31 protein-coding genes (2 of these 31 running past the window's edge) are annotated in these 57,671 nt (G+C 49.9%); 23 read left to right on the top strand and 8 right to left on the bottom strand.

Features of this window, described 5'->3' with window-relative positions; all coding sequences use genetic code 11:
* Positions 1 to 1,962, bottom strand: partial view of an HTH-type transcriptional regulator MalT gene (malT, locus tag ACJJIB_RS19815; protein WP_444887307.1) — the 5' portion only. It extends 753 nt beyond the left edge of the window; only the first 1,962 of its 2,715 coding nucleotides appear in the window; its start codon is at positions 1,960 to 1,962; the stop codon falls past the left edge of the window.
* Between the two features lie 486 nt (positions 1,963 to 2,448).
* Between malT and ACJJIB_RS19810 the strand changes: the two genes are divergently transcribed.
* The 9 genes from ACJJIB_RS19810 to ACJJIB_RS19770 all read left to right on the top strand — a co-directional run bounded on the left by ACJJIB_RS19810 (position 2,449) and on the right by ACJJIB_RS19770 (position 9,288).
* Positions 2,449 to 3,342 (top strand): hypothetical protein, encoded by an 894-nt coding sequence (locus ACJJIB_RS19810; RefSeq protein WP_444887306.1) that lies wholly within the window; start codon positions 2,449 to 2,451, stop codon positions 3,340 to 3,342.
* 62 nt (positions 3,343 to 3,404) lie between these two features.
* Entirely contained in the window at positions 3,405 to 4,055 is a 651-nt protein-coding gene (locus ACJJIB_RS19805) for an MBL fold metallo-hydrolase (protein WP_444887305.1), read from the top strand.
* 44 nt (positions 4,056 to 4,099) lie between these two features.
* Positions 4,100 to 4,711 carry a DUF2799 domain-containing protein gene (locus ACJJIB_RS19800; protein WP_444887304.1) on the top strand — a complete coding sequence of 204 codons (612 nt, stop codon included), beginning with the start codon at positions 4,100 to 4,102 and terminating at the stop codon, positions 4,709 to 4,711.
* 77 nt (positions 4,712 to 4,788) lie between these two features.
* Positions 4,789 to 5,220: a hotdog fold thioesterase gene (locus tag ACJJIB_RS19795; RefSeq protein WP_152455066.1), complete on the top strand. Its 432-nt coding sequence runs from the start codon at positions 4,789 to 4,791 to the stop codon at positions 5,218 to 5,220.
* Between the two features lie 30 nt (positions 5,221 to 5,250).
* The gene (locus ACJJIB_RS19790; protein ID WP_444887303.1) at positions 5,251 to 5,958 is read left to right on the top strand and encodes a M48 family metallopeptidase; all 708 of its coding nucleotides are present in this window, start codon (positions 5,251 to 5,253) and stop codon (positions 5,956 to 5,958) included.
* A gap of 55 nt (positions 5,959 to 6,013) precedes the next feature.
* The gene (rlmD, locus tag ACJJIB_RS19785; protein ID WP_444887302.1) at positions 6,014 to 7,378 is read left to right on the top strand and encodes a 23S rRNA (uracil(1939)-C(5))-methyltransferase RlmD; all 1,365 of its coding nucleotides are present in this window, start codon (positions 6,014 to 6,016) and stop codon (positions 7,376 to 7,378) included.
* Positions 7,379 to 7,450: 72 nt separating this feature from the next.
* Positions 7,451 to 7,906, top strand: coding sequence for a DUF2750 domain-containing protein (locus tag ACJJIB_RS19780; RefSeq protein WP_435583626.1), 456 nt, complete (start codon positions 7,451 to 7,453; stop codon positions 7,904 to 7,906).
* Positions 7,907 to 7,960: 54 nt separating this feature from the next.
* Positions 7,961 to 8,344 carry a VOC family protein gene (locus ACJJIB_RS19775; RefSeq protein WP_444887301.1) on the top strand — a complete coding sequence of 128 codons (384 nt, stop codon included), beginning with the start codon at positions 7,961 to 7,963 and terminating at the stop codon, positions 8,342 to 8,344.
* A 14-nt stretch (positions 8,345 to 8,358) separates the two neighbouring features.
* Entirely contained in the window at positions 8,359 to 9,288 is a 930-nt protein-coding gene (locus ACJJIB_RS19770) for an SDR family oxidoreductase (protein WP_444887300.1), read from the top strand.
* Between the two features lie 104 nt (positions 9,289 to 9,392).
* On the opposite strand, the gene mnmH is transcribed toward ACJJIB_RS19770, so the two are convergent.
* Positions 9,393 to 10,481, bottom strand: a complete 1,089-nt coding sequence (gene mnmH / locus ACJJIB_RS19765; RefSeq protein WP_444887299.1) for a tRNA 2-selenouridine(34) synthase MnmH — start codon at positions 10,479 to 10,481, stop codon at positions 9,393 to 9,395.
* Positions 10,482 to 11,220: 739 nt separating this feature from the next.
* Here mnmH and ACJJIB_RS19760 point away from each other — a divergent pair.
* A complete protein-coding gene (locus ACJJIB_RS19760) occupies positions 11,221 to 13,071 on the top strand; it encodes an SLC13 family permease (protein WP_444887298.1) in 1,851 nt (616 codons plus the stop codon).
* Between the two features lie 2 nt (positions 13,072 to 13,073).
* Here ACJJIB_RS19760 and ACJJIB_RS19755 read toward each other — a convergent pair whose 3' ends face one another.
* Complete coding sequence (locus ACJJIB_RS19755) at positions 13,074 to 13,520, bottom strand: CBS domain-containing protein (protein WP_444887297.1); 447 nt, start codon at positions 13,518 to 13,520, stop codon at positions 13,074 to 13,076.
* A gap of 545 nt (positions 13,521 to 14,065) precedes the next feature.
* Here ACJJIB_RS19755 and ACJJIB_RS19750 point away from each other — a divergent pair.
* Both ACJJIB_RS19750 and ACJJIB_RS19745 read left to right on the top strand, forming a co-directional pair.
* Positions 14,066 to 14,545, top strand: coding sequence for a DNA binding protein (locus tag ACJJIB_RS19750; RefSeq protein WP_252083443.1), 480 nt, complete (start codon positions 14,066 to 14,068; stop codon positions 14,543 to 14,545).
* Between the two features lie 179 nt (positions 14,546 to 14,724).
* Positions 14,725 to 15,306: a SixA phosphatase family protein gene (locus ACJJIB_RS19745; protein ID WP_444887296.1), complete on the top strand. Its 582-nt coding sequence runs from the start codon at positions 14,725 to 14,727 to the stop codon at positions 15,304 to 15,306.
* A 19-nt stretch (positions 15,307 to 15,325) separates the two neighbouring features.
* On the opposite strand, the gene cobB is transcribed toward ACJJIB_RS19745, so the two are convergent.
* The 3 genes from cobB to ACJJIB_RS19730 form a co-directional block, all read right to left on the bottom strand.
* On the bottom strand, positions 15,326 to 16,030 hold the full coding sequence (gene cobB / locus ACJJIB_RS19740) for a Sir2 family NAD+-dependent deacetylase (protein ID WP_444887295.1): 705 nt from the start codon (positions 16,028 to 16,030) through the stop codon (positions 15,326 to 15,328).
* A 204-nt stretch (positions 16,031 to 16,234) separates the two neighbouring features.
* Positions 16,235 to 17,542: an NAD(P)/FAD-dependent oxidoreductase gene (locus ACJJIB_RS19735; protein ID WP_444882879.1), complete on the bottom strand. Its 1,308-nt coding sequence runs from the start codon at positions 17,540 to 17,542 to the stop codon at positions 16,235 to 16,237.
* Between the two features lie 170 nt (positions 17,543 to 17,712).
* Entirely contained in the window at positions 17,713 to 19,998 is a 2,286-nt protein-coding gene (locus ACJJIB_RS19730; RefSeq protein ID WP_444882878.1) for a slr1591 family oxidoreductase, read from the bottom strand.
* Between the two features lie 258 nt (positions 19,999 to 20,256).
* On the opposite strand from ACJJIB_RS19730, the gene ACJJIB_RS19725 reads away from it, so the two are divergent.
* The 7 genes from ACJJIB_RS19725 to ACJJIB_RS19695 all read left to right on the top strand — a co-directional run bounded on the left by ACJJIB_RS19725 (position 20,257) and on the right by ACJJIB_RS19695 (position 42,277).
* On the top strand, positions 20,257 to 25,434 hold the full coding sequence (locus ACJJIB_RS19725) for a DUF748 domain-containing protein (RefSeq protein WP_444887294.1): 5,178 nt from the start codon (positions 20,257 to 20,259) through the stop codon (positions 25,432 to 25,434).
* Between the two features lie 394 nt (positions 25,435 to 25,828).
* Positions 25,829 to 26,200, top strand: coding sequence for a hypothetical protein (locus ACJJIB_RS19720; protein ID WP_444887293.1), 372 nt, complete (start codon positions 25,829 to 25,831; stop codon positions 26,198 to 26,200).
* 64 nt (positions 26,201 to 26,264) lie between these two features.
* Positions 26,265 to 26,687, top strand: a complete 423-nt coding sequence (locus ACJJIB_RS19715; RefSeq protein ID WP_252083436.1) for a GFA family protein — start codon at positions 26,265 to 26,267, stop codon at positions 26,685 to 26,687.
* Positions 26,688 to 26,896: 209 nt separating this feature from the next.
* Positions 26,897 to 27,202 carry a hypothetical protein gene (locus tag ACJJIB_RS19710; RefSeq protein WP_444882875.1) on the top strand — a complete coding sequence of 102 codons (306 nt, stop codon included), beginning with the start codon at positions 26,897 to 26,899 and terminating at the stop codon, positions 27,200 to 27,202.
* A gap of 787 nt (positions 27,203 to 27,989) precedes the next feature.
* Positions 27,990 to 32,633 carry a fibronectin type III domain-containing protein gene (locus ACJJIB_RS19705; protein WP_444887292.1) on the top strand — a complete coding sequence of 1,548 codons (4,644 nt, stop codon included), beginning with the start codon at positions 27,990 to 27,992 and terminating at the stop codon, positions 32,631 to 32,633.
* 151 nt (positions 32,634 to 32,784) lie between these two features.
* Positions 32,785 to 37,452 (top strand): fibronectin type III domain-containing protein, encoded by a 4,668-nt coding sequence (locus ACJJIB_RS19700; RefSeq protein WP_444887291.1) that lies wholly within the window; start codon positions 32,785 to 32,787, stop codon positions 37,450 to 37,452.
* 508 nt (positions 37,453 to 37,960) lie between these two features.
* Positions 37,961 to 42,277: a fibronectin type III domain-containing protein gene (locus tag ACJJIB_RS19695; RefSeq protein WP_444887290.1), complete on the top strand. Its 4,317-nt coding sequence runs from the start codon at positions 37,961 to 37,963 to the stop codon at positions 42,275 to 42,277.
* A gap of 366 nt (positions 42,278 to 42,643) precedes the next feature.
* On the opposite strand, the gene ACJJIB_RS19690 is transcribed toward ACJJIB_RS19695, so the two are convergent.
* A complete protein-coding gene (locus tag ACJJIB_RS19690) occupies positions 42,644 to 42,805 on the bottom strand; it encodes a hypothetical protein (RefSeq protein ID WP_252083431.1) in 162 nt (53 codons plus the stop codon).
* Between the two features lie 502 nt (positions 42,806 to 43,307).
* Here ACJJIB_RS19690 and ACJJIB_RS19685 point away from each other — a divergent pair.
* The 3 genes from ACJJIB_RS19685 to ACJJIB_RS19675 all read left to right on the top strand — a co-directional run bounded on the left by ACJJIB_RS19685 (position 43,308) and on the right by ACJJIB_RS19675 (position 53,856).
* Positions 43,308 to 47,321: a fibronectin type III domain-containing protein gene (locus tag ACJJIB_RS19685; RefSeq protein WP_444887289.1), complete on the top strand. Its 4,014-nt coding sequence runs from the start codon at positions 43,308 to 43,310 to the stop codon at positions 47,319 to 47,321.
* A gap of 187 nt (positions 47,322 to 47,508) precedes the next feature.
* A complete protein-coding gene (locus ACJJIB_RS19680; protein WP_444887288.1) occupies positions 47,509 to 53,556 on the top strand; it encodes a toxin TcdB middle/N-terminal domain-containing protein in 6,048 nt (2,015 codons plus the stop codon).
* A gap of 3 nt (positions 53,557 to 53,559) precedes the next feature.
* On the top strand, positions 53,560 to 53,856 hold the full coding sequence (locus ACJJIB_RS19675) for a MafI2 family immunity protein (protein WP_444887287.1): 297 nt from the start codon (positions 53,560 to 53,562) through the stop codon (positions 53,854 to 53,856).
* Positions 53,857 to 54,545: 689 nt separating this feature from the next.
* Here the strand turns inward: ACJJIB_RS19675 and ACJJIB_RS19670 are convergent.
* A complete protein-coding gene (locus ACJJIB_RS19670) occupies positions 54,546 to 54,629 on the bottom strand; it encodes an ABC transporter permease (protein ID WP_444888950.1) in 84 nt (27 codons plus the stop codon).
* 540 nt (positions 54,630 to 55,169) lie between these two features.
* On the opposite strand from ACJJIB_RS19670, the gene ACJJIB_RS19665 reads away from it, so the two are divergent.
* A protein-coding gene (locus ACJJIB_RS19665; RefSeq protein ID WP_444887286.1) for a fibronectin type III domain-containing protein crosses the window boundary here: on the top strand, positions 55,170 to 57,671 show its 5' portion. It continues 2,154 nt past the right edge of the window; only the first 2,502 of its 4,656 coding nucleotides appear in the window; its start codon is at positions 55,170 to 55,172; its stop codon lies beyond the right edge, outside the window.

The following is a 57,671-nucleotide window of genomic DNA, read 5'->3' as shown; positions in this document are numbered from 1 at the left end:
GGCATCGGCATTGGCAACCCAATCGCGGTGGTAGCGCCCATCTGAGAGTAAGCGGTCGATGCGGGCCAGCCACTCCAGCGATTCCTCTTTTTCTCCGCGCGCCTGGGCGAGCTTCAGCAGCAGCGTGTATTCCGGTAGTAGCCAGTGTTCACCTACCTTGCGGTTGATCTGCATGCCCCGCCGGGCCGAGTGCTCGGCGCTCTCCAAATCCCCCTTTTCCCACTGCAGCTGTCCGAGCAGGCGGCAGACAAACTCGGCGATGGGCAGGGTGGAGAGGTGGTGTTTTTGCACCAGGTTGGACACCTTTTTCTGCAGTGAGGCAGATTTTTGTAGAAGCCCCTGGGCGAAGGCGATCTCACTCTGTTGGCAGATAGCCCAGGCGGCACTGGGAATATCTCCTTCAGCAATAGCCAGGGCCTCCACCTCCAACATATGGGTCGCGGCGGGCTCTAATGCGCCCAGGCAAAAACTGGTCTCACCGGTGACAAGCAGTGCCGAAATCCGCTCGCCTAGTTGGTTGGGCTGTAAAAGTCCCAGGGCCTCTTCGGCATACTCTTTGGCCTGCAGGGTCTGGCCGCGAGCGATGGCCACCTGGGCGCGCATGGTGGCGAAGGCCCCTTCAAACTGGCGCCATTGCTGTGGGTCCTGCCGTTGCAGCCAGCTCTCGGCGGTGGCGAGCATTTTTTCGCACTGGTCGTATTCAAAATTCTCCCGCGCCATTTTTGCCGAGAGCAGGGTGAAGCGCGCACTCTGCTGCAACGCCTCACTGCCGAGCCATTCCAGGCAATCACGCAACAAGCGCGACTGCCCGCCGCGCAGCAGTATTTCTCCCTGGCTATCGAGCAGCTGACACAGGCGCTCGCGGTCACTGCCAGCGAGGGCATGGCGCAGGGCTTCCACCGGCTGTTCCATTTCCTGCCAGGAATCACAAGCGAGAGCGTGCAGGTGCAACAGCTGCTCCCGATTGGTGAGCTGGCGCTGCAGGAAGCGGGCGAATACCGGGTGGAAGCGGAACCACTGGCGGCTGGAGTCCTGTGCCTGCAGGAAGAGTCCGCGTCGCGCCGCCTCTTCCAGCAGTTGTTGGCCATCGTTGCGGCCACTCAGGCGTTCCGCCAGCTGGGCATTGACACGGGTGAGGATCGAAGTGCGAGCGAGTAACTCGCGCAGCTCTGGCTCCAGCCTTTCCAGCACTTCTTCGGCCAGATAGTCGAGGATATGGCTGTGGCCCTGCTCCAGTTCCGTCAGGTAGCGGTCTACTTCTTGGCGATCGCGCACTGACAGGGCGAACAGTTGTACCGCCGGTGGCCAACCCTCGCTCAGGTGGTGCAGTTGAGCGGCGCGGTCGCCATCGAGATTAAATGGCAAGCGCTGCTTCAGCAGACGTGCGATCTCTTCGGTATTCAGGGCCAGTTGATCGCTGCCCAGCTCTAATAGGCGGCCTTGTACGCGCAGGGTGGCCAGTCCCAGGGGCGGCTGGCTGCGGCTGGTGAGAAGGACCCCGACGCCTGGTGGTGCGTGGCGCAACAGGAAGCGAGTGACGCTGTGCACCGCCTGGTTGTCGATATGGTGGTAGTCGTCGAGCACTATGCGCAGTTCGCTGGGCAAGCTGCGCAGTTCACCCAGCAGATGACTGATGACAGTTGTTGGATCCGGACTTTGTGGCGCCGCCAATAAGCGACAGGTTTGCGGTACGCCTTTGCCGGTAGCGCGATGCACGCTTTCTACCAGATAACGACAAAACTGGCTCGGTTCATTGTCGCTGGCATCAAGGGTATACCAGGCCATTGGATTTTCCTGCGCCGAGGCCCAGGAAGTGACCAGCGTGGTTTTACCGTAGCCCGCCGGTGCCGTCACAAGCAGCAGCTGGTCGCTGTGGCTGTCGTCGAGCAGTGTCAGTAAGCGCGGGCGCACCAGGGTATGCTCGGAGCAGTCCGGCAGGCTGTATTTGGAAGTTAAAAGCATCGCTGCGGGCAGGATTGTTTTAAATGTCTGATTTTTATACAGAGGTATTATGCACTAGCGGAGCGCTTTTGTGACAGATTTGCGCTGAGGATAGGACGACTTGCTGGATTCTCTTTGGCTAATACTGGAAGAGGCTTTGCTTATGACGGTATATTGATTGGCGGATCCAATCAGTCTTACCGATCCAGCCCAAAGAGACAAAACAATCAGAAAGAGACCCTGCGGCCAGTTTTTGGCTTGCGATGTCCGGTGTCAGGAACACATCCCTGTGTTCACCGAGACCGGCGTAGAGCTACCCGACAGCGTTATCTGCTTTCCCGGCTGACATTCGTTGCCGTAATACACGAACGTTTGTACGCAGTGGGGGATTCTTGGATCACTGGATTATGAAAAAACAGAGTTATTTCCGAAAAAAATTTGGTGAATAACTGATGCCGTCAGGGAAGTAGGTGCGGCTTCGACAACAATAATAAAAAAGAGGGAGTTATGGCCGATATTGTGGTTTTGGCAGCGCCGGCTGTGGATGCCGCACACAGGAACTGTGTAAAGCACTTGTTTTCCATGCTCAGGGAAACCCTGGATGACGACTGGGCGCGCCTTCATTGCGATACTTTTCCTACTGTGGAAGCACTGCCAGGTAATACCCAGCGAGTATTTGAAGATATGCGCAAGTGCGAGGTGGATAGTCTGCGCGCGCGCAAATTCCTGCTCAACACCCTGGCTGAGAACTCGGCGCAATTGGGGGATATCCATAGCCGTAGTGGTCTCTACGAGAGGACCCAGACAGCCATTTATCAAACTCTACAAAAGGCTGCAGCCGCCGCTGGCGATTGCGCTCCGGTGTTGCTTATCAGTCATTCGGCCAGCTGTATTAGCTTGTCCAACTATTTGTGGGATGCCCAGCGGCCTAGCGTAAACCACGGTGTCTGGCGCGATGGCGGGCCAGCCGAGGTGCGCAAGGGCTCCGCGCGGGAGCGCTTTTTGCGCCTGAAAACGCTCAGCCATTGGTATACCCTCGGGGCCGGCACGCCGCTGTGGTTTGGGGCCAAGCAGCGGGATCAGATCCAGGCGGTGGCTACGGCCTCCCGCGGGTATCAATTCCGCTGGAAAAATTTCTACCATCCGGATGACCTGCTCGGCTGGCCTCTTAAGCCTCTCAGCCCCAGTTACAACCAAGCGGTATTTCGGGATTACGCGACAAGGCCACTGTCCGATCCAGACAATGCCCTGGCCGGTCCGCAGCTACTGCCACCGGAGGATTACTGGCGCAATGAATTGGTGTGGGAGCAGCTCGGCAAGGACCTGAGCACTCTTCTGCAAAACACCAAGCCGAAGGCAGGTGCATCCGCACAGCGATCTCGGCGGGCAGTCGCGGTATAATCGCGGCACTAGCTACTACTCCCGAATCTAGCCACTACTCCCGAATAAGGATGGGTTTTACCATGTCGCTGCAATTTCACTCGGTCCCGGTCACTCCTTTTCAGCAGAATTGCACCCTGCTCTGGTGCGAAGACAGCAAGCGTGCCGCAGTGGTGGATCCAGGTGGCGACCTGGACAAAATTCTGGCAGCGGCGCAAGAGCGCGGGCTCAACATTGAGAAAATCCTCCTTACTCACGGTCATCTGGATCATGTGGGTGGCACTGCGGCGCTGTCTAAACAATTGCAGTTGCCGGTTGAGGGCCCCCACGAGGGCGATGGTTTCTGGATCGAGCAGCTGCCGGTACAGGCGCAGATGTTCGGTTTTCCCTCAGTGGAGGTGTTCACCCCCGATCGCTGGTTGCAGCAGGGTGATACCGTGACTGTCGGCGACCAGGAGCTGGAGGTGCATCACTGCCCTGGCCATACCCCGGGACATGTGATCTTTTTCCATCGTCCGAGCGAGTTGGCACTGGTGGGCGATGTGCTGTTTGCTGGTTCTATTGGCCGCACCGATTTCCCCCAGGGGGATCACGATACTTTGATTCGTTCGATCACCGAGCGCCTGTGGCCACTGGGTGACGATGTACGCTTTGTCCCGGGTCACGGTCCTATGTCCACTTTTGGTCAGGAGCGTCAGACCAATCCGTTCGTCGCCGATAAACGTTTCGGCTGATAGGTGGTATCTGCAAAACAATAATCCATCGGGAGACCCTTCCCATGCCTGTAAAGCTAAGTGTTTTCCTGTTGATTCTGGCCACTGCTATTAGTGGTTGCGCTGTTATTTCCGAGGCGGATTGCCGCAGTGGGCTCTGGTATGAGCGCGGCCTACATGACGGCGCCCGCGGGCGCTCCCAGGCGCTGATGTACGATATCGCCAAGGAATGCCAAAGTTACGAAATCTATGTGGACAGCGAGGCTTGGTTGCGGGGCCACGAAGAGGGCGTGGAACAATTTTGTACCGCTGAAAATGGCTACGCTCAGGGACGTCAGGGGCGAAAATATGAGGGCGTATGCACTGGGCCCACCGCAGATATTTTTTTGCAGAATTACCAGCGTGGCCTGGCCGACTATCGCGTAGCGCAGGAGTATCGCGATTTATTGTGGCGTCGGGATAATTTAGAACGTGAGCTTTACTCCCTACATCAGGCCCTTAGGCACAGTGATAGCGACAAGCAGAGGCGTGCGCTTTACTTCCAGCACAGCCGACTCGAATGGGAGTTGCGCATGTTGGATTTAGAACTGCACCGCTATGGCCTTTTCGGCCCAGACTATTTCACGCCGGGTTTTTATCCGCGCGGCTTTTTTTCATCCGGTTTTTTTTACTGGTGAATTTAGTGGGCTGATATGGCAAGTCAATTCAGTCATTTCCCCCGACCCCAGTTTGGATTTTCAAGAGAGTTATTCCCATGGCAATTTGGCACGTTACTCCCACCCTGGAAGAGATTAACCGGGGCACCGCCCAGTGTATGCCCGGGTATCTGGGCCTGGAGATTACCGCAATCGGTGAGGATTACCTGGAGGGCAAGTTGCCGGTGGATCATCGCACTCGCCAGCCGTTCGGTATTCTACATGGCGGTGCCAATGTGGTGTTGGCAGAAACCCTGGGATCTATCGGTGCCAATCTGCTGGTGGATACCAGTAAGTTTTACTGCGTTGGCCAGGAGATTAATGCCAATCATCTGCGTCCTGTGCCGGAGGGTGAAGTTACTGGCCGGGCCAAGCCGGTACATATCGGGCGCACTAGCCAGGTGTGGGAAATTCTAATTTACGCCCCCAATGGCAAACTGAGTTGTATCTCCCGAATTACCATGGCAGTTGTGGCTCATGCCGCTGGGTAAACTTTACCGGGTTTTATTGAGGCGGTTTTTATGAGTGAAGTGCGGGAATATTTTTTTGAAGATATTCCCTACCGCTTGGTGCGTTCGGCAAGGCGCAAGCGCCTGGGTCTGGTATTGGCTCAATCCGGCGTGGAAGTACGTATTCCTCAGCGCTGCGCTGCCCGCCACGGCCATCAGTTTTTGCAGGAAAATATCCAGTGGGTACGCGCCCAATTGCTCGCTGCCAACCAGCGTGCAGCACAGGTGCCACAATATCGGTTTGAGTTTGGTGAGCACTTTCCTTGGCTGGGTAAAATGCGCCCCTTGGAGCGCGCGTCTAATCGAGGTGGTGCGGCAATCATCGAAGAGGCCATTCATCTCTATACCTTATCGCCAACCCCCACAGCGCAGCAATTACAGGGGGGCCTACAGCGCCTCTACCAGCGCGAGGCGTTGGCCCTGTTAACAGAAAAGTCCCAGCGCTTGGCCGAACAACTGGACTTGCAGTTTTCCACACTGCGAATTCGCCGCACCAAGAGTAAGTGGGGGCACTGCAGTATTCGTGGAGACCTGCAATACAACTGGTTGGTATGCCTGGCACCGGAACCGGTGGTGGATTATCTGGTGGCCCATGAGGTCAGCCATTTGCGTCACCATAATCACGGCCGCGATTTTTGGCTGCTGGTACAGAGTGTTTGCCCTCGCTATAAGGAGCTACGCCGCTGGTTGCGCGATAATGGCCACCGCCTCACGGTATAGACTTTACCGACAGGTCCCATTGATTTCAGATGTTTTGAATATTCAGTAATTTCCTATGAGCAGAAAACCGCGTTTTATCACTCCGCGCAAGACGGTAAAAAAATCTTTGCCCACCCAGGCAGAAGCCTGCGTGGAAAAATTCAGCCACGATATGCGCGGTCTTGCCCGTGTGGGTAAAAAAACAGTATTTATCGATAACGCCCTGCCTGGTGAAGAAGTGCGTTTTCGTTATAGCGCTCATCGGGCTCGCTTCGATGAAGGTGTTACCAGCGAGATAATTCAGGCTTCGCCACTGCGCTGTGAACCGCGCTGCCCCCATGTGTCCCTGTGTGGGGGCTGCTCACTGCAACACTTGCAGGCCGATGCGCAAATTGTCGAAAAACAAAAAATCCTGTTGGATCAGCTGGCCCGTTTTGGTGGTATTAAACCTGAGGAAATTTTACCTCCTCTGCTGGCAGAACCTTACGGTTACCGGCGCAAGGCGCGTATCGGTATTCGCCTGGTGAAATCGGCAAAAGGTAAAAAACTCGTTTTTGGTTTTCGCAAAAAGCGCAGCAACGATTTGACCGATATCGATGAGTGCCATGTTTTGCACCCCTCCATCGCTCAACATATTCCCGCGTTGAAGCAACTGGTGGCGGAGAGCGAGGGGCGCGCGCACTTTTCCCAGTTGGAAGTGGCGGTCGGTGATGATGTGGCGGCCTTAGTGTTACGACACCTGCAGCCTTTATCGGAAAGGGACCGACAGCGCTGGCAAGACTTCGCTGAATCATCAGGTATACACATGTATATACAACCTGGTGATGCGGCTTCGATACAGTCTCTGTGGCCACAGATTGGCGAGAATTACCTCAGTTATCGTCTGCCGGAATTTGACCTGAGCCTGCACTTCCAGCCGATGGATTTCTTCCAGGTGAATTTCGAGGTCAACCGACAGATGGTGAGTCGTGCTGTGCAGTTATTGGACCCGCAACCCGGCGAGAGGGTGTTGGATCTTTTCTGCGGATTGGGAAATTTCACCCTGCCATTGGCACGCCGCGCCGGGGAGGTCATCGGTATTGAAGGCCTGGGTGCTCTCACTCAAAGGGGCAAGGATAATGCCGAACTTAATGGGCTGAACAATGTGCGCTTTCACACTGCCGACCTGAATGAGGAAATGGTGAAAAAGGCCTGGGCCAGCGACGGCTTCGATAAAATTTTGCTGGACCCACCGCGCGATGGCGCCCTGCAGGCGGTGCGTGGTATCGCCCGTTTCAAGGCGCAGAAAATTGTTTACGTGTCTTGTAACCCGGCGACTCTGGCGCGGGATGCCGGGGAATTGGTTCAGCTGGGTTACCGTCTTAAGCAGGCCTGTGTTATGGATATGTTTCCGCAAACAGCCCATGTGGAATCCATGGCGGTATTTGAGCTGGATTCCTAAAGCCATTTATTCAATTTTTTTCCGTCTCTGTGTGTCATTTAAAAAGTCCTGAGGAGCGGAGGTAAAGCGGTTTTGCCTGATGCCAGAGCAGTGGCCTGTGCGTTGGTGCGGGGGGCAAACTGGCGTAAACTGCTGGCAAACTTATCAAGCGAAGATGTTATGCAAAGCGAACCCTTAACTGATGATTTTGAAGAAAACTGCGCACGTTTTTTGCCAGAGGCTGCCGAACAGGGCTGCGTCTGGGCGCTGCAGGGGGAAGAGGGCTTTGCGTTGTGCGAATCCGAAAAGCGCCCACAAACTGAAGTGATGCCCTTTTGGTCCCAGCGGGAATTTGCCCAGGCACACTGTGAGGGCGATTGGGCGGAATACCAAGCGGTAGCTATCGACCTGGAAGAATTTATGGATGACTGGCTCACCGGTATGCACGAGGATGTACTGCTGGTGGGGCTGAACTGGAACAATGAGCTGGAAGGTGTGGAGCTGGAACCCATCGACCTGCTGGAGCAATTGGAGCAGGAGCTGCAATAAGCTGCGCCATAGTGCCCCACCCAGCGGATAAAAATTAAACAACGGGGTGTCTTAATGGAGCAGTTTCTCGGCCTGCGTACAGTAATTTACGGTGTAACAGATATTGCAGAGGCCCGTGCCTGGTATGCGCAGCTGCTGCAGAAAGAGCCCTATTTCGATAGCGATTGCTATGTGGGTTTTCATCTCGGCCATTGTGAACTGGGCCTGAATCCGGATGCGCGCAGCGCGATCAGCCGCGCGGATGGGGTGATCGCCTACTGGGCGGTTGCGGATATGGCCGCACAGGTCGAGCGTCTTGGAGCCATGGGTGCGCGACAACACAGCGATGTGGTGGATGTTGGCGAGGGCGTACTGATGGCGAGTTTTCTCGATCCTTACGGCAATATTATTGGCCTGATTGAGCAATCCCAGGCCGTGTCGGAGGATTCGAACCAGTAAACGGAGCAGTCCCCGTGAACAAACCACCAGTTTCCAGTTTTCGAAAATCTCCTGATAGCTTTGCCGCAGAGAGCCTTGCCCAAATTGGCCGTGGCTATGTGGCGCCAGACAGAGTCGCTCTGATTACGGGATGTTCCAGTGGTATTGGTCGCGAACTGGCCCTGGCCTTACATCGCCGCGGTACTATTGTTATCGCTACCGCGCGACGCCCGGAAAGCCTGCAGGAACTGGCGGACCTGGGCATCGCTACCGAAGCTTTGGATGTTAATAGCCAGGCAGATATTAACCGGGTGCTACACGCTCTCAAGGCCGCCTACGGTCGCCTGGATATATTGATCAACAACGCCGGTTACGGGCAGATGGGCCCACTGATGGAGCTGGATACCCGTTCCTTGGAAAACCAATTTCGCACCAATGTATTTGCACCGCTGGCATTGGCGCGCGCCAGTGTGCCGTTGATGCGCTCGGGCAAGGGCGCTGTAATTTGTAATATCGGTTCCGTATCCGGTGTTTTGGCTACCCCTTTCTCTGGGGCCTACTGCGCTTCCAAAGCGGCCCTGCACACACTCTCGGAAGTCTTGCGCCTGGAACTGAAACCTTTTGGCATTCGCGTAATGACAGTGCAACCTGGGGCTATTGCCTCAGAGTTCGGCCGCCACGCGGAAGTATCACTGCGCGGTCTCCTGCCTCCGGATTCAATGTATAAGCGCCAGGAGGAAGTGGTGCGCGCCCGCGCACAGGAATCTCAACAAAATGCCACCCTGGCCAGTTCCCTGGCAAGTAAGTTAGTACGTGAACTACTACGTAAACGGCCGCGCACACTGGTGCGTATCGGCAATCGCAGCCGCCTGTTGCCCTGGCTTGCGCGCTGGTTACCGCATAAATTGCGGGACTGGATTTTATTGCGCCGTTTCAAGTTAAACCGTTTGGCGCACAAGGTATAAGTGAGGCTTAGGACTGCCTCCCCGGTGTTTTTCATTTGAGTGATTAATTACTTTTCTGCTCGATGCATTACTAAAATTATCTACATAAAATTTTTAGCTATTAACTAACAGTCGCGCCTGTGATTCAGCCAGTCCTTCACTTCTGAAAAACTACCGCGAAATAGGATAGGGCTGTCACGCTTTTCCATCAGGTGGTTGTAACCACCATCGTAATATTCTCGCAATAAACACATCACCAGTGGAATATAGGCCTCACTGTTCCCACTCTGTTGTAATTCTCGATTTGCATCCATAAGTTGTGCATCCAATATTTGATGGCGTAATCCACCGAGGCGCTTGCGGATTTTACTCAGGTTGTTGCGCAGTTCTTCTCCCAATGTCGCTGCGGAGGAATTGTCAGCAGTTTTAAAGCGCGGCAGGGCCTCGCACACATAATCTTGCACAATACGCCGGGCTCGTTGCTCCAGCGGTTCCTCCACCAGGACTCTGGGAGCGCTTTTCATGGCATTTTGTAATACTGGGGGCAGGGCACAGCGGCCAATAAGCCGGCTTTCATCCTCGATAAAAACTGGTCCGGTAGCTTGCGACAGCTTGAGTAAATCGATACCCACTTGGTTTTCAAAATCAATTTGAGAAGGCTGATCACAACCCGTACGGCCAAAGCTGGAGCCGCGGTGCCTGGCAATTCCCTCCAGGTCGAGTGCTCGTTCTGCACCCTGAATTAACTCTGTCTTACCACTGCCGGTGTGACCGGCAATAACGATCAGCGGCAGCTCTTGGCTCAGGCCTTCCAGCTTGCTGAGCAGATAGGTGCGCATAGCCTTGTAGCCACCATCAACTAGTGGATAATCAATTCCCACATCTCGCAATAATTTCTGTGTAGTGCGCGAGCGCAGGCCGCCACGAAAACAGTAAAGGTAACCCTGGGGGTGGCGATGAATAAATGTACTCCAAGCGTTGAGTCTATGCTCTACGACTTTATCCGTGGCTAGTTGCCATCCCAAATCAATAGCGGCCTGTTGCCCCTGCTGTTTGTACTCTGTACCAATTAACTCCCGTTGTTGGTCGTCTAATAACGGGTAGTTTTCTGCATGGGGAAATGCTCCGCGCTGAAACTCCACCGGTGCTCGTACATCCATCAGCGGAATATCGTGTAGGAATAGATCACGGTAATTCGTAGTATTTTTGCGCAAGGAGGGTCTCCAATATTGCTGTGGAGAGCTTCACTCATTAATGAGGGCTGACCACTCTGAGGCTCTTATAGAGTTAATCAAAGAAACTTTGGTCGATTGTAAGGCTTTTGCTTGTTTGTACGCCAATCCACTTTAGCGGTTAACAGAATAAAATGGCTCCAGGGTATGTCACCACCAATAATTGAGGAGCTAGTAGAGCATTAGTCGCGAGTACTTGTGGCTAATTAGCTGAAGGTGTATGTAACGCTTTGGGTTAATTTAGGGCAGGGCCCTTTATGCTAAATTAACAAATAAGAAGAAAAGATATGGTTGGTAATAGGGTGAGAATTTCAATAGGGAGCAGTTATTAATAATTTGGTATCCGTTATGGTTTGGATATCATAATTTTTGGTGAAATTTGACGCCACTAAAATACCTGGGCAGAAAATATCTCCGGATATTCCAATATTTTTATCTAATTTTACACTTTGCCCTATTAGCATAAGTCCAATTAAAATTTCCCTTAATCGTAATAAGAAATATAGATTTCCTATTGGTCCATAAAACTATTGGAAGATTGCTCTCGACTTCCATTGAAACCGATCCATTGAACTTGGTTGGCGCAAATTATGCCTCTAAACGATCAGTGAAGAGTGGTCTTCCGGCGCCTTTATTCCCGTCAATACCTTATCCTTGTATACCCTGAATGAGTTGCCCCGTGGAATTCTTCACGAGTGCTTCATTCAGGAAATACGTATTTATGACCCTAGATCAGTTGCTTATTCTAATCATTATCGCGATTACTATAGCGCTGTTTATCTGGGGGCCTTGGCGCCACGATATGGTGGCGCTCTCTTCCCTGCTCGCTTGTGTGTTTTTTGGATTAATTCCCCCTGAAAAAGCATTTGCTGGATTTGGTCATCCGGCAGTGGTCACTGTGGCCTGCGTGCTGATCCTCAGTCGTGGCCTGCAGAATACCGGAGCTATGGGAGCCCTGGCCCAGCGGGTAGTGCCTCGAAGCGGCAATATCACAGTATCAATGTTACTCCTGACTGGGCTCGGTGCTCTTCTATCAGGGTTTATGAACAATGTGGGGGCTTTGGCGCTGTTGATGCCGGTAGCGGCGGATATGGCGGAAAAACAGGGCCTGGCTCCGGGTAAGGTGCTAATGCCCTTGTCTTTCGCCACGATACTCGGTGGCATGACCACCCTGATTGGCACGCCGCCAAACCTGGTGGTCTCCGGTTTCCGCGACAGCGCCGGGGCCGGCAGTTACGGCATGTTCGATTTCACCCCGGTGGGCTTGGCAGTGACCCTGGTTGGCCTGTTCTTTATCGGCCTGCTTGGCTGGCGCCTGGTGCCAGGTCGCGGCCAAGCGGGTGCGTCCAGTTTCGATACCGGGACTTACCTTACTGAGGCACTGGTTGGGGAAAAGAGTGCGGCAGTGGGTAAGAGCCTGGGTGAAATTGGCAAGGTACTGGGGGCTGAGGATGCACAGGTAGTCGGGTTGGTGCAAAGCGATGCTCGGGTAGCGGCAGTAGCGCCCTGGCAGCGGGTGCAAAGCGGGGACATTCTGGTAATCGAGGCAGAGCCCGCATCCTTAGCAGCGAGTCTTACCAGGCTTGGACTCACCATGGTTGGTGGGGCTGAGACAGAAAAAGACAAGAAAGTGGTTGTACAGCTGGGAGGGGCAAAGCCGCTGCAGGACGAGGATTCTCGGGATAAGAGTAAGGAAAAGAGCGGCCCCACCGGTGAGGAAATGCAGTTGCGCGAATTGGTTGTAATGCCCAATTCTACTTTGGTGGGGCGCTCGACTCAGTTTTTACACCTTTCGACCAACTACCAGATTAATCTGCTGGCCCTCTCCCGGCGCGGACGCCGATCGGTGAAGCGCCTGCGTTCTACGCCGTTGCAGGCGGGCGATGCCCTGCTGATGATGGGTCCTGATAATCATCTCAATAGGTTTGCCCGGGAACAGGGCTGCGTGCCTCTGGCTCAGCGGGATATCGGCATGCCGAACAAGGAGAAGGCAGTCATTGCCCTGCTTGCTATGGCATTGGGAGTTGCGGGTGCAGCCTTTGGCCTGGTCCCCGCAGCGGTCTCATTTGCTACCTGCGTGCTGGCTTTTATGGCACTCAAGGTTGTGCCGCTGCGAAACATTTACGAGGCCTTGGATGGTTCTGTGATTGTTTTGTTGGGCACATTGATTGCCGTGGCAGAGGTGATGGAAAGTACAGGGGCGGCGGACTTGGTGGCACAGGTGCTGCTGGATAGTTTGGCTCAGGGTAGTTCGGTATTGGCTCTGGTGTTGATATTGATCGTTACCATGACACTGTCGGACTTTATGAACAATGTGGCCACTGCGGCGGTGATGTGTTCAATTGCTATTAGTACCGCTGAACAACTGGCGGTGAATCCGGACAGCTTTCTAATGGCTGTGGCCATCGGCTCATCCTGCGCTTTTCTAACCCCGGTGGGCCACCAGAACAATACCTTGATTCTGGGGCCGGGGGGGTTCGATTTTGGTGATTATTGGCGCATGGGGCTGCCCCTGGAGATACTAGTGGTGCTTGTGAGTATCCCCATGTTGCTGTGGGTATGGCCGCTCTAAGCTCAGGCGATGGAGTCGTCCACAGGCTGCGCTAATTCCGCAAGATAGTTGCTACAAAATCGCAGTATATCGGTCACTGTGACGATACCCACCAGTTCTCCTTCACGCATGACCAGTACCGAGCCGATACCCGTATCGGCCATAGCCATTAGGATTTTATCCAACGGATCGTGGATATCGGCAATAAAGGGCCGGCGCGCGCACAGGTCGTGGACATAGAGTTGTTGCTCTTCCAGTCGGTGTCCGGGGGCGTTGGCCCTTTCGATATCTCCCTTGGAGATGACCGTTTCCAGATCGCCGGCACGGGTTACTGGCAGATGGCGCACCTTGTGCTCTTCCATTAGCGAAAGGGCATCCTCAACGGTGGCATCAATATCGATGTGATAGGGAAACGGCGTCATCAGAGCCGCTAAAGTGGGCATGTGATGAATATTATGGGTACTGGACATAGCGAGCGTCAGGTATCCAATGGTTTTTGGCAATGAGTGCTATAACAAAAGTCAGCGCAATAATTTGCAATTGGCGACTGCGGTTACAATATAGCCAAAATAGGGATGTTTGAATATCCTTTTGTTCAGGCGAATATCCACGCCTTTGTTACATTTTGTTAGCAATAACCGTGAAGATTCCTATTATATTCAAATGATAGAGCGTAAACGGTTGATATTTGTTGGCGAAAGATTATTATTCGCGACCTCAGCCGAGAAATATAATCAGTGTTTCGGGTTCAATACCGGAAAAGGCTGAAGTCGGCTAGCTTTTAATAATGCATTTGCCGAATATATCTAGCGCTGGAGTCGACCGGTGCAAGGGTATCTCGTTTTTCATTCGGCTAATTCGTAATATGCCGAATATAACATCACTTAACCGCCAGTAATCGGCTAGTGGTGCTGTTAACAATTTTGATATTTCGAATAACCGGACTCGACTCTGTGTCGGCCTCCGCCACAGTGTTTTCTCTGTATTTTTAATAACCGTCGTTGAGGTTTATTGAATGTTCCAGGAATACGAACAACTCGAACAGCAAATTGCCGAGCATCAGGCAAGAATCGAAGAACTGCAGGAGCAAATGGCTCAGGCAGAACGCAAAAAAGATGGCGTTATCGCGTTTGATAAGGCACTGGTTAATCTGGCTGCCGAATATCAGATGGAAGAAGAGGAATTCTTCGTTGCACGTGGCCGCCAGGTCGTTGAGTGGCTGGTAGACCAGCTGAATGATGAAGACGCTCCTGACTACGTACAGACTCTTAAGTCTCGCGTTGCCCGTCACCTGAAAAAAGAGGGCGATAGCCCCCGTCGCGGCCGCCGTGCTGCAGCTACTGCGAGCAAGTCTGCAGAGCCCAAGCTGGAAACCGGTCACTACCGCAATCCGTATACCGGTGCCACTGTAGAGAAGAAAAAGCGCAACCCTAAAGCGCTGAGCCAGTGGATCGATGAATACGGTCTGGAAACCGTTAAAGAGTGGAAGATCTAATTCTGCTCAGGTTTCCTATCCAGCATCGGTAATACCGGTGCTGGATAATCTCCACCAGGGTATTCTTTACATTTCTTAAAAATTTAAACGCATTCTCCTGCATTTCATCGAATATGGGTTTACTGCCCCTATATCCTTTGCATAACCTCCAATTATTATTGGATTGAGAGCATCCTTTTGTGTTTACCCGAATTACCAGTCTGCTAATCATTGGCTTTTTAAGCTCGCCTTGGGTCAATACTTGGGCGGAAAGCGCGACATCAAATACCAATAGCCAGACCAATAGCCAGGTTATTTATTTGGTGCGCCATGGGGAAAAGGAGCTGGGGCCTAATGCTGGCAAAGATCCACAACTAGCAAAAGCTGGCAAGGCCCGTGCCGAGCAGTTGGCGCGGATACTCAAAGGTGTGGAAATTGATGCGGTATACAGCACCGATTTTACTCGCACCAGGGAAACTGCCCGCCCATTGGCTGAACAGCGAGGTTTGCCGGTACAAAGCTATGATTACCGTAAATTAAAAGAGTTTGCCGTGGATTTGGACCAGGCCGGCGATCGAATCTTGGTCGTTGGGCATAGCAATACTACGCTGGAAATGGTGGCCCTTCTCGGAGGGGAACAAGGTGCTCCAATTAGAGAATCCGATGAATACGATCGCCTCTATATTGTTATTCGTGATCGAGGCCAGGTAACCACTCTGTTACAACGCTACGGTAAGGACAGCAGACAACATCACGTAGCTGAACTTTCGCAAACGCAGTAGCCGCTTAGTTGTGTATACGCTAGTCGAGCAGCTCGCGCACAAAATCTCTAACAATCGCCGAGGCCGGTCCGTAGCGGTGCTCGGTGAAAGCATCACCCACACTGCTGGGTTCTAAATTTAATTCCACACTGTGTGCTCCCGCCAGGTTGGCACATTCTACAAATCCGGCAGCCGGATAGACATTGCCGGAGGTGCCAATACTGATAAACAGGTCGCACTGGCTCAGGGCTTCGTAAATCGCCTCCATCTGCAGCGGCATTTCCCCAAACCACACCACATGGGGGCGCAAGGTACCTGGTAGTCCACAACAGTTGCAGTGATCGCTAACCAACAGATCCTCCCGCAGGGAAAACAGCTGGCCGCTGCTGCTGCAGCGCGCTTTGAGCAGTTCGCCATGCATATGGATCAGATGATGGCTGCCGGCGCGCTCATGGAGGTCATCGATATTTTGGGTAACCAACAAAAACTCCCCGGTGAACTCTTTTTCCAGTTCGGCTAAAGCCTGATGAGCTGCGTTGGGTACTACATCTCCAGATATTAGATGTTGACGACGTTCGTTATAAAAACGCTGTACCAGTTGGGGATTGCGCTCAAAAGCTTCGGGGGTAGCGACATCTTCGATACGTTGGTTTTCCCATAGGCCGTCGGCCCCGCGAAAAGTACGGATACCAGATTCTGCGGAGATACCGGCGCCGGTCAGCACCACGATACGTTGATATTGCATAGGAATTAATTTCGTCAAGCTGCTGTGATTAGGGCATAAAAATATATTGGACAGTTTACGGAGATCAATATTTTATCGAAAGCCTGAAAGCTTTAGTTATGTAGAGCAAGAAAAATATTACGGTTGATAGGCATAAATCAGATGGCCAAGTTAAAGCGGCCAAGATTGACCGCTTAATTTATTGAGATAACTTTTTTGGTTTCCTCAGTGTAATTTAAGACGAGGGCTCACCGCGCGGTTGGCCTGTCCAATGAGATAAAGCAACATCGCCTTTGGCCAGCCGTGGATTGCCGCCAGGTGCATGCGATAGAGTGAGCGGTAGGCAAAACCTGCAATACGCCCTTCTACGGTGAGACTGCCTTTTACCAGGGTGCCCATCAAATTTCCTACCGCAGTGTATTTACTCAGTGAAACCAGGGAGCCTCGATCCCGATAGTAAAAATGTTCCAGGGGTTTGTTCTCAATCAAAGCGATCAAATTGGAGGCGGTGAGTTTGGCCATCTGTTGTGCTGCTTGAGCGCGCGGCGGTACCCGCTGATCGTCACCATCGACGCAACTGGCACAATCTCCCATGGCAAAAATACTTGGATCAGTTTGAGTTTGCAGTGTGGTTTTCACCTCTATTTGATTGAGGCGATTAGTGGCGAGCCCATCGAGACGGTTGAGAAAATCGGGAGCTTTGACCCCAGCGGCCCAGACGCGAATCGCTGCGGGAATTTCCATGCCGTCACCGGTGGTGAGACCCGTGGGATTGGCACTCGCGATACTGCAACCGGTGAGTACGCGCACTCCCATTTTACTCAGTTCGCGCTCGGCGTTATTGCCCAAGCGCGCCGGCAGGGCCGGCAACAGGTGCGGTCCGGCTTCGACTACGGTGATACCAATAGCGTCCGAGCTGATTCGCCCATAGTTGCCCATCTGCTTGCTTGCATCCACCAGCTCTGCCGACAACTCCACTCCGGTAGCGCCGCCACCAACTATAGCAATCTGCAAGCTGTTCTTAGTGTGGGTTTCCAGGCGCAAAAAATGATTGAGAAGCTGCTGGTGGAATTTCTGTGCCTGCTCACTGCTGTCGAGAAAGACGCAATGATCACGTACGCCGTGAGTGTGGAAATCGTTGCTCTTGCTGCCGATACAGAGAACTAAATAATCGTATTCCAGTTCGCGAGAAGCCACCAACTCATGGCCCTCGTCATCCAACACCGCCCCCAAAGTGACAACCCGACGCTTTCTGTCGAGAGACTGTAGCGCGCCGAGCTGGAATTCATAGCCGTTAGCGCGGGCGTGTACTTGATAGTTAAGGGCGTCCATATTGGCGTCTAATGCGCCAGCGGCAACTTGATGGAGGAGGGGCTTCCAGATATGGGTACGATTCTTATCGACCAGAGTAATTTGTGCTGTGGGAGAGTTGTGTCTTTTTCCCATGAACGGAGTAAAACTGAAATAGTGCCCGAGCCGCGTGGCTAGATGTAGCCCACTAGCGCCGCCGCCGATGATCACAATTTTTTTCATGGTGGGTGGTCTTCCTGTCGATTACTAATAAGCCGACTCCCCAATCTGTGAAGACCTATCGCCGCAATACATGGTTAGCGGCGCTTGTTTTGCTGCCAGTATCCTCCGCATTGGCAGTGATATCAACAGGCCCGAACAAGTGATGATAAATAGAAATAAAAGCGGAATGATTACACTTGGCTGTGTTCCGCCTCGCTATTGTGAGTGATTAACTGCCGCCAGTGGCCATCCCGACGCAGGCGTATCTTTGGCTTGGGGTTGCCCCTAGTGTTGATCACTCCAATGATGGCGGCCTGGCTGCAGCCACTCTGTAGTAGGGCGCGAACGCAGGCTTCAGCCTTACTGGCAGGAACAGCGGCGAGCAGGCCACCACAGGTCTGTGGATCAGTGAGTAGCGCCCAGTGTGGTAGGGATTGCCACTCCCGGGGGTTTTCCACAAAGGAATAGGCACTGGCGTTCTGCGGTTGTAGGCTGGATAACCAGCCGCGCTCAATGCACTGACGGGCGCCGGGAATCAGTGGCAGCGGCTCGGCGATTAGAGTGGCACTGAGCCCGTCGGGTTTCAGCATTTCCAATAAGTGGCCGAGTAAACCAAAGCCCGTGACATCAGTGAGAGCGTGGGCGCCGTGTTGGGCGAAAACCCCGGAAGCGGCGGCATTGCTGTGCAGCATGGTCTCCAATGCCTTTTGCAGCCAGCGACCTTTGGCTTCCCCCATCCCCTCGGCGGCGAGAATGGTGCCGATGCCCAAGGGTTTACTCAATATCAGACAGTCTCCTGTGTGAGCCCCACATTTTTCCAGCAGTTGCTCGCGCTCAGCCAGGCCGTTCACAGTGAGGCCCAACTGCATCTCCGCTCCTTCGGCAGTGTGGCCACCGGAGAGTACGCAATGGTGGCGGTTGAGTTCGTAAATCGTACCGGCGAGCAGCTGTTGTAAGTCCCGTTGGGTGATTTCTTCTGCCGCGGTGGGCAAGGTGGCCAATACCTGTGCGCTCACCGGGCGGGCATGCATAGCGAACAGGTCAGAGAGTGCGTGCAAAGCGGCAAGTCGCCCGAACAGCCAGGGGTCTGCAACCGGGGCGCGCAGTTGGTCGGAACTCTGCACCAATAATTGCGAGGCGGGCAGGTCCATCACGGCGGCATCATCTCCGAGTCCGCGCAGTAGGTACTCAGATTGCTGTATGGGAAGCTTGGCCAGAGCGCCGCGTAGTACTTCAGGGCCTACCTTGGCACCGCAGCCATTGCAGCGCATGCTCGCCAGAGAGATGCCTTGGCGCTGGTTGAGTATCTCGCGAGGTTGGGCGCTCGGCATCTCTTCCATGCTGATGGACAGATCGCTAAAGCGCTGCATAAAGTTGCGATCAATATGGTCTTTCCAGCGCCACAGGGGGGCTCCCACTGCGGCAAGTCCATTGCGCACCGCAACCGCGCGCTTGCCGCCACAGGCCAACAGGCTCAGAAAGCGCTTTTGCGGTCGGTAATTTTTCAATGGCTGTCCGGTGAGAGTGGCGCGCAGATTGTGAAACAGCACCGGCCCTTGCCGCACTGCGTAGACACCTGCCTTGGGCAGCGGCCCGGCGGAAAAACTGGCCACGTCACCGGCGGCAAAGATTTCCTGATGTCCCTGGGCACGCAGTTTACGGTCTACTACTACGAAGCCTTTATCGTCCAGAGCTAGCTGGGAATCCGCCAGCCAGGGGGGAGCACAAGCGTTGGTTGAGAGCAGCACCTGATCCAGGTTGAGTAGCTCGCCATTGTTGCTGCGTACGCCCTGCTCTGTAATTTCTGATACCGGCCAGTTGTGATGTATTTCTACGCCGAGGCTATCGAGCTCACGGGCCACTAATTTTCGCGCGAGGAAAGGATAGCCTTGGGGGATTTCATCAGCTCCGTGTATCAGGTGTATTTGTACGCGCCCGGAATAGATCTGCTCCTCCAGGCTATAAGCCATTGCCATGGCCAGTTCGCAACCACCGGCACCGCCGCCGACAATACCCAGGCGCAGAGATGTGCGATTTTTCTGTACATGTCTCTGCAGTTTTTGCCAGAAGTTGTAAAAATGTCCGATAGGCTTGATGGGGATTGCCAATTCTGAGCCGGGCAGCTCACGCACCGGGGTGGCACCGACATCCAGGGACAAGAGGTCGTATTCTAATGGTGGACGCCCGAGCAGTGATACCGTGTGCGCCTTTACGTCGATATGGTGGGCACAGGCCTGAATAAAACGAGCGCCTGCAGCGCGACACAGGCGCGCCAGATCGATATGGGTGTCATCCAGTGAATAGTGGCCCGCTACCATCCCCGGCAACATGCCGGAATAGGCGGTTTGGATTTGTGGAGAAACCAATGTCAGGCGCGCACCCGGCAGCGGGTTCATTGCCCACATTTGCAACACAATGGCATGGGTGTGGCCACCGCCGACCAGAACGATATCCTGGTAGTTAGGATGCTCCTGCATTTTTGCTCACTACTGATTTCTGCAACAGTTGCTGGGGTAAAGCCATTGCCCGCCAGCCAAATTCTCCCGCCGTGCAAATTCACTTCTGGATAAATTTTAGACAGCGTGAGTTGGGGCGAGACTGATCACACGACGTCAGCCTTCATTATCGCGAATCGCGACGCCAGGGTAAAAAAAACTGTGGGGCTGGTCTTTACTTTATGGGCTTGGCTGTCGTTGCAGCTTGCGTTCAACTCATTTCGCGGCGCGATTTTTCCAATGCCAACAGAGCCTGCCCGTCATAATGCCCGCTTTCATCACCTGCTGTGGTGGTTGATTGGCGGATTATTATTGCTGGAAGGCTTTTCATTCGTGCTTTCCGGTTTGGTACGCGATAAGGCCAGTACATGGATGGCCGAACGCGGACTGGATTTTCAGGCGCAACACTTTCGAGTGTCTCTGCTGGACTTAAGCTTGTTGCTTGTGGATGCGCGTGCAATCAACCGCGAAGGGAGAGGGTTTTCCGCCCAGGAAATTCTGCTGGATTACAGTTGGTGGCAGTTGCTGCGTGGTCGCGCCAATCTGCCTCGAGTCTCTATTAGTGGCGCCTATATGGATCTGCAATCTGTGCCGGGAGAATGGCGCAGAGAATGGGAGGTGGGCGGCTGGGATTTGGCACAGGTTGAGCGCAAGGATAGGGATTTTAAGCTGGCAATCGAGCGAGCACGAATTCGTAATAGCGAACTCTGCTATTTACACAAGCCCATCTGGTCTACAGCCTCCTGCGTTTACATTGGCGATATAAGAGCGCGGGATTTCACCCTGGGGCTGTGGCGTAAAGGAAACGTTCCCCTAAAAGTTGATATTGCCGCTGCTGGGATTGAATTACACGAATTATTAGCCAGAGAGAGAAAGTCTGCGCGATATAGCACTACTTTGGCGCATCTGCACTTGAAGTCTGGGGATTTTCGTTGGCCTAGTTTGCGCACCGAAGCGGATGCCTTCCACGCAGAATTTTTTTCCAGTTGCCCGCCACAACAGTGGGCCGATGCGATTCACGGATTACAGCGCTTGATCGGCCACTGTGCCGCAGCGCGTCGTCTGAAAGCCGCTGGGGATTTAAAATTTGATTTTGGTCGTGTCGCTATGGCGCAGTGGCGCCGTGCCAATGGCGAAGGTGTTTTATTGCGGCGCAGCGATCAGCGTTGGCAGGACTGGCGCGCAGAAACCATTACTATCCGCGATTTTGATTATGTTCGCCCGATTAAACGGTTGCGCTGGCGTCGTGCGGGCGCTACCGCCTTCGATTGGTGTCCACAGCACTTGCGCGATGCCAAACACCACTTTTGTGTGCGAGCCACCACCCTGAATCTCCCCGGTCCTACCAAGTTTGACTGGAATCAACCGCTCAAAATAGTTACCGGTCCCAGTCGCGCCCAACAGGTGCGCTATGTGGATGTCGCCCAGCCTCACAGGCAGCCTCTGACAGCATCGCAAGCTCGGCTGGGTCCACTGGAGTTTGATAAGGCCAGCCGAATTCTCTCAGTGGGCAGTTTATCGGTGGATAGTGCCAGCGGCTGTGTGCCCGGTGAATTGTGGGGTAAACCCGACCACTGCGTGCGCTTAGCTGGTTTACGTGGAGAGGAAAAAGTGGCGCTGCGTTTTGGTTCGCAGTCAAAGTCGATTCCATGGGGAGCTGCTAGTGGGCCAATGTATCTGGGACAGATGCAGCTAGAGGGATTGGCAGAAGAGAGGCTGCGACTGCGTCAATTAAAGTGGGAGGGTATCGACACTTTAGCATCGGATACACCTTACTCAATTCAGGATTTTTCCCTGGAATCCTTGTCTGGCTGCTTATCGCGTGGCTTGCTGCCTGAGGGCTTGGGGCCCTTGTGCGCCCAGCTCAGCAGTCTTAAGGGACGAGGTAATTTTGCCTGGAAGCCAGGTGAGGATGGGTATGCCATTTTTGGCAAATTGGGGGTGCAACGACTCATGTTGGGAGATAGTCCCAGCGGTAATAAAGGGCTTTTACTACAGAAAATGGCCAGCGGTAGCGGATATTTTCGCCGCGAAGCCGTTGAAGATCCCTGGGCTGCCAGCGCCATGGCATCAAGTATCGGCCCGATAGAGGCGGATTATGGTACGGAGAAGGGCAATCTAGAGGAACAGGGGCCTCAAGCCAGTAACCAAATGGCCAGTGTGAATGCGCCAAACTTCAAACTGGAAAATGCCAGTTTGCAGCGCTTAGATGGTTGCTTACCAGATTCTTGGGCACGGTTAATTTACCGAGATTCCCTGCCGCTTGAGGAAATGCCCACTTGCTTTGACTTTCGTGACTTGCGCCAGCAACAGCCTCTTCGCATTGCTTGGCGCGGAGGCTTTGATATTGCCACTGCAGAATTTTCTATCGAGCGTGCTCTGGCACACACGACACAAAATCGCTCCCTGCTAAATATTGAAGACCTGAATTTACCACTGGTTAGAATCCGATATTTACCGTCTGCGGCGCTCAGCACTTATATCGCCTTGCCTGAAAGTGCACTGGAAATACTGGATATTTGCCTACCGGATATCGCGGTACTTTCTGATATTCACATTCGCTGTATAGACCTGCAGAAGTTGCATTTAGGCGAAGCCTTCCACTTGGAGTTTGGTCGACAGCAAGCATCGGCCAATTTGAATGACTCCAGCATTGCTCAGATTCAACTGCTGGAGATGGACGGAATAGCTGCACTGGATATTCAACAGCTATCTCTGCCAGAATTAGAATTTCTCTGGTCCCGCAATGGTGCTGCCACTTCAGAAATAAAGTTTGACAAGCTGTCTGCAGAGTCCCTATTGGCTTGTCTCCCACAGCGACAGGGCATAATGGGAAAACTCCCCCATTGTATATACAGTCGGGACTTGCACTCTATCAATAGCAGTGGGGTGTCACTGGGAGTGACAGAATTTACCCGTGCTGCCTCTGCCGAGCCCATTTGGCAGTTTGCAAAACTTGACATTCCTCGGATTTATTTTTCCCCCGGCTCCATCGATCTCTACGATTTAACGATCGACAATATCTTAGTTTGTGGTTTACAGCGCCTGTTCCCTAGTGAAATCGATGGGGCAAACCTGGCTGACTGTATTGAAACACCACAGATAAAATTTACGGGTAACCCAATTAGTATCGGCTTTGAAAGTAGCATTGATCGGATTAGTTCTGGCGCTGTTTACACTGGTCCAATCGCTTTTTGGCAAAAAGGCAGAGATTTCCTGCAGGCAGGCCTGCAACAGTTGAGTTTGCGGGGAGTCAACTGGAATGGTGGGAAGGACTTTTCTGTTGCCGACTTAAAGATTCTCAATACCCGGGTGTGCCTGCCAGACTCCGGCAAGATTGTAACGATAGAAAGGCTTGAGCGATCCAGAGCTGGAGATACGCGGAGCTGTTATGGCGTCGATGAGCTGTATATGCCAGGTTTGCAGCGCGTATCCCTAAGTCGGCCTTTTACTCTTGAGGGCTCCTTACATTTAGCTGGTCTCTCTATTCCACGCAAAAATACTGAGCCAATTAAAATACCCAACTTTCAGCTGGATAATATCTCTTTTGAGGGGGAGGCACTGGTACGGGTGCAGGGTGCCAGTGGCTGTTTACCCGCCGGACTTTTGAAAGACAAAAATATTGCCCCTTGTTATCAGTTGAGCCAATTACGCTTGGGAGGTATGGAAAGTCTACAAGGGGCGACCGGGAGGGTTTTTCTGCTCAGGGACATCAGTGTGGCGGAAATACAAATGCTTGAGAAGGGCTTTACGCAAGCATTGTCTTTCCCGTTGTTGAAGACGCAGAGATTGCAAGTGGAGCAATTGCGTTTGGAGGGACGATCTCTAGGAGTACAACAACTACGGCTTCTGAGTATCGCCAGCTGTATTCCCGCCGGTTATTTTGATCAAGGGATTCATTGCTTCAAACTCGGAGCCGTTGAGTTGGATGGTAACTTCAATGGCGTACACGGGCTAACTCTTCCACTGTTTAAGGTTGAGAATATTGATCTTTTTTCACCGCGAGGTGAATTATTAGTAGAGGGGGAAAGTATTGAGATTGCCCACTTTTCTATGAATTCAGAAGAATGGTACTTCGCCTGGGGGGAGGCCGTACATTTCCATTTCTTCAATCGGGATCCTGGTGTTCCCGAGTTTGAACGCCACAGTACCGTTGGGGACTTTAGGTTGTTGCATATTAAAGGCTTGAGTTTCCATAAGCGTATGGAGTTATTGACGATTGATTTTATCGACTTCCTGCGCCCACGTTTTATCTTGTTGAGGGATGAGCAGGGTCAGTTTCCGGTAACCTGGGAGATTGCCGAACTGCGAGGGATACCGATTAATCAATATCTGCATAGGAAGAAAAAACACCGGCCTCCACTCTTATACCATATTGGTGATATCCACCTACGCCATGGTACTTTTACCTGGGTGGATCGAAAACATGAGTTTCGCGCACGGCTGCCAGTACGAGATATCAATCTTAATCTCAGTGATATCAGCAATGTGGGGGAGCATCCTCCAGCTGTGATTGTCGCAAATGGCCGCCCCGGTGGATTTGGCGATATTCAATTAGGCGGGACAATAGACTACTTGGGGCAAAAAAAATGGAATGCGGATCTGACTGGTTACCTGGCTAATGTAAATCTGATACCGGCTACGCCTTATATGGCCAAGCTACTTGGTTTCAAGATACTGCAGGGGCAGATGGATGCGGTGGTGAATATCCATGTCTATGAAAATCAATTAAATGCCTTTGCCGATGTGGTGTTGGAGAAAATAAAGGTTCGGCGTGTACGAAAAGATGATCAATTATCAGTTAAGAAGAGGTTTATCCCTCTGAACCTTGCCCTTTGGCTGTTAAAAGACGGTAAGGGGAATGTGAAATTTGGTATGCCTGTAACCGGTAATATCCGCGATCCAAAGTTTTCTATGGAGTATGTCTTCAGCGAGTTACTACATAAAGCCATTATGGATGCTTTGTTTAGTTACTTCACCCCCTATGGTATTTATCTTTTGGCTAAATTGGCCTGGGGGCGATTTATGGCGAAGTCCTTTGATTCCATTGATTTTGCTCCCGGCAGTGCGGAGTTAAGTGGTTTGGCGCTGGCACAACTTCAGCAAATGGTCGCAGTGTTACATAAACATCCAGATGCCCGTCCTGGTATTTGTGGTATTGCCAATGCCAGGGATTGGAATGCAATGTACCCAAATTCAACAATTGGTCTACGCGGTAGTCGCAGATTTTTATCAAATTTCTACCGTAGGCCGTCGATTTTCTTGCGTGAAGAATTTGAGAAGCTAGCCTTAGAGCGCAGTCGAAAAGTTGAGCGCTATTTGATTGATGCAGGTATCCCAGCTGCTGAGCTTATTCCTTGCGCACCGGATTATATGGGGCGTGACTTTGGTGATCCAAGAGTTGAATTTTCTAATTAATATCAGTGATATATTTCTAAGGGAAGTTGATATTTGGTGGGGTGCCTTATTCTCTATGCTGGAGATATATCATCCTCTTGGATGAGTGTTTTGTGGAAGTGTAAGTGGCTATATTTATCAGTGTGGAGATATGTTGTTATTAATAAATGAAATACTTCCTATATTCTAGCTTGCTTTATTTATCAATAAAATCTGCAAGATATTTCTATGTTTTTTCAGTGGAGTTTGGGTTATAAATGCCCAAAAGGTAAATCATATTATCATATCTTGAAGTGCTTCTCATTTTTGTGACATAGTTGGGATGAGTATACCTCTCTTTGGGTAGTGCTATTTACTACTGATATTGCGACTATCTGTCAAATTATTTACTGCTATAAGTATTCAGGGATTGAATATGAGAATAATTATATTTTTCCTACTGCTGTTCTCAAGTTCTTCATTTGCTATTGAGCAGCAGCAGCAGCAGCCTCTAAAAACCATGTCTACATGCCTGGTTATGAATAAATGGAGCTCCTGGGGGATGTGGGAATTCCAAGTTTATGCTATGGCCAGAGAAAAAATCTTAATTGGTAATAAGGAAAACCACTTTCTTATTACGGCAGACGAACCAGGTTTTCGTCATATCGTTGCGGGGGAAGTAGTGGCAAATTACCCAGAGGCAATCACCCTGAAAGCGCTTGGTAGCCAGTGTATGGAAAACTGCCCAGAGAATCACACTAAAAGAATTAACTGGTTCAAGCGCCGTTGTAAGTTTTATGAGTCTTAGATTGCCCTGTGGCAACAGTTAGTAAGTGTACGCTTCTATAGCTTTACAGAAGAGAGAGGAAAATATGAGTGATACTAATCCAGTACAGGGAAGCTGCCTGTGTGGTTCTGTGACCATCAAGGCCGAGCTGCCTTCTTCTGACCTTGGAGTCTGTCACTGTAGCATGTGTAAAAAGTGGAGCGGTGGTCCACTGTTGGCGGTGGACTGCCAGACCAGTGTGGAAATCTCTGGTGAGGAGCATGTATCTGTATTTGACTCTTCGGACTGGGCTGAACGCGGTTTCTGTTCCAATTGTGGCTCCCATCTCTTCTACCGATTAAAGGAAACCCAGCAGTATTCAGTTCCTGCGGGTATCTTCGAACTTCCCCCTGAAGTGACAATGACCCATCAGATATTTATTGATGAAAAGCCCACATACTATAGCTTTGCCAATGAGACCAGAAACATAACCGGCCTGGAGCTGGTCACTGAATTTTCCGGAGAGTAAGTGATCACACACTCCTGATTACTTTTGGGGGGACCATTTGTCCCCCTTTAAGGTTACTATTGTTCGCTAACAGCGCTATCGGTTTGAAAGCGGCTGTGCCCATAGCAAATCGTGGGTAATTTGGGCTATCTGGAAACAGCATTATCAAGCTGTGAAAAGGGCCTGAAAATTTGCAATGATCAAGTAGTAATAGGGAGTGGCAGAGTGCCATGACAGAAACACAGATAGTAGAAATTTTCCTGGCCAATCAGTGGTGGTCCATAATCGCCTTGGTAGTATGTGTCATAGGTGTGACCCTGTGTTGGTTTGGGGGCCTAATGGCTGCATTGACTGCCTTGGGCAATAAGCACTGGGTTTGGGGAATTGTCACTATATTTCTTGGCCCGATTACCGGAATTCCCTATGCGTTGCGGTATAAAGAAGCGGAGTATGCTCGCTCTTTGATGCTTCGAGGAGTATGGGTGTTGTTGGTTGGTTTGGTTATTGCTATTTTGGTTTTATTTTTAGGCCGCTAGATTTATTGCGCGTTACTTTTAAGTAGCGCGTATCTCTCCAGAAGTATTTCCCTACTACATTTCTCTACTACATTTCTTTGCTGTTGCAGGCTGTTTTAATTGCAGGATTTATGAGATTACATTTTTTAATCTTTAAGGTTGAGTGTGATTAACTTTAGTGCTGATGCTTGCTCGGTGCTTAAAGGTTCTATATATGATTTTTTGATGTTGCTATGTTTTTAGGGTGTTGAAAATGTAAGCTATTTTTGTTCGGGGTAATTATTTTTGTATTGTGGTTTTTTTAAATTGCAGGAACCTCTTAAGTTTTGATGGTGGTTTGAGTGGGGTGTTTAATTGTTCTTATTGAATTTGTTCAATGTTTTCTGAGCTTTTAATTTTGTTCGTTTTTTTTTGTGTAAAAGCTTTTGCTAAGCTTGCCTGTCTTTTAGGTTAGTGGAGAAAAATCAATTTTTCAGTTTTTAAATAGGATATTTGTACCATTTTGAGGTTATTAATGTCCTTTTTCTGTGTGTGGAAATAAAAATAAATAAAATAATTGGCGTATTTTTCTTGAAAGAGATCCATGCTCGTCGATAGAATTCGGCGTGTATTTTATTGTTGGGAATTCCGCAATAAACTGTCTTTAAAGGGATGATGGGTGCTTAAGGGAGGAAAGTCACATGTGTTGTTATTCTTAGTAGCTGCTTTTGGGTTCTTTAAAGGTGAAGAGCTTTCTATTTGCTGTTGTTTTTGAGGTTGAGGTTTTTATTTTTCGATCTATTTAGATCTCTGTCGTTTGGTTTTTAACATGTTGACTCTTGTTCGTAACTTTTTTGTGCTGCAGGTTTTAAGTGTCAGTGCTATTGCTTATGGGTCTGCCTTGAGCGGGCCGAGCACAGATACTGATGGGAAATATTCCTTGTCATATAAGTCTGTAGCGCCACTTGGGATAATGGGTGTATATCTAAAAGAGTATAAAAATGGAACTTTTACTCGGAATATTTCATTAGACTATGGGTTTTCCAGTTCAAACTCTACTAAATCTGTAACCGTTTCTTCTGCCGGTAAATACTTTTATGAGTATTGGCATGAACACTGTACTCCAGATATTATCTCCCCTGATGATTGGGAAGATAAAGTTACATCTTGCCCTGCTTCCCGATTCAATAGGGTTAAGTTAGGCACTCATACCGTTAACGTTATATTTCAACCAGCAGCGCCCTCCAGTATCAATTACGGCACTTTCGATAGTGATGGGGCTTACAAGGTTAGCTGGTCTTCCAGTACTGGTGCAGGCCGGTATGAGCTCTACCGTAGGGTAAATAGTGGCTCCTGGAGCAGGGTTTATAACGGTTCTAAAACTAGCTTTGATGAAAGTGGCCGCTCTAGTGGTAACTACCAATATCGTGTACGAGCCTGTAACACCGCAAAGAATTTATGTGGTGCTTATAAGAACGGCGGAACCATAAAGGTAGAGCTGACTCCATCAACCCCAACCTCTATCACTGTTCCCAGTTATACCTCCTCTAGCAGCGTTAGCATCAACTGGGCTGCCAGCAGCGGGGCTACTCGCTACGAGGTACAACAGCGCAAGGATAACGGCAGTTGGTCCGGCAATATTTATTCTGGTTCATCTACCAGTACAACGGTTTCTTCCCTGAGCCATGGTAGTACTTACCGCTTTAGAGTACGGGCCTGTAATACCACTTGCTCTGGCTATCGAGAAAGTAAAGATTTAGAAGTCTATTTCCGTCCTGGCGTACCAACACCTAAATTAAATACCACCACCAGCCTCGATGGTAAATATACTGTCAGCTGGAATACCAAGCAGTTTGCTACCAGTTATCAGTTGGTCGATGGCGGTGGCTCCACTCTATACAATGGTTCTGGTTTAAGTAAGAGTTTCTCTGGTGTTAGCAATGGCTCTTATAGCTATAAGGTTCGTGCTTGTAATGCCAAGGGCACCTGCTCCAACTACTCCTCGTTAGTAACAGTTAAAGTCGATCGTGTTGTTGGTATACCGGTGCTGTCTGCAGCACCCACTAGCAGCTGGGATGGCAAAGTAAAACTAAGCTGGACAGAAATTGATAAAGGCGGTCTCACCGTTGAATATCAAGTGGTAGACAGTGCAAATAAGCAGCTTTATCGCGGCACTGCACGCAGCTACCAGCTGAGTAACTTGCAAGACGGGCGCCACTGCTACCGGGTACGTGCACTGACCTCAACAGATCAGTCCAACTATTCACCGGAAGCTTGCGCCACCGTAGCGTTGCTGAAGCCACCTGTAGCACCTAGTTATATCACTGTACCTTCCTCTACTGGCGAAGCTTATACCGTGAGCTGGCCATCAGTTGCCGAAACTGATAGTTATCTGCTGCAGCAACGTATTAATAATGGCAGCTGGAAAACCGTGTATAACGGTGCTGGCAACAGCTATAAATACAATGCCTCTCCATTAGTATTCGGTACGCACGATTATCGTGTACAGGCCGCGAACAAAGCGGGCTCTTCCGACTTTAGTAATACCTTCACGGTAACGATGGAGCTGGATCCCACGGTACAGATTCGCAAGCAGCTGTACTACAACGAAGCCGATCAGGTACCTGCGGCCCAGGAAAATCCTGCCCAGGGTATTTTCTCCCGGGATAGAGCGGCCTTCCGCTACTTGGACCTGATGTATATCGTTGATACCAACACCAATACGGTGATTAACCCTTATGCCAGTGGTGAAGCCACGGTTGAGTTTTCCAGCCTGTATGACACTGCCGAACGTAACCGTGCCACAGATGTGGAAGCGTTTATTTTTGAGCAGCTCACTCATCATCCCAACAATGAAAACCTGCAACGTTTCACGCTGGATGTTTACTACGATCGCGCGGTAGCGGAAATGATCCTGGCTAATGAAGCCCTGGATAATGCCCGTATTAGCCGCCTGCGTAACGAAGCGGTAGAGGTCGAAGTTGGCCATATAGAAACTGCACACCAGTTGTTGAAGGATGCCCTGGAGCAGTACAACTCCCTGCTGACCTATGCACCGGAGTTTTTAGCACAATGGGGTCCCTCCCGTGGTCAAATTAGCCCCCGCTACTACGACCCCAACGACCTGGCGCAAAAAGATGTAACCCCAGCAGAATTACTGTTCACCGGTTACAAAGATGTCACCATGCTCTATCAGCTGATGAGCAAATTGGCTTCTACTAAAGTGCAGCAAGCGCGTCTGGCCGTCGTTGCCGGACAGACCAATACCACCCTGCTGGCACAAATGGTTGACGAGATGAATACGCTGCGCAGTGAGTTGATTGCTAAAGAGCAATCATTGCGTGCGATCTTCCCGAATACCGACTTTACCCAGGTGCAAGGTTTCTCTGGTCTGCCCGAAGCGGTGTATGCATGGCAAACCCATCTCAGCGATTTGGAAAACTCCGTGAGCTGGCTCACGGGCGAAACCAATATTCTGGGCCTGCCACAGGACTCAGTGTTGCTGGTACAGGGTTACGGTATCGATGGCAACACCGTGTTTGATTCCTTCAATGCACTGAGTGACTTCCTCGGTAATGACAGCAGTGGCCCTATTGCCACTGCACAGAATAGTCTCGCCGCCGCAAAAACCAGCTACGAGAACTACCGCCACAGTGCCGACAAGCTGGCCACGGAATATACCGACCGCCACCAGCAGTTGGGCAACTGGCTGTACAGCCTGTTGGGCTTGGAGTTCCCAAGTAACTGCTTCAGCAAAGACTGCATTATTGTTGAAGAGTCTGCACAGCAAGGTAGTGAAATTGCCTTGCAGGCAAACAATATCGATATCGCGCAAATCGCATTGAGCAACAACCTGCAGCGTATGGAAGACCTGCTGAGTGCGATTGAAATTGAAATCGAGCGACGTGCGGAGGAGGAAGGTATCGTCGACGGCATGTCGAAGATCATCCTGGATTACGGCTCCAAGCAGGAATCCATTTCTAAGCAAATCACCAAGATTCGTAAAGAAGCGGAGAAATCCAGAAAACGCGATGGCTTCCTGAAAGTAGTGGGTGGTGCAATTAAAGCCTACTACACCGGAGATACAAGCACGCTAGAGCAGGGTATCGATCAGGTGGTTTCTAGTCATATCAATCTCAAGAGCATTAAAGATATTGGCAAACTAGAAGCAATGAGCATTCGCTTGGGTGCAGAAGAGCGAGCGAAGCTGAATGACAGCAGCAATAAATTGTTGGATGTCGAAAGCCGAGCGCGCGTGCGCACCATGTGGCTGGAGGCAAATACCATCGCGCTGGATATTGCCCAAGCGGAAGCTACGGTTGAGCAGGAAGTAGAACGTTTAGTCGGCATGCTGAATCAGGCACAGCGGGTTATGAACCAGATGTTCACTACTAATGCCAATCTGGCCGAACGTTATTTTGCTGACCCGATCCATGCCAGCCGCCTGACTACGGAAATGTTGCGTGCAGAGCGTCACTTTGAGGAAGCGCAGAAGTGGTTGTTCTACGCGGCCAGTGCGCTGGAATACAAGTGGCAAGAATCATTTGTGGGTTCAGTGACTGGCTCCAGAAAGGAAGATATTTTCCAAGTGCGCAATGCCCAGGAACTGAGGGATTTCTATAGTGAGCTTTTGACCTTCGATCAACTTCATAAGCTTGGAAGTATAGAGCAGGCGACGGACACCTTCTCTCTGAAGGATGATGTGTTCGGCTATGTGGATAAAATCAATGGTATTGCACAAACCTATGCACATCCGGACCCCGCTCAACAAGACGGTCCGCGGCTGAGCCCGCAGCAAGCTTTGCAGGAAAAGCTGCGCCTGTTGTCGCGTAAATACGGCAGTGATACCTGGGTAACCGTGGAATTTAGTACTGTGAAAGAATTACCGCGCAGTAACTTCTTCCTGGGGCCGGTTATTGCCGACAACGGTGATTTGTCTTGCTTGGCAACTGGTGGTAATTACCTGGATAAAATTGAAACCGTTGGTCTTAATATCCCCCTTGCATATAGCGTTAGTGGTGAAACCGAAACGCCTGCATTTTTGACTTATGGAGGCACTAGTTTCCTGCGTAGTAAAACTCCGGGAACTCTGGTGGAAAATGCGGATGGAGTTGGTATTCAGGACGAGTTTATAACTCATAGCACTCGATTCTGGGATGCCGTTGAGGGAACTGGGCTGGCGTTCAGAAATAGCTACCGTGTTTCTATGTCTGCGAACTTGGATGTGCTTAATAGTGGCACTGGTTCAAATTCCACGATTACCAGTGCGTTTAAAGAACGCAGTGTCGCCGCCACTGGCTGGCGCTTGTCGCTCAAGTTGGCAGACCGTTATGGTTCACTGGTAGACCTCAATGCGGTTAAAGATGTTGAGTTGATCTTTAACCATCGTTTTAAACCGAGAAATGTTGATAGCTGTGGTGGCGATGATGGCACTGGTCCATTGTTGCTACTGCGTAAACCTGTAGTTCATTAATCTTATAAATAGATGCATCTCACATTATGTGAGGTGCATCGTTAATTATCTTAACCTTCTTGTGCTTAAGTTTTTGTGCATATCTCGCTGTGCTTGTTAGGTTATTTTATGAATAGAGTATTTAATATTTAGCATGATAAAGATATTCAAATTGACAGGCCCACTATTTGCCGTTGGGTTTGTGTCTTTTAGTTTCTTGCCACAACATGCCCAGGCCGGGTGTAGGATTGATGGTGAGCATTCTATAGGTGGATCTAGGGGGCAGGTTGTTTACGACTGTTTTGTTCAATTGCCATCTAGCTTCACACTCAGCTATTCAAATCGTAAGGCGACATTAGCCTGGAAAGAGTATACGCTCACCAGCGGAGAAACCAGACATGAAGATTACTCTCTTATTCAAACATTTAATGGCAAAGAGACAGTTTTAGATCACTATCCGCCTTCAACTGGTTCTCGTGTTGTTAATTTAACAGCCAATGGTACTTATTCTTTTTGTTATAAAGCGGAAGGGGAGGCGGGCTTGGTTGGGCCTGGGTTTATTGGGCGCCCAATGACCAGAGAAACCTGCCGTGAGGTAACTGTTACCTCTACGCCTTCTACTATAAATTATCCAACTTTTGATAGTGATGGCTCATATTCCATTAGTTGGTCATCAAGTTCTGCAGCTAACCGCTATGAGCTATATCGCAGTATAAATGGGGGGTCTTGGAGTAGAATTTATAATTCATCTGGCACCAAGTTTAATGAAACTGGTAAATCCAATGGAAGCTACCGATATCGCGTAAGAGCCTGTACATCCAATATGTGCAGTGATTATAAAACCGGTGGGACCCTCAAAGTAGAGAAAACGCCATCAACTCCATCCTCTATCACTGTTCCCAGTTATACCTCCTCTAGCAGCGTTAATATCAGCTGGGCTACCAGCAGCGGGGCTACTCGCTACGAGGTACAACAACGCAAGGATAACGGCAGTTGGTCCGGCAATATTTATTCTGGTTCATCTACCAGTACAACGGTTTCTTCCCTGAGCCATGGTAGTACTTACCGCTTTAGAGTGCGGGCCTGTAATAGCACTTGCTCTGGCTATCGAGAAAGTAAAGATTTAGAAGTCTATTTCCGTCCTGGCGTACCAACACCTAAATTAAATACCACCACCAGCCTCGATGGTAAATATACTGTCAGCTGGAATACCAAGCAGTTTGCCACCAGTTATCAGTTGGTCGATGGCAGTGGCTCCACTCTGTACAATGGTTCTGGTTTAAGTAAGAGTTTCTCTGGTGTTAGCAATGGCTCTTATAGCTATAAGGTTCGCGCTTGTAATGCCAAGGGCACTTGCTCCAACTACTCCTCGTTAGTAACAGTTAAAGTCGATCGCGCTGTTGGTGTGCCCGTAGCCTCAGCTTCGCCAACCAACAGCTGGGATGGCAAGGTCAAGCTTAGCTGGAGCGAAGTTAAAAAAGGCGGTCTTACCGTTGAATATCAAGTGGTAGACAGTGCAAATAAGCAGCTTTATCGCGGCACTGCACGTAGCTACCAGCTGAGTAACTTGCAAGACGGGCGCCACTGCTACCGGGTACGTGCACTGACCTCAACAGATCAGTCCAACTATTCACCGGAAGCTTGCGCCACCGTAGCGTTGCTGAAGCCACCTGTAGCGCCTAGTTATATCACCGTACCTTCCTCTACCGGTGAAGCTTATACCGTGAGCTGGCCATCAGTTGCCGAAACTGATAGTTATCTGCTGCAGCAACGTATGAATAATGGCAGCTGGAAAACCGTGTATAACGGTACTGGTAATAGCTATAAATACAATGCCTCTCCATTAGTATTCGGTACGCACGATTATCGTGTACAGGCCGTGAACAAAGCGGGCTCTTCCGACTTTAGTAATACCTTCACGGTAACGATGGAGCTGGATCCCACGGTACAGATTCGCAAGCAGCTGTACTACAACGAAGCCGATCAGGTACCTGCGGCCCAGGAAAATCCTGCCCAGGGTATTTTCTCCCGGGATAGAGCGGCCTTCCGCTACCTGGACCTGATGTATATCGTTGATACCAACACCAATACGGTGATTAACCCTTATGCGAGTGGTGAAGCCACGGTTGAGTTTTCCAGCCTGTATGACACTGCCGAACGTAACCGTGCCACAGATGTGGAAGCGTTTATTTTTGAGCAGCTCACTCATCATCCCAACAATGAAAACCTGCAACGTTTCACGCTGGATGTTTACTACGATCGCGCGGTAGCGGAAATGATCCTGGCTAATGAAGCCCTGGATAATGCCCGTATTAGCCGCCTGCGTAACGAAGCGGTAGAGGTCGAAGTTGGTCATATAGAAACTGCACACCAGTTGTTGAAGGATGCCCTGGAGCAGTACAACTCCCTGCTGACCTATGCACCGGAGTTTTTAGCACAATGGGGTCCCTCCCGTGGTCAAATTAGCCCCCGCTACTACGACCCCAACGACCTGGCACAAAAAGATGTAACCCCAGCAGAATTACTGTTCACCGGTTACAAAGATGTCACCATGCTCTATCAGCTGATGAGCAAATTGGCTTCTACTAAAGTGCAGCAAGCGCGTCTGGCCGTCGTTGCCGGACAGACCAATACCACCCTGCTGGCACAAATGGTTGACGAGATGAATACGCTGCGCAGTGAGTTGATTGCTAAAGAGCAATCATTGCGTGCGATCTTCCCGAATACCGACTTTACCCAGGTGCAAGGTTTCTCTGGTCTGCCCGAAGCGGTGTATGCATGGCAAACCCATCTCAGTGATTTGGAAAACTCCGTGAGCTGGCTCACGGGCGAAACCAATATTCTGGGCCTGCCACAGGACTCAGTGTTGCTGGTACAGGGTTACGGTATCGATGGCAACACAGTGTTTGATTCCTTCAATGCACTGAGTGACTTCCTCGGTAATGACAGTAGTGGTCCTATTGCCACCGCACAGAATAGTCTCGCCGCCGCAAAAACCAGCTACGAGAACTACCGCCACAGTGCCGACAAGCTGGCCACGGAATATACCGACCGCCACCAGCAGTTGGGCAACTGGCTGTACAGCCTGTTGGGCTTGGAGTTCCCAAGTAACTGCTTCAGCAAAGACTGCATTATTGTTGAAGAGTCTGCACAGCAAGGTAGTGAAATTGCCTTGCAGGCAAACAATATCGATATCGCGCAAATCGCATTGAGCAACAACCTGCAGCGTATGGAAGACCTGCTGAGTGCGATTGAAATTGAAATCGAGCGACGTGCGGAGGAGGAAGGTATCGTCGACGGCATGTCGAAGATCATCCTGGATTACGGCTCCAAGCAGGAATCCATTTCTAAGCAAATCACCAAGATTCGTAAAGAAGCGGAGAAATCCAGAAAACGCGATGGCTTCCTGAAAGTAGTGGGTGGTGCAATTAAAGCCTACTACACCGGAGATACAAGCACGCTAGAGCAAGGTATCGATCAGGTGGTTTCTAGTCATATCAATCTCAAGAGCATTAAAGATATTGGCAAGCTAGAAGCAATGAGCATTCGCTTGGGTGCAGAAGAGCGAGCGAAGCTGAATGACAGCACCAACAAATTGTTGGATGTAGAAAGCCGAGCGCGCGTGCGTACCATGTGGCTGGAGGCAAATACTATTGCGCTGGATATTGCCCAAGCGGAAGCTACGGTTGAGCAAGAAGTTGAACGTTTAGTCGGCATGCTGAATCAGGCACAGCGGGTTATGAATCAGATGTTCACTACTAATGCCAATCTGGCCGAACGTTATTTTGCTGACCCGATCCATGCCAGCCGCCTGACTACGGAAATGTTGCGTGCAGAGCGTCACTTTGAGGAAGCGCAGAAGTGGTTGTTCTATGCAGCTAGTGCCCTGGAATACAAGTGGCAAGAATCATTTGTAGGTTCAGTGACAGGCTCCAGAAAGGAAGACATTTTCCACGTGCGTAATGCCCAGGAACTGAGGGATTTCTATAGTGAAATGTTGTCCTTCGATCAGTTGCGCAATCTCAGTGGCACTCAGCAGGCGACGGACACTTTCTCTCTGAAGGATGATGTGTTCGGCTATGTAGATGATATCAACGGTATTGCACAGACCTACCAACATCCAGACCCTGCCCAACAAGGTGGTCCTCGTTTAAGTCCGCAGCAAGCACTGCAGGAAAAGCTGCGCCTGTTATCGCGTAAATACGGCAGTGATACCTGGGTAACCGTGGAATTTAGTACTGTGAAAGAATTACCGCGCAGTAACTTCTTCCTGGGGCCAGTTATTGCAGACAATAACGATCTGAGTTGTTTAGCTGCAGGTGGATCTTACCTGGATAAAATTGAGACTATTGGGCTCAATATCCCCCTTGCATTTAGCGTTAGTGGTGAAACCGAAACTCCAGCCTACCTAACTTATGGCGGTACCAGCTTTTTACGTAGTAAAACACCAGGAACTCTGGTGGAGAGTGCGGATGGCGTAGGTATTCAGGATGAGTTTATTACCCATAGCACTCGATTCTGGGATACTGTTGATGGAGCCAACTTGGCTTTCCGTAATAGTTATCGGGTTCCTATGGCCGCTAATTTAGATGTACTTAATAGTGGTGCAGGTTCTAGTTCTACGGTGACTAATGTATTTAAAGAACGCAGTGTCGCCGCCACTGGCTGGCGCTTATCGCTCAAGTTGGCAGACCGCTATGGTTCACTGGTAGATCTCAATGCGGTTAAAGATGTTGAATTGATCTTTAATCACCGCTTCAAATCAAGAAATATAGATAACTGTGGTGGCGATGATGGCCCTGGTCCATTGTTGCTACTACGTAAGCCTGTAGTTCATTAACCTCATAAATAGGTGCATCTCACATTGTGTGAGGTGCATCGTTAATCATCTTAACCTTCTTGTGCTTAAGTTTTTGTGCATATTTCGTTGTGCTTGTTAGGTTATTTTATGAATAGAGTATTTAATATTTAGCATGATAAAGATATTCAAATTGACAGGCTCACTATTTGCTGTTGGGTTTGTGTCTTTTGGTTTTTTGCCACAAAACGCACAGGCTGGATGTATAAAGGATGGTGAGCATTCTCTAGGGGTGAGAAATACTGTTTACGACTGCAGGGTAGACTTGCCAGCTAGCTTCACACTCAGCTATTCGAACCGCAAGGCTACTTTAGCCTGGAAGGAGTATTCTCTATCGAGCGGAGAAATAAGAAATGAAGATAATTCCATTGTTCAAAGAGTTAGCGGAAAGGAGACCGTTTTAGATCACTATCCGCCTTTAACTGGTTCTCGTGTTGTTAATTTAACAGCCAATGGTACTTATTCCTTTTGTTTTAAGGCAGAAGGAGTTATGGGGTTAGATGGGAATGGATTTGTAGGACGTCCATTTACTAGGGAGACCTGTCGTGAGGTAACTGTTACCTCTACGCCTTCTACTATAAATTATCCGACTTTTGATAGCGATGGTTCATATTCCATTAGTTGGTCATCAAGTTCTGCAGCCAGTCGTTATGAGCTTGAGCGCAGTATAAATGGGGGTTCTTGGAGTAGAATTTATAATTCATCTGGCACCAAGTTTAATGAAAGTGGTAAATCCAATGGAAGCTACCGATATCGCGTAAGAGCCTGTACATCCAATATGTGCAGTGATTATAAAACCGGTGGAACCCTCAAAGTAGAGAAAACGCCATCAACTCCATCCTCTATCACTGCTCCCAGTTATACCTCCACTAGCAGCGTTAATATCAGCTGGGCTGCCAGCAGTGGGGCTACTCGCTACGAGGTACAACAACGCAAGGATAACGGCAGTTGGTCCGGCAATATTTATTCTGGTTCATCTACCAGTACAACGGTTTCCTCCCTGAGCCATGGTAGTACTTACCGCTTTAGAGTGCGGGCCTGTAATACCACTTGTTCTGGCTATCGAGAAAGTAAAGATTTAGAAGTCTATTTCCGTCCTGGCGTACCAACACCTAAATTAAATACCACCACCAGCCTCGATGGTAAATATACTGTCAGCTGGAATACCAAGCAGTTTGCCACCAGTTATCAGTTGGTCGATGGCAGTGGCTCCACTCTGTACAATGGTTCTGGTTTAAGTAAGAGTTTCTCTGGTGTTAGCAATGGCTCTTATAGCTATAAGGTTCGCGCTTGTAATGCCAAGGGCACTTGCTCCAACTACTCCTCGTTAGTAACAGTTAAAGTCGATCGCGCTGTTGGTGTGCCCGTAGCCTCAGCTTCGCCAACCAACAGCTGGGATGGCAAGGTCAAGCTTAGCTGGAGCGAAGTTAAAAAAGGCGGTCTTACCGTTGAATATCAAGTGGTAGACAGTGCAAATAAGCAGCTTTATCGCGGCACTGCACGCAGCTACCAGCTGAGTAACTTGCAAGACGGGCGCCACTGCTACCGGGTGCGTGCACTGACCTCAACAGATCAGTCCAACTATTCACCGGAAGCCTGCGCCACCGTAGCGTTGCTGAAGCCACCCGTAGCACCTAGTTATATCACCGTACCTTCCTCTACTGGCGAAGCGTATACCGTAAGCTGGCCATCAGTTGCCGAAACTGATAGTTATCTGCTGCAGCAACGTATGAATAATGGCAGCTGGAAAACCGTGTATAACGGTACTGGTAATAGCTATAAATACAATGCCTCTCCATTAGTATTCGGTACGCACGATTATCGTGTACAGGCCGTGAACAAAGCGGGCTCTTCCGACTTTAGTAATACCTTCACGGTAACGATGGAGCTGGATCCCACGGTACAGATTCGCAAGCAGCTGTACTACAACGAAGCCGATCAGGTACCTGCGGCCCAGGAAAATCCTGCCCAGGGTATTTTCTCCCGGGATAGAGCGGCCTTCCGCTACCTGGACCTGATGTATATCGTTGATACCAACACCAATACGGTGATTAACCCTTATGCGAGTGGTGAAGCCACGGTTGAGTTTTCCAGCCTGTATGACACTGCCGAGCGTAACCGTGCCACAGATGTGGAAGCGTTTATTTTTGAGCAGCTCACTCATCATCCCAACAATGAAAACCTGCAACGTTTCACGCTGGATGTTTACTACGATCGCGCGGTAGCGGAAATGATCCTGGCTAATGAAGCCCTGGATAATGCCCGTATTAGCCGCCTGCGTAACGAAGCGGTAGAGGTCGAAGTTGGCCATATAGAAACTGCACACCAGTTGCTGAAGGATGCCCTGGAGCAGTACAACTCCCTGCTGACCTATGCACCGGAGTTTTTAGCACAATGGGGTCCCTCCCGTGGTCAAATTAGCCCCCGCTACTACGACCCCAACGACCTGGCACAAAAAGATGTAACCCCAGCAGAATTACTGTTCACCGGTTACAAAGATGTCACCATGCTCTATCAGCTGATGAGCAAATTGGCTTCTACTAAAGTGCAGCAAGCGCGTCTGGCCGTCGTTGCCGGACAGACCAATACCACCCTGCTGGCACAAATGGTTGACGAGATGAATACGCTGCGCAGTGAGTTGATTGCTAAAGAGCAATCATTGCGTGCGATCTTCCCGAATACCGACTTCACCCAGGTGCAAGGTTTCTCTGGTCTGCCCGAAGCGGTGTATGCATGGCAAACCCATCTCAGCGATTTGGAAAACTCCGTGAGCTGGCTCACGGGCGAAACCAACATTCTGGGCCTGCCGCAGGACTCAGTGTTGCTGGTACAGGGTTACGGTATTGATGGCAACACCGTGTTTGATTCCTTCAATGCACTGAGTGACTTCCTCGGTAATGACAGCAGTGGCCCTATTGCCACCGCACAGAATAGTCTCGCCGCCGCAAAAACCAGCTACGAGAACTACCGCCACAGTGCCGACAAGCTGGCCACGGAATATACCGACCGCCACCAGCAGTTGGGCAACTGGCTGTACAGCCTGTTGGGCCTGGAGTTTCCGAGCAACTGCTTTGCCGAGGACTGTGTGATTGTCACGGAGGATGCGCAGAACGGTAGTGAAATTTCTCTGCAGGCGAACAATATCGATATTGCGGAAATTGCACTGAGCAACAACCTGCAGCGTATGGAAGACCTGCTGAGTGCGATTGAAATCGAAATCGAGCGACGTGCGGAGGAAGAGGGTATCGTCGACGGCATGTCGAAGATCATCCTGGATTACGGCTCTAAGCAGGTTTCAATTAAGCAGCAGATTGCCAAAATTCGCAAAAAGGCGGAACAGTCTAGAAAGCGGGGTAGCCTGTTTAAAGGGATTGTGAAGTCGGTAGCAGCTATCGTGAGTCAAAACTGGGCTCAACTAGCGCAAACGGTAAAAGAAACCGCAGAAACCGTTGCTGAGCACAACCGCAATATAAAAACGATTAAAGATATTGGTAAATTGGAGGCAGAGAGCGCCCGCCTAGCGGCGGAAGAACGCGCGACCTTAAACGACAGCTCAAATAGACTACTGGGTGTGGAGAGTAAGGCTCGCGTGCGCACTATGTGGCTGGAAGCAAATACCATTGCGCTGGATATTGCCCAAGCGGAAGCTACGGTTGAGCAGGAAGTGGAACGTTTGACTGGCATGCTGAATCAGGCACAGCGGGTTATGAACCAGATGTTCACTACTAATGCCAATCTGGCTGAGCGTTATTTTGCCGACCCGATCCATGCCAGCCGCCTGACGACTGAAGTACTGCGTGCGGAGCGTTACTTTGAAGAAGCACAGAAGTGGTTGTTCTACGCGGCCAGTGCACTGGAATACAAGTGGCAGGAATCTTTTGTGGGTTCAGTCACTGGCTTCAGAAAGGAAAGTATTTTCCGTTTGCGCAATGCGCAGGAGCTGAGGGATTTCTATAGTGAAATGTTGTCTTTTGATCAGTTACGTAATCTCAGTGGCACTCAACAGGCGACGGACACCTTCTCTCTAAAGGACGATGTGTTTGGCTATGTGGATAATATCAATGGTATTGCACAGACCTACGTTCATCCGGATCCTGCCCAACAAGGTGGCCCGCGCTTAAGCCCGCAGCAAGCACTGCAGGAAAAGCTGCGCCTGTTATCACGTAAATACGGCAGTGATACCTGGGTAACCGTGGAATTTAGTACTGTGAAAGAATTACCGCGCAGTAACTTCTTCCTGGGGCCAGTTATTGCAGGTAATAACGATCTGAGTTGTTTAGCTGCAGGTGGGTCTTATCTGGATAAAATTGAGACTATTGGGCTCAATATTCCCTTGCTGCACAGTGTTAGTGCTGAAACAGAAACTCCGGCCTACCTAACCTATGGTGGCACTAGCTTCCTGCGCAGTAAAACGCCGGGAACCTTGATGGAGAGTGCGGATAGTGTAGGTATCCAGAATGAATTTATTACCCATACCCCGCGTTTCTGGGATACCGTTGATGGAGCAAATCTATCATTCCGCAACAGTTTTCGAGTGCCAATGGCTGCAAATCTCGATGTGTTTAATAGCGGTGCAGCTTCCGTTTCTACAGTGACCAGAGCTTTTAAAGAGCGCAGTGTTGCCGCCAGTGGTTGGCGCTTATCACTCAAGTTGGCAGATCGTTATGGCTCATTAGTAGATCTCAATGCGGTTAAGGATGTTGAGTTAATCTTCAATCATCGCTTCAAGTCGAGAAATATAGATACTTGTGGTGACGATGGTGATACTGGTCCTCTACTGCTACTGCACAAGCCGGTAGTCCACTAATTCTTTTTTTAATGTCTAATAACTAGAGCGCTTTTTTGGCAACCCAGTATCAATAGTGTTACTGAGTTGCCATTCTTTTGAAAAATTAACTTTTCTTAGTGTGATCTGAGAAATAAGGGTAAGAGTCAATTCATAATTCACAGCCATAGTGTAATTAACCTCCAAGCTATTTTTAGGAGTAAGGTTTGAAAATAACCATGTGTTATTGTTCTATTCATTATTTATATTGAAAATGTTTTCATAAGTTGCTGCCTTTCCGCTTTAGTTGTTGGCATTGAAAGTTTCCTTAAAGTGAGGCAGTTATCTAGTAATTGCATAATTTTGTGATGATAAATTTAAATTATCGATGTAAAGGGAGTTTTATGTTCATATGACAAAATCATCAAAATTTTCTCGCTCGTTGTTTGCTTTGGGATTTTTTTCTCTTGCAGGTTTTTCAGGAGAGGTTCTGGCTTCATGTGAGAAGCTATTTGAGCCGGGTACAAACCTTTTAGAAGCTTGTGTTCTTGAGTTACCAAAAAGCTTCACGCTCAGCTACTCAAATCGAAAGGCTACACTTAATTGGAAAGAATATGATCTCGGTCCTTCCACGTTGTATAGACGGCAGGAAGTCTATTCTATTATTCAGATTCTCAACGGAAAAGAGACTATAATCGATAAATCTCCTCCATTATCCGGTTCGAGAGTAGTCAGCTTAACTGCCGATGGCAATTATTCTCTTTGCTTTAAAGCAGAGGGTGTAACGGGTACGGTTAGCACTAACCGACCAGCACGTGTGGGTACAAAAGAGGTGTGCCGTGATGTATCTGTTACCTCTGCGCCTTCTACTATAAATTATCCGACTTTTGATAGCGATGGTTCATATTCCATTAGTTGGTCATCAAGTTCTACGGCCAGTCGTTATGAGCTTGAGCGCAGTATAAATGGGGGTTCTTGGAGTAGAATTTATAATTCATCTGGCACCCAGTTTAATGAAACTGGTAAATCCAATGGAAGCTACCGATATCGCGTAAGAGCCTGTACATCCAATATGTGCAGTGATTATAAAACCGGTGGGACCCTCAAAGTAGAGAAAACGCCATCAACCCCATCTTCTCTCACTGTTCCCAGTTATACCTCCTCTAGCAGCGTTAACATCAGCTGGGCTGCCAGCAGCACAGCTACACGGTATGAACTGCAACAGAGCAGGGATAACGGCAGTTGGTCAGGCGTTTACTCAGGCCCTGCAACCAGTAAAACTGATTCCTTCTTGGTTCATGGCAGTACCTATCGATACAGAGTACGCGCCTGTAATACCACGTGCTCTAGCTATGTGGAAAGTGGCAACTTGCAAGTTTATATTCGCCCAGGCGAACCGTCGCCAAAATTAAATCCGGGCACCAGCCTCGATGGTAAATATGAGCTTAGTTGGGACGCTGAGCAGTTTGCCACCAGCTACCAGGTTGTAGATGGCAATGGCTCCTCTGTTTACAATGGTTCTGACCTGAGCAAGAGTTTTACTGACATTAGCAATGGTACCTACAGCTACAAGGTGCGCGCTTGTAATGTTAAAGGCACCTGCTCCGTTTACTCTTCACCGGTCAGCGTTATAGTGGATCGTATTGTTGGTATACCTGTGCTGTCTGCAGCGCCCACTAGTAGCTGGGATGGCAAAGTAAAATTAAGCTGGACAGAAATTAATAAAGGCGGTCTTACCGTTGAATATCAAGTGGTAGACAGTGCCAATAAGCAGCTTTATCGCGGCACTGCACGCAGCTACCAGCTGAGTAACTTGCAAGACGGGCGCCACTGCTACCGGGTGCGTGCACTGACCTCAACAGATCAGTCCAACTATTCACCGGAAGCCTGCGCCACCGTAGCGTTGCTGAAGCCACCCGTAGCACCTAGTTATATCACCGTACCTTCCTCTACTGGCGAAGCGTATACCGTAAGCTGGCCATCAGTTGCCGAAACTGATAGTTATCTGCTGCAGCAACGTATTAATAATGGCAGCTGGAAAACCGTGTATAACGGTGCTGGCAACAGCTATAAATACAATGCCTCTCCATTAGTATTCGGTACGCACGATTATCGTGTACAGGCCGCGAACAAAGCGGGCTCTTCCGACTTTAGTAATACCTTCACGGTAACGATGGAGCTGGATCCCACGGTACAGATTCGCAAGCAGCTGTACTACAATGAAGCCGATCAGGTACCTGCGGCCCAGGAAAATCCTGCCCAGGGTATTTTCTCCCGGGATAGAGCCGCCTTCCGCTACCTGGACCTGATGTATATCGTTGATACCAACACCAATACGGTGATCAACCCCTATGCCAGTGGTGAAGCCACGGTTGAGTTTTCCAGCCTGTATGACACTGCCGAGCGTAACCGTGCCACAGATGTGGAAGCGTTTATTTTTGAGCAGCTCACTCATCATCCCAACAATGAAAACCTGCAACGTTTCACGCTGGATGTTTACTACGATCGCGCGGTAGCGGAAATGATCCTGGCCAATGAAGCCCTGGATAATGCCCGTATTAGCCGCCTGCGTAACGAAGCGGTAGAGGTCGAAGTTGGCCATATAGAAACTGCACACCAGTTGTTGAAGGATGCCCTGGAGCAGTACAACTCCCTGCTGACCTATGCACCGGAGTTTTTAGCACAATGGGGTCCCTCCCGTGGTCAAATTAGCCCCCGCTACTACGACCCCAACGACCTGGCACAAAAAGATGTAACCCCAGCAGAATTACTGTTCACCGGTTACAAAGATGTCACCATGCTCTATCAGCTGATGAGCAAATTGGCTTCTACTAAAGTGCAGCAAGCGCGTCTGGCCGTCGTTGCCGGACAGACCAATACCACCCTGCTGGCACAAATGGTTGACGAGATGAATACGCTGCGCAGTGAGTTGATTGCTAAAGAGCAATCATTGCGTGCGATCTTCCCGAATACCGACTTCACCCAGGTGCAAGGTTTCTCTGGTCTGCCCGAAGCGGTGTATGCATGGCAAACCCATCTCAGCGATTTGGAAAACTCCGTGAGCTGGCTCACGGGCGAAACCAACATTCTGGGCCTGCCGCAGGACTCAGTGTTGCTGGTACAGGGTTACGGTATTGATGGCAACACCGTGTTTGATTCCTTCAATGCACTGAGTGACTTCCTCGGTAATGACAGCAGTGGCCCTATTGCCACCGCACAGAATAGTCTCGCCGCCGCAAGAACCAGCTACGAGAACTACCGCCACAGTGCCGACAAGCTGGCCACGGAATATACCGACCGCCACCAGCAGTTGGGTAACTGGCTGTACAGCCTGTTGGGCCTGGATTTTCCGAGTAACTGCTTTAGCAAAGATTGCATTATTGTTGAAGAGTCTGCACAGCAGGGTAGTGAAATTGCCTTGCAGGCAAACAATATTGAGCTTGCGCAAATTGCACTGAGCAATAACTTGCAGCGCATGGATGACCTGCTGAGTGCGATTGAAATCGAAATCGAGCGACGTGCGGAGGAAGAAGGTATCGTCGACGGCATGTCGAAGATCATCCTGGATTACGGCTCCAAGCAGGAATCCATTTCTAAGCAAATCACCAAAATTCGTAAAGAAGCGGAGAAATCCAGAAAACGCGATGGTTTCCTGAAAGTAATAGGCGGTGCAATCAAAGCATTCTACCTAAAGGATTCAGGCCTGTTGGAGCAAGGTATTGATCAGGTGGTTTCTAGTCATATCAATCTCAGAAGTATTAAAGAAATTGGTAAGCTGGAAGCAATGAGCATTCGCTTGGGCGCTGAAGAGCGAGCTGAACTGAATGACAGCAGCAATAAATTGTTGGATGTCGAAAGCCGAGCGCGCGTGCGTACCATGTGGCTGGAAGCAAATACCATCGCGCTGGATATTGCCCAAGCGGAAGCTACGGTTGAGCAAGAAGTTGAACGTTTAGTCGGCATGCTGAATCAGGCACAGCGGGTTATGAACCAGATGTTCACTACTAATGCTAATCTGGCCGAACGTTATTTTGCTGACCCGATCCATGCCAGCCGCCTGACTACGGAAATGTTGCGTGCGGAACGTCACTTTGAAGAAGCGCAGAAGTGGTTGTTCTATGCGGCCAGTGCACTGGAATACAAGTGGCAGGAATCATTTGTGGGTTCAGTGACTGGTTCTAGAAAGGAAGATATCTTCCGATTACGCAATGCGCAGGAGCTTAGAGATTTCTATAGTGAAATGCTGGCTTTTGATCAGTTAGGCAGCCTTAACGGGACTCAGCAGGCGACGGATACCTTCTCGCTGAAAGATGATGTGTTTGGTTATGTAGATGATATCAACGGTATTGCACAGACCTACGTCCATCCGGATCCTGCTCAACAAGGTGGTCCGCGCTTAAGCCCGCAGCAAGCTTTGCAGGAAAAGCTGCGCCTGTTGTCGCGTAAATATGGCAGTGATACCTGGGTAACCGTGGAATTTAGTACTGTGAAAGAATTACCGCGCAGTAACTTCTTCCTGGGGCCGGTTATTGCGGGTAATGGAGATCTTGCCTGCTTGGCAGCCGGCGGTAATTACCTGGATAAAATCGAAACTGTAGGACTTAATATTCCTCTGCTACACAGCGTCAGTGGTGAAACAGAAACTCCGGCCTACCTAACTTATGGTGGTACCAGCTTCTTGCGCAGTAAAACGCCGGGAACCCTGGTGGAAAATGGGGACAGTGTTGGTATTCAGGATGAATTTATCACCCATACACCTCGATTCTGGGATACTACTGATAGAACTAATCTGGCCTTCCGCAGTAGCTACCGTGTATCTATGACTGCGAACTTGGATGCGTTTAATAGTGGCACAGGTTCCAGCTCTTCAATGACTAGCGTCTTTAAAGAGCGCAGTGTCGCCGCTACTGGCTGGCGCTTGTCAATTAAATTGGCAGATCGCTTTGGTTCGCTGGTGGATCTCAACGCGGTTAAAGATGTTGAGCTGATCTTTAACCATCGTTTCAAATCGAGAAATATAGATACCTGTGATGACGATGGCGATACTGGCCCATTGTTACTACTGCGCGAGCCGGTAGTCCACTAACTCTCTTTTTTAATGCCTAATAATTAGAGTATTAATTCGGCAACCCAGCAGTAATCATACTGCTGGGTTGCCGTCTTTATTGAAGATTATTTTTTACAGCATGACTCACGCTGGAGTCTATCGATAAAAACTACGAGTCTTTAAAGTGTTTTTTGAGGAAACACTGATTTTAAAAACAAGGATGCTTATGCTGCGCAATTTATTGCTTTCTTGCTGCATGGTTGTGTCATCTACGGCTGCTGTTGCCGCCAATGAACACACCGCTTTGCAAGCGCCCGTTCTCAATCTGCCGACAGGCCCGGGCAGTATCTCCGGGCTCGGTGAGGCTTTCACCCCTAATTTAAATACCGGCACCAGTTCACGTCTAGTGAACTTGGCTGTGCCCCCTGGGCGTAATGGACTGGCTCCGGATGTATCACTGGAATACAACAGCGGGTTTGGTAACGGGCTATTAGGACTGGGGCATAAACTGGTTATTCCCTATATCCAGCGTCAAACCGACAAGGGCCTGCCTAATTATTCAGAGTGGGGCCAGACTGATCGGCAGGATAATGACCGCGATGGTCGCACCGACGAGTTTGATGAGTTTGATACGTTTATCAATCACCTGGGCGAAGAATTAGTTCTAGTCGAAGACGGTGTTTATCGCACCAAAAATGCCAGTGATTTTGCTCGCTACGAGCGCCTGTCGAAGGGTTGGCTGGTGACACAGTCCAACGGTCTGCGTTGGTATTTGGGGCAAGACTCTAATAGCCGAGTCAGTGGCAACAACGGCACATCGGTATTCTCCTGGTATCTAGAGGCGGTAGAAGATACCCATGGCAATCGTATCGACTATCAATATCGCAAGTTGGATGATGGCGTTCAGATTTATCTGGACAGGATTCAATATAATACGAATGGCGATATGGCGGTGCAGTTTCACTATGAAGACCGCCCTGACGTCCTAACAAATTATAAAGCGGGTTTTGAGATTAAAACCGCTTATCGCTTGCAGCGCGTGGAAACACAATTTGCCGGGCGCCACTTACGTAAATACGAATTTTCCTATCAGCCGCTAACGGAATGGCAAAGCCTCTCATTGTTACAGGAAGTCCATTCCAGTGCAGGCGAGGGCGAATCTACGGTAACCCTGCCACCAGTGCGCTATGGCTACACCCACTACCAGCAGGATCAGGTGTTTATGTCACCGATGCCGGCTGCGAGTCAGGTACCACTGAATAACCCCGATGTCGCCTTCTTGGATATTAACCGGGATGGTTTGCCAGATGTTGTTAATACGGCACCGAATAAAGACGTTTACTGGCTTAATTTAGGTCCTGATAAAGATGGCCTGCCGCAATGGCAGAGTTATCGTGAAATGAATACTTTCACTACCAGCCGTATTTCCAGTGACTCGGTCACCTGGGCTGATATTGATGGCGCTGGTGATGTGAATCTATTGCAGTATAGCTCTGGTAGTACCCATTACTTTCATCTTGATGATAACTATAGTTGGCAGTATAGCGGTGCTATAGATGGACTCTATATTCCTCTCGATAGTCCCCATGTGGATATGCTGGACATCAACAATGACAAACGTATCGATGTCTTTGCGACGATAACCAATAGCAGCGGTAAGGTTTTATCCCATGTGGTGCAGCTGAACCACCCCGATGGTTGGTCACAGCCTATTCAATTGCCGATGCCCACAGGCACCGCAGCTATGCGTTTGGGTGATCCCAATGTCTTTCTCCGGGATATGAACGGAGATGGTCTGCCTGATCTGGTTTGGGTCAGCAATGGCTACGCGGCTTACTACGCTAACCGTGGCCTGCAGGGTTTTGCTCCCGCAGTAGTGTTTGCCAATAGTCCCGATACGTTACACAACCTCAAGAATGTTCGTGTTACTGATATCAATGCCGACGGCCGTGCGGATCTAATTTACCTCAATGGCACTCAGGTATCGCTATGGTTGAACCAGGGCCTGGATACCAAGCAACATCAGCTGGCAAAGTTTAGTCAGCCACAATTAATTCAAGCTCAGGGAAATGTATCCGCCGAAGAAGTGCGCCTGGTCGATATTAATGGTAACGGCTCTACGGATATTGTTTGGTACAGCCCCGGTCGCGGTGCTAATACTTTTTATTTCGCAGAGCTATTCCCCAATGAGCAACCGAATCAGCTAAAAACGATCGACAATGGCCTGGGTGCATTGACGACCCTGGAGTACGGCTCTGTTGTCGAGGAGATGGTGAGAGACCGCGAGGGTAACAGCCCCTGGTCGCAGGGTATCCCTGTGGCAATGCAGGTACTTAAGCGCGTTGTTGTGGATGATGGCCGCGGTGGTGAACAGCAAACCACCGAGATGGATTACTGGGACGGCTTTTACGATGCTGCCGATAAAGAATTCCAGGGCTTTGCACACAGTGAAGAGCGCCGCGTGGGCGATGCCAGTACCCCGACACTGGCAACCCGCTACGAATTCCACCTGGGCCAAAAAGCCGATGGCACCGAACAGGAAGCCCTACAGGGCAAGATCAAACAAATAGAAACCCGCGATGCCTTCGGCGGAATTTTCTGGCGCGAGGAAAATCAGTGGGAGTTGCGCCAACTGCTGTCTGGTTATGCCGAGGAAAGCCGCAAAGTCGAGTTTGCGGCTATGACCGAACGCCAGCAGCATATGCTGGAGCGGGGCAGTGGTACCCCCGTGACCCTTGCCTGGGAGTATGACTACGATAATTACGGCAATACCACTTATATCAAAGAGCTGGGCCGTACCGATGGCAACTGGCAGGATGAGCGTATTACCCAATTGCGCTTCAGTGCGGAATCCGCCTCTGCACAGGGCCACTGGCTCCTGCACCTACCGCTAGAGCGCAAGGTTACCGACCTATCGGGCCGCGCTGTGGCCAAAGAGCAGTGGTTCTACGATGATGAAAGTTTCTCCGCTGGTAATTTAGGCGCGGTCTCCAAGGGCAACCTGACCCTGCGTCGACTCTGGCACGATGCTGAGAGTGCAGATGCCTATGTTGCCGCAGAGCGCCACCGCTACGATGCCTTCGGCAACCGCATCCAAAGTTATGACCCCCTGTGGGATGCCAACACAGGCCACCAAACCAAAGTCACTTACGACTCGCAATATCACACCTTCCCAACAGAAGTGGGTTTGCATACCGGCAGCCGCTGGCTCACCGCTCGTGCGGGTTATGACAAGGGCCTCGGTGTACTTACCGACTACACCGACTTTAACGGGCAGCAGACTCAATATGGTTACGATAGCCATGGACGCCTCACCGCCATGGCCAAGCCAGGGGACAGCCTGCAACTCCCCACGGTCGAGTACGATTACCAACTGGCGCAGATGGTAGATGGTCACCGTATCAGCTGGGTAGAGACTCGCCAGCGCGAGCGGAGTGGTGCTAGCGGTACCATCGACAGCCGCCGTTTTTACGACGGTCTGGGCCGCACCCTGATGGTGCGCAGTGAAGCCGAGCAACCGGGACAGGTTGTGGTCAGCGATCACAGTAACTTTAATGCGCGCGGCCAGGTAGTGCAGACCGCACTGCCTTACTTTGCCCAGGGGCTCGCCTATCGCGCTAATGATAAAGGTCAGCACCACCGACAATATCTTTACGACGCCCAAGGGCGTACCCAGGAGGTTTATCAGCCCTATACCGCGCAAAGTGGGGAAAGTGTCTTCAATCGCATCACCTATTTGCCCATGGCACAGGTGCTGGAAGATGAAGAGCAAACTCGTGCGAACAGTGTTCACCATGGCGCCGCCAAAAAACTGGTGTTTGATGGCCTGCAAACGGCGCAGGGTGAATACCGCCTGAGGCAAGTGGATGAAATTGTTGGAGCCAATACCCAGGGCGGCATCGGTGGTGCCACCTGGTCCACCTATTACGACTACGACCTCAATAATAATTTTACCCGCCTGCAGGATGCACAAAATAATGTGCGCACCATGCACTACGACGACCTGGGGCGCATGCGCTTCTTGGACGACCCCAACCGCGGACAGCGCTGGCAGTACTTTGACGATGCCGGCAACCTACTGGCCACCCGCGATGCCCTGGGGCAGGAGCGGCACTATCGCTACGATGGCGCCAACCGCCTCTTTGCCGAGTATCAATTATCACCGCGAGGAGAAGCTCCCAGCGGCGCAAATTGGCAACCGGGCTTGCAGCTGGGCTCTACTTCACCGGTAGTCAGCTACCAGTACGACCAGCGCGGCGAAGAGGGCGGTGCCTTCCTGCTTGGGCGCCTGGCCAAAGTGATCGACCAAGCCGGCTTTGAACAGTGGAGTTATGACGCGCGCGGCAGAGTCGTACAGCGCCAGCGCAAGATCACCGGCCCACAAATTGACAGCCCTCTCTACACCACGCGCTTCGCCTATGACAGCGCCGGGCGTATGACACAGCAGTTCTACCCCGACAATAGCCGGGTGAACTTCGAATATAACGCCCGCGGCCTGCTCGAGCGCATCCCGGGAGTGGTGGAGCGTCTGGACTATACCGCCAATGGTGTTTTACAACACCAAGGGTTGGCCAATGGTGTTGAAACTGATTGGGGCTTTGACGAGCGCCAGCGACTGGCCGGCTTGCGCACCCAGCGCAGCGGGGACGCCCTGCCACTGCAACAGTGGGATTACCGTTTTGATGCCGTCTCCAATGTACTCGGTATCGATGATAAACGCCCCAGCGACGCCCTCGCCGCAATGGCTGCCGAACTCGGCGCAACCAGTGCCCAGGCAGCCTCCCTGGCAAAAAATATTGTCTACAGCTACGACGATGTTTATCGCCTGACCGGCGTTGCCGACGATATCGAGCAGGTTTATTACAGCTACGACAAAATCGGCAACCTGCTGCAAGTGGGCCGCGCGAGTGTCGATCTGGCAGATATGGCCACCGCTGGAAATACCCAGATCACAGATCTGCGTTACGGCGGCAGCCATGACAATGGCAACACTGGCGCCTCCAACCGCAGCAGCCGTGGCAGCCTGCCCGGCCCCCAAGCGTTGAGCTGGGCCCAAGGCCTGATTGAATACGATGACAACGGTAATCGTACGCAAGCCGGTGACCAGACCTACCACTGGGACCACGACCAGCGCCTGACTTACGCCGGTAATCAGCAAGCCGCTGACCAGTACGGTTATGACTTTAAACACCAGCGCCGCTTTAAAATCACCGAACGTGCAGGCGGAGCCCGCAGCGTCACCCTGTATATCGACGGAGATAGTGAAGTACGTGATGGCAAATTACTGAAGTACATCAGTGTTGGTCAGAAACGTATTGCCCGCAGTGACCAGAGTGGGGAAGTGTTCACGCCGACTGAGTATTACCTGCATACCCATATAGGTTCTACCGACCTGACCCTGGATAAGGCTGGCAAGATCGTTAATGCCTTTACCTATAAGTCTTACGGCGAGCTGGAAAATGTCTTCGGCGATAGTACCGCAGCACCTTACCGCTATGCGGGTAAAGAGTTGGATAAGTCTACAGGGTTAGGCTACTTCGAACGACGTTACCTGCAGTCTGATTTTGGTACCTTTATCAGCCCGGATCCGGTGCTAAACCACTCGGGACGTTTTACGGATCCACAGCGTTGGACACCTTATCGTTATGCGCGGAATAACCCGATTAATTATGTGGATCCGAATGGTCTTATAGAGACACGCTTTGATATTCGGATGAAGCATAGAGACGAAAAGTATTTGTCTGGTGAAATAACTGAACAACAATATAAAGAAGAGATTCAGGCTGAGGCTGAAGGGGCTATTGTCGGCCTAATGATGATATCCCCAGTTGATGAGGTTGCTATTGGGGCAGCGGTACTTAGTCGGGCTGCAATGGGAGTCTTTAAGGGGGCTGCAAACCTAGTTAAGGGTGCTGTGAGCTGGGTTAAGGCAACTAAAGCTGCGAAGACTACACTTCAATTTGCTGAGAAAGTTAGTGCGCAAAAGCAAATGAGGCATATAAAAGGAACAGCACCTGAGAATAAAAGTTATTTGGATTCTCTTGAGGATGCACAAAAAGTTCTTGATAACTTAAATTCTGGGAATTACAAGCTTATAGGTGAAAACGTCAAGCAAAGTACGGTTACAATCAAAGTTGATAATGTAACAGGAAGGTATGTAAATGTTGGAAATCCAAATGGTCTGCCTGATGTGAATGTGAGAACTAACGTTTTTATGATTCAGTCATTGAAGTCTCCCAAAATAGTCCCTGTTAATCCAAACAAAGGCCTTTAGATAATGAAAATAGATCGGTCAAATTTATTGTTGTCGGCTCAGAGGGCGCTATTATTTAATATAAGCTCTGCTATGCGTTTTATATCTATTGAAGTCAGTTTAGATAATAAGTTGAAAGTTTTGGCGTATGTTCAAAGAGAATTGAATGAGGATGAGCTTGATATGATATATTCGGCTGCTGGCGAGATTTGTGGGGACTTTGTTGAGCTTGAAGATAGCGATGTAGAAGTAAGAATTTCAAGTTCTAATTATGAAAATGTGAAAAGCTTAAAATTTCTTGTGTTTGCAAGGGCGGAATGATATTTGGTTGTATTTATATTTTAAGTTTGCAAGGATGCTAATTCTTTAAAGAAAATCTAGGCTTTATGTGGGAATACCGTATTAGCTGAAAAAAGCCCGTGTCGCGGGCTTTTTTTGGGTTTCTTATAGGGGTTAGTATGCTGTAAATTACTTCTATGTTATTTCAAATGATATTGGTATTGTTGGAAATGGTAGGTGAAGTTTTTTGTTTGGTTTGAAGGTTTGTGTATGAGCTAGCCAGTTTTTATGGGAGTTTTTACTAGGTCTGGGGCGATTTATGTCAAATATAGATCCCCTGAGGCTAGAATTTAACCTCTCTTCGTGAGTGAGAGGTGTGTCGCTTTTTTCTAGGAAAGACCTATTTATGGGTTGGGTTAAAATAATTTGTGTTTGGCCCATATATAGTCAGTTCATGGGCTCTGTGAGTTGCTATATATGATCCAGTTTAAATCGAAAATTTGTGCTCTAATAGTTTTTATTGTATTTATTTTTGTAAGGCGTGAAATTTATTTTGGGGATGTAAGCATATACTTATAGTAATTATAAGGGCGGTCAATGTGATTTCTAGGCTAACTATTCAATACGGGCCCTTTCGCCATCATCAAACAAATGCTTCGCACATAGCGCAATCGCTACAAAAGCACCAAGCCCAGTACCCGCAGAATCGTAAACATAATTAAGATCTGATATTACACCGCAATAGTGGGCGCTGTGCCGGCTAGTATCTGTCCAGTCATCATGCTAGATAGAAAGACAAACCCTGCTGCAGACAGCGAATTAATTGTTGGTGATAATTATTCCGCACGTATGAAACCCTTGCGGAATTCAATGCTGGTTTTGTTCTAGTTTTTGCGTCGAGTCTTTTGCTGAGCTGCTAGTGAGGTTTTGCGTTTTTGTAAAATTATCTGGTTTCAAAGTATGCTGAGATGCTGTTGGAGGATTTTTATATTTTTACTTTCTCTTTTCGCTTGGTGGTTGGTACGCATTAAGTGTTTTTATCTAGTTTGATTGTTGTGGTTGGATGGGTTGTGACTCCGGTGGGGTTTTTTGTGGTTTTGAATGGAGTGTAGTTGTTGATGATAGGCTGCGTTTCCCAATAAAATTCCATGCTATTTTTTGGGGTTGGATTTATAGTAAATATTTTTCTGAAAATGGATATAAGTAAACTTAGGGAGGAAAGTCATCTGCGGTTCTGTTGTATAAAGGATGGTCTTAAGCTTTTTTTGCTGCTCGTGGTGATTTTTTAATTGTTGTGAGTTGTCAAGGCTTTTTGGCTTTATGTCTATGTGAATCATAGTTATTTGGTTTTTAAAATGTTGACTCTTGTTCGTAACTTTTTTGTGCTGCAGGTTTTAAGTGCCAGTGCTATTGCTTATGGGTCTGCCTTGAGCGGGCCGAGCACAGATACTGATGGGAAATATTCCTTGTCATATAAGTCTGTAGCGCCACTTGGGATAATGGGTGTATATCTAAAAGAGTATAAAAATGGAACTTTTACTCGGAATATTTCATTAGACTATGGGTTTTCCAGTTCAAACTCTACTAAATCTGTAACCGTTTCTTCTGCCGGTAAATACTTTTATGAGTATTGGCATGAACACTGTACTCCAGATATTATCTCCCCTGATGATTGGGAAGATAAAGTTACATCTTGCCCTGCTTCCCGATTCAATAGGGTTAAGTTAGGCACTCATACCGTTAACGTTATATTTCAACCAGCAGCGCCCTCCAGTATCAATTACGGCACTTTCGATAGTGATGGGGCTTACAAGGTTAGCTGGTCTTCCAGTACTGGTGCAGGCCGGTATGAGCTCTACCGTAGGGTAAATAGTGGCTCCTGGAGCAGGGTTTATAACGGTTCTAAAACTAGCTTTGATGAAAGTGGCCGCTCTAGTGGTAACTACCAATATCGTGTACGAGCCTGTAACACCGCAAAGAATTTATGTGGTGCTTATAAGAACGGCGGAACCATAAAGGTAGAGCTGACTCCATCAACCCCAACCTCTATCACTGTTCCCAGTTATACCTCCTCTAGCAGCGTTAGCATCAGCTGGGCTGCCAGCAGCGGGGCTACTCGCTACGAGGTACAACAGCGCAAGGATAACGGCAATTGGTCCGGCAATATTTATTCTGGTTCATCTACCAGTACAACGGTTTCCTCCCTGAGCCATGGTAGTACTTACCGCTTTAGAGTGCGGGCCTGTAATAGCACTTGCTCTGGCTATCGAGAAAGTAAAGATTTAGAAGTCTATTTCCGTCCTGGCGTACCAACACCTAAATTAAATACCACCACCAGCCTCGATGGTAAATATACTGTCAGCTGGAATACCAAGCAGTTTGCCACCAGTTATCAGTTGGTCGATGGCAGTGGCTCCACTCTGTACAATGATTCTGGTTTAAGTAAGAGTTTCTCTGGTGTTAGCAATGGCTCTTATAGCTATAAGGTTCGCGCTTGTAATGCCAAGGGCACTTGCTCCAACTACTCCTCGTTAGTAACGGTTAAAGTCGATCGCGCTGTTGGTGTGCCCGTAGCCTCAGCTTCGCCAACCAACAGCTGGGATGGCAAGGTCAAGCTTAGCTGGAGCGAAGTTAAAAAAGGCGGTCTTACCGTTGAATATCAAGTGGTAGACAGTGCAAATAAGCAGCTTTATCGCGGCACTGCACGCAGCTACCAGCTGAGTAACTTGCAAGACGGGCGCCACTGCTACCGGGTGCGTGCACTGACCTCAACAGATCAGTCCAACTATTCACCGGAAGCCTGCGCCACCGTAGCGTTGCTGAAGCCACCCGTAGCACCTAGTTATATCACCGTACCTTCCTCTACTGGCGAAGCGTATACCGTAAGCTGGCCATCAGTTGCCGAAACTGATAGTTATCTGCTGCAGCAACGTATGAATAATGGCAGCTGGAAAACCGTGTATAACGGTACTGGTAATAGCTATAAATACAATGCCTCTCCATTAGTATTCGGTACGCACGATTATCGTGTACAGGCCGTGAACAAAGCGGGCTCTTCCGACTTTAGTAATACCTTCACGGTAACGATGGAGCTGGATCCCACGGTACAGATTCGCAAGCAGCTGTACTACAACGAAGCCGATCAGGTACCTGCGGCCCAGGAAAATCCTGCCCAGGGTATTTTCTCCCGGGATAGAGCGGCCTTCCGCTACCTGGACCTGATGTATATCGTTGATACCAACACCAATACGGTGATTAACCCTTATGCGAGTGGTGAAGCCACGGTTGAGTTTTCCAGCCTGTATGACACTGCCGAGCGTAACCGTGCCACAGATGTGGAAGCGTTTATTTTTGAGCAGCTCACTCATCATCCCAACAATGAAAACCTGCAACGTTTCACGCTGGATGTTTACTACGATCGCGCGGTAGCGGAAATGATCCTGGCTAATGAAGCCCTGGATAATGCCCGTATTAGCCGCCTGCGTAACGAAGCGGTAGAGGTCGAAGTTGGCCATATAGAAACTGCACACCAGTTGCTGAAGGATGCCCTGGAGCAGTACAACTCCCTGCTGACCTATGCACCGGAGTTTTTAGCACAATGGGGTCCCTCCCGTGGTCAAATTAGCCCCCGCTACTACGACCCCAACGACCTGGCACAAAAAGATGTAACCCCAGCAGAATTACTGTTCACCGGTTACAAAGATGTCACCATGCTCTATCAGCTGATGAGCAAATTGGCTTCTACTAAAGTGCAGCAAGCGCGTCTGGCCGTCGTTGCCGGACAGACCAATACCACCCTGCTGGCACAAATGGTTGACGAGATGAATACGCTGCGCAGTGAGTTGATTGCTAAAGAG

This window comes from Microbulbifer mixtoriginis (SeqCode), from assembly GCF_052467705.1.
Note: the sequence above shows the minus strand (reverse complement) of the source record. Positions and strands in the feature narration are given on the sequence as shown.

Bases quoted from the DNA above. Each gene is read 5' to 3' on its own strand.
- ACJJIB_RS19810 (WP_444887306.1), top strand. From the start codon at position 2,449: ATGGCCGATATTGTGGTTTTGGCAGCGCCGGCTGTGGATGCCGCACAC.
- ACJJIB_RS19805 (WP_444887305.1), top strand. From the start codon at position 3,405: ATGTCGCTGCAATTTCACTCGGTCCCGGTCACTCCTTTTCAGCAGAAT.
- ACJJIB_RS19800 (WP_444887304.1), top strand. From the start codon at position 4,100: ATGCCTGTAAAGCTAAGTGTTTTCCTGTTGATTCTGGCCACTGCTATT.
- ACJJIB_RS19795 (WP_152455066.1), top strand. From the start codon at position 4,789: ATGGCAATTTGGCACGTTACTCCCACCCTGGAAGAGATTAACCGGGGC.
- ACJJIB_RS19790 (WP_444887303.1), top strand. From the start codon at position 5,251: ATGAGTGAAGTGCGGGAATATTTTTTTGAAGATATTCCCTACCGCTTG.
- rlmD (WP_444887302.1), top strand. From the start codon at position 6,014: ATGAGCAGAAAACCGCGTTTTATCACTCCGCGCAAGACGGTAAAAAAA.
- ACJJIB_RS19775 (WP_444887301.1), top strand. From the start codon at position 7,961: ATGGAGCAGTTTCTCGGCCTGCGTACAGTAATTTACGGTGTAACAGAT.
- ACJJIB_RS19760 (WP_444887298.1), top strand. From the start codon at position 11,221: ATGACCCTAGATCAGTTGCTTATTCTAATCATTATCGCGATTACTATA.
- ACJJIB_RS19755 (WP_444887297.1), bottom strand. From the start codon at position 13,520: ATGTCCAGTACCCATAATATTCATCACATGCCCACTTTAGCGGCTCTG.
- ACJJIB_RS19750 (WP_252083443.1), top strand. From the start codon at position 14,066: ATGTTCCAGGAATACGAACAACTCGAACAGCAAATTGCCGAGCATCAG.
- cobB (WP_444887295.1), bottom strand. From the start codon at position 16,030: ATGCAATATCAACGTATCGTGGTGCTGACCGGCGCCGGTATCTCCGCA.
- ACJJIB_RS19735 (WP_444882879.1), bottom strand. From the start codon at position 17,542: ATGAAAAAAATTGTGATCATCGGCGGCGGCGCTAGTGGGCTACATCTA.
- ACJJIB_RS19730 (WP_444882878.1), bottom strand. From the start codon at position 19,998: ATGCAGGAGCATCCTAACTACCAGGATATCGTTCTGGTCGGCGGTGGC.
- ACJJIB_RS19725 (WP_444887294.1), top strand. From the start codon at position 20,257: ATGCCAACAGAGCCTGCCCGTCATAATGCCCGCTTTCATCACCTGCTG.
- ACJJIB_RS19720 (WP_444887293.1), top strand. From the start codon at position 25,829: ATGAGAATAATTATATTTTTCCTACTGCTGTTCTCAAGTTCTTCATTT.
- ACJJIB_RS19715 (WP_252083436.1), top strand. From the start codon at position 26,265: ATGAGTGATACTAATCCAGTACAGGGAAGCTGCCTGTGTGGTTCTGTG.
- ACJJIB_RS19710 (WP_444882875.1), top strand. From the start codon at position 26,897: ATGACAGAAACACAGATAGTAGAAATTTTCCTGGCCAATCAGTGGTGG.
- ACJJIB_RS19705 (WP_444887292.1), top strand. From the start codon at position 27,990: ATGTTGACTCTTGTTCGTAACTTTTTTGTGCTGCAGGTTTTAAGTGTC.
- ACJJIB_RS19695 (WP_444887290.1), top strand. From the start codon at position 37,961: ATGGGGTTAGATGGGAATGGATTTGTAGGACGTCCATTTACTAGGGAG.
- ACJJIB_RS19685 (WP_444887289.1), top strand. From the start codon at position 43,308: ATGTGCAGTGATTATAAAACCGGTGGGACCCTCAAAGTAGAGAAAACG.
- ACJJIB_RS19680 (WP_444887288.1), top strand. From the start codon at position 47,509: ATGCTGCGCAATTTATTGCTTTCTTGCTGCATGGTTGTGTCATCTACG.
- ACJJIB_RS19675 (WP_444887287.1), top strand. From the start codon at position 53,560: ATGAAAATAGATCGGTCAAATTTATTGTTGTCGGCTCAGAGGGCGCTA.